General features: G+C 62.6%; 57 protein-coding genes (2 of these 57 cut by a window edge). 28 read left to right on the forward strand and 29 right to left on the reverse strand.

What is annotated here, in order from left to right; all coding sequences use genetic code 11:
- Positions 1-298, reverse strand: partial view of an O-acetyl-ADP-ribose deacetylase gene (locus tag ACK4FK_RS11680; protein WP_409745133.1) — the 5' portion only. It extends 221 nt beyond the left edge of the window; 298 of the gene's 519 nt are visible here — the first part of the coding sequence; it begins with the start codon at positions 296-298; the stop codon falls past the left edge of the window.
- A gap of 137 nt (positions 299-435) precedes the next feature.
- On the opposite strand from ACK4FK_RS11680, the gene ACK4FK_RS11685 reads away from it, so the two are divergent.
- The 5 genes from ACK4FK_RS11685 (at position 436) to ACK4FK_RS11705 (ending at position 5,164) form a co-directional block, all read left to right on the forward strand.
- Positions 436-1,917 carry a divergent polysaccharide deacetylase family protein gene (locus ACK4FK_RS11685; protein ID WP_409745134.1) on the forward strand — a complete coding sequence of 494 codons (1,482 nt, stop codon included), beginning with the start codon at positions 436-438 and terminating at the stop codon, positions 1,915-1,917.
- Between the two features lie 72 nt (positions 1,918-1,989).
- The gene (locus tag ACK4FK_RS11690; RefSeq protein ID WP_409745135.1) at positions 1,990-2,520 is read left to right on the forward strand and encodes an RNA polymerase sigma factor; all 531 of its coding nucleotides are present in this window, start codon (positions 1,990-1,992) and stop codon (positions 2,518-2,520) included.
- On the forward strand, positions 2,517-3,332 hold the full coding sequence (locus tag ACK4FK_RS11695; protein WP_409745136.1) for a hypothetical protein: 816 nt from the start codon (positions 2,517-2,519) through the stop codon (positions 3,330-3,332). Before ACK4FK_RS11690 ends, ACK4FK_RS11695 begins: the two co-directional genes overlap by 4 nt.
- 112 nt (positions 3,333-3,444) lie before the next feature.
- Entirely contained in the window at positions 3,445-4,779 is a 1,335-nt protein-coding gene (locus tag ACK4FK_RS11700) for a sulfite oxidase (RefSeq protein WP_409745137.1), read from the forward strand.
- 22 nt (positions 4,780-4,801) lie between these two features.
- Positions 4,802-5,164: a hypothetical protein gene (locus ACK4FK_RS11705; RefSeq protein ID WP_409745138.1), complete on the forward strand. Its 363-nt coding sequence runs from the start codon at positions 4,802-4,804 to the stop codon at positions 5,162-5,164.
- Here the strand turns inward: ACK4FK_RS11705 and ACK4FK_RS11710 are convergent.
- The 5 genes from ACK4FK_RS11710 to ACK4FK_RS11730 all read right to left on the reverse strand — a co-directional run bounded on the left by ACK4FK_RS11710 (position 5,161) and on the right by ACK4FK_RS11730 (position 11,311).
- Positions 5,161-6,054, reverse strand: coding sequence for a methyltransferase domain-containing protein (locus ACK4FK_RS11710; RefSeq protein ID WP_409745139.1), 894 nt, complete (start codon positions 6,052-6,054; stop codon positions 5,161-5,163). The two genes, ACK4FK_RS11705 and ACK4FK_RS11710, sit on opposite strands and share 4 nt — an antisense overlap.
- 122 nt (positions 6,055-6,176) lie before the next feature.
- A complete protein-coding gene (locus tag ACK4FK_RS11715; protein ID WP_409745140.1) occupies positions 6,177-6,899 on the reverse strand; it encodes a DNA-3-methyladenine glycosylase I in 723 nt (240 codons plus the stop codon).
- Positions 6,900-6,910: 11 nt separating this feature from the next.
- A complete protein-coding gene (locus tag ACK4FK_RS11720; protein ID WP_409745141.1) occupies positions 6,911-7,807 on the reverse strand; it encodes a methyltransferase domain-containing protein in 897 nt (298 codons plus the stop codon).
- 70 nt (positions 7,808-7,877) lie between these two features.
- Positions 7,878-9,398 carry an anthranilate synthase component I gene (trpE, locus tag ACK4FK_RS11725; protein WP_409745142.1) on the reverse strand — a complete coding sequence of 507 codons (1,521 nt, stop codon included), beginning with the start codon at positions 9,396-9,398 and terminating at the stop codon, positions 7,878-7,880.
- Between the two features lie 11 nt (positions 9,399-9,409).
- On the reverse strand, positions 9,410-11,311 hold the full coding sequence (locus ACK4FK_RS11730) for a SurA N-terminal domain-containing protein (RefSeq protein ID WP_409745143.1): 1,902 nt from the start codon (positions 11,309-11,311) through the stop codon (positions 9,410-9,412).
- Between the two features lie 190 nt (positions 11,312-11,501).
- Between ACK4FK_RS11730 and tpiA the strand changes: the two genes are divergently transcribed.
- The 6 genes from tpiA to ACK4FK_RS11760 all read left to right on the forward strand — a co-directional run bounded on the left by tpiA (position 11,502) and on the right by ACK4FK_RS11760 (position 17,294).
- The gene (gene tpiA / locus ACK4FK_RS11735) at positions 11,502-12,257 is read left to right on the forward strand and encodes a triose-phosphate isomerase (RefSeq protein WP_409745144.1); all 756 of its coding nucleotides are present in this window, start codon (positions 11,502-11,504) and stop codon (positions 12,255-12,257) included.
- Between the two features lie 4 nt (positions 12,258-12,261).
- Complete coding sequence (locus ACK4FK_RS11740) at positions 12,262-13,281, forward strand: lysine-2,3-aminomutase-like protein (protein WP_409745145.1); 1,020 nt, start codon at positions 12,262-12,264, stop codon at positions 13,279-13,281.
- A gap of 111 nt (positions 13,282-13,392) precedes the next feature.
- A complete protein-coding gene (secG, locus tag ACK4FK_RS11745; RefSeq protein ID WP_409745146.1) occupies positions 13,393-13,707 on the forward strand; it encodes a preprotein translocase subunit SecG in 315 nt (104 codons plus the stop codon).
- Positions 13,708-13,795: 88 nt separating this feature from the next.
- Complete coding sequence (locus ACK4FK_RS11750; RefSeq protein ID WP_409745147.1) at positions 13,796-15,430, forward strand: CTP synthase; 1,635 nt, start codon at positions 13,796-13,798, stop codon at positions 15,428-15,430.
- A 168-nt stretch (positions 15,431-15,598) separates the two neighbouring features.
- Entirely contained in the window at positions 15,599-16,444 is an 846-nt protein-coding gene (kdsA, locus tag ACK4FK_RS11755) for a 3-deoxy-8-phosphooctulonate synthase (RefSeq protein WP_409745148.1), read from the forward strand.
- Between the two features lie 145 nt (positions 16,445-16,589).
- Positions 16,590-17,294, forward strand: coding sequence for a formylglycine-generating enzyme family protein (locus tag ACK4FK_RS11760; RefSeq protein WP_409745149.1), 705 nt, complete (start codon positions 16,590-16,592; stop codon positions 17,292-17,294).
- Position 17,295: 1 nt separating this feature from the next.
- Here the strand turns inward: ACK4FK_RS11760 and ACK4FK_RS11765 are convergent, their stop codons facing one another.
- A complete protein-coding gene (locus ACK4FK_RS11765; protein ID WP_409745150.1) occupies positions 17,296-17,517 on the reverse strand; it encodes a biotin/lipoyl-binding carrier protein in 222 nt (73 codons plus the stop codon).
- 243 nt (positions 17,518-17,760) lie between these two features.
- Here ACK4FK_RS11765 and ACK4FK_RS11770 point away from each other — a divergent pair, with 243 nt between their 5' ends.
- On the forward strand, positions 17,761-18,639 hold the full coding sequence (locus ACK4FK_RS11770; protein ID WP_374298877.1) for a DUF6602 domain-containing protein: 879 nt from the start codon (positions 17,761-17,763) through the stop codon (positions 18,637-18,639).
- An 80-nt stretch (positions 18,640-18,719) separates the two neighbouring features.
- On the opposite strand, the gene ACK4FK_RS11775 is transcribed toward ACK4FK_RS11770, so the two are convergent.
- A complete protein-coding gene (locus ACK4FK_RS11775) occupies positions 18,720-18,950 on the reverse strand; it encodes a helix-turn-helix transcriptional regulator (protein ID WP_374298875.1) in 231 nt (76 codons plus the stop codon).
- 260 nt (positions 18,951-19,210) lie between these two features.
- Here ACK4FK_RS11775 and ACK4FK_RS11780 point away from each other — a divergent pair, with 260 nt between their 5' ends.
- Entirely contained in the window at positions 19,211-20,050 is an 840-nt protein-coding gene (locus tag ACK4FK_RS11780; protein WP_409745151.1) for an SPOR domain-containing protein, read from the forward strand.
- Positions 20,051-20,154: 104 nt separating this feature from the next.
- On the opposite strand, the gene typA is transcribed toward ACK4FK_RS11780, so the two are convergent.
- Entirely contained in the window at positions 20,155-21,975 is a 1,821-nt protein-coding gene (gene typA / locus ACK4FK_RS11785) for a translational GTPase TypA (protein WP_409745152.1), read from the reverse strand.
- 414 nt (positions 21,976-22,389) lie between these two features.
- On the opposite strand from typA, the gene ACK4FK_RS11790 reads away from it, so the two are divergent.
- On the forward strand, positions 22,390-24,207 hold the full coding sequence (locus ACK4FK_RS11790) for a hypothetical protein (RefSeq protein WP_409745153.1): 1,818 nt from the start codon (positions 22,390-22,392) through the stop codon (positions 24,205-24,207).
- 26 nt (positions 24,208-24,233) lie between these two features.
- Here the strand turns inward: ACK4FK_RS11790 and ACK4FK_RS11795 are convergent, their stop codons facing one another.
- From ACK4FK_RS11795 to ACK4FK_RS11810, 4 genes are all read right to left on the reverse strand, one after another.
- The gene (locus ACK4FK_RS11795) at positions 24,234-24,701 is read right to left on the reverse strand and encodes a hypothetical protein (protein ID WP_409745154.1); all 468 of its coding nucleotides are present in this window, start codon (positions 24,699-24,701) and stop codon (positions 24,234-24,236) included.
- A gap of 146 nt (positions 24,702-24,847) precedes the next feature.
- A complete protein-coding gene (locus ACK4FK_RS11800; RefSeq protein WP_409745155.1) occupies positions 24,848-25,420 on the reverse strand; it encodes a PAS domain-containing protein in 573 nt (190 codons plus the stop codon).
- Between the two features lie 15 nt (positions 25,421-25,435).
- Positions 25,436-25,744 (reverse strand): SelT/SelW/SelH family protein, encoded by a 309-nt coding sequence (locus tag ACK4FK_RS11805; protein WP_409745156.1) that lies wholly within the window; start codon positions 25,742-25,744, stop codon positions 25,436-25,438.
- 7 nt (positions 25,745-25,751) lie between these two features.
- Positions 25,752-27,134 carry a hypothetical protein gene (locus ACK4FK_RS11810; protein WP_409745157.1) on the reverse strand — a complete coding sequence of 461 codons (1,383 nt, stop codon included), beginning with the start codon at positions 27,132-27,134 and terminating at the stop codon, positions 25,752-25,754.
- 238 nt (positions 27,135-27,372) lie between these two features.
- On the opposite strand from ACK4FK_RS11810, the gene ACK4FK_RS11815 reads away from it, so the two are divergent.
- Complete coding sequence (locus ACK4FK_RS11815) at positions 27,373-27,981, forward strand: TetR/AcrR family transcriptional regulator (RefSeq protein ID WP_409745158.1); 609 nt, start codon at positions 27,373-27,375, stop codon at positions 27,979-27,981.
- On the forward strand, positions 27,978-29,372 hold the full coding sequence (locus ACK4FK_RS11820) for an MATE family efflux transporter (RefSeq protein ID WP_409745159.1): 1,395 nt from the start codon (positions 27,978-27,980) through the stop codon (positions 29,370-29,372). The genes ACK4FK_RS11815 and ACK4FK_RS11820 overlap by 4 nt, the downstream gene beginning before the upstream one ends.
- 12 nt (positions 29,373-29,384) lie before the next feature.
- On the opposite strand, the gene ACK4FK_RS11825 is transcribed toward ACK4FK_RS11820, so the two are convergent.
- The 9 genes from ACK4FK_RS11825 to ACK4FK_RS11865 form a co-directional block, all read right to left on the reverse strand.
- A complete protein-coding gene (locus ACK4FK_RS11825) occupies positions 29,385-29,900 on the reverse strand; it encodes a hypothetical protein (RefSeq protein ID WP_409745160.1) in 516 nt (171 codons plus the stop codon).
- A gap of 98 nt (positions 29,901-29,998) precedes the next feature.
- Entirely contained in the window at positions 29,999-31,183 is a 1,185-nt protein-coding gene (gene argE, locus ACK4FK_RS11830; protein ID WP_409745161.1) for an acetylornithine deacetylase, read from the reverse strand.
- A 20-nt stretch (positions 31,184-31,203) separates the two neighbouring features.
- Positions 31,204-32,211, reverse strand: a complete 1,008-nt coding sequence (denD, locus tag ACK4FK_RS11835) for a D-erythronate dehydrogenase (RefSeq protein WP_409745162.1) — start codon at positions 32,209-32,211, stop codon at positions 31,204-31,206.
- Positions 32,212-32,299: 88 nt separating this feature from the next.
- Positions 32,300-32,887, reverse strand: coding sequence for a periplasmic heavy metal sensor (locus ACK4FK_RS11840; RefSeq protein ID WP_409745163.1), 588 nt, complete (start codon positions 32,885-32,887; stop codon positions 32,300-32,302).
- A 5-nt stretch (positions 32,888-32,892) separates the two neighbouring features.
- Positions 32,893-33,351 (reverse strand): hypothetical protein, encoded by a 459-nt coding sequence (locus ACK4FK_RS11845; RefSeq protein ID WP_409745164.1) that lies wholly within the window; start codon positions 33,349-33,351, stop codon positions 32,893-32,895.
- A gap of 15 nt (positions 33,352-33,366) precedes the next feature.
- Entirely contained in the window at positions 33,367-33,969 is a 603-nt protein-coding gene (locus ACK4FK_RS11850) for an RNA polymerase sigma factor (protein WP_409745165.1), read from the reverse strand.
- A 103-nt stretch (positions 33,970-34,072) separates the two neighbouring features.
- Positions 34,073-34,669 carry a gamma carbonic anhydrase family protein gene (locus tag ACK4FK_RS11855; protein WP_409745166.1) on the reverse strand — a complete coding sequence of 199 codons (597 nt, stop codon included), beginning with the start codon at positions 34,667-34,669 and terminating at the stop codon, positions 34,073-34,075.
- Positions 34,670-34,751: 82 nt separating this feature from the next.
- A complete protein-coding gene (locus ACK4FK_RS11860; protein WP_409745167.1) occupies positions 34,752-35,117 on the reverse strand; it encodes a rhodanese-like domain-containing protein in 366 nt (121 codons plus the stop codon).
- 137 nt (positions 35,118-35,254) lie between these two features.
- A complete protein-coding gene (locus ACK4FK_RS11865; protein ID WP_409745168.1) occupies positions 35,255-35,635 on the reverse strand; it encodes a c-type cytochrome in 381 nt (126 codons plus the stop codon).
- A 214-nt stretch (positions 35,636-35,849) separates the two neighbouring features.
- Here ACK4FK_RS11865 and ACK4FK_RS11870 point away from each other — a divergent pair, with 214 nt between their 5' ends.
- A complete protein-coding gene (locus ACK4FK_RS11870; RefSeq protein ID WP_409745169.1) occupies positions 35,850-36,587 on the forward strand; it encodes a DUF6969 family protein in 738 nt (245 codons plus the stop codon).
- On the opposite strand, the gene ACK4FK_RS11875 is transcribed toward ACK4FK_RS11870, so the two are convergent.
- Positions 36,584-37,720, reverse strand: coding sequence for a TRAP transporter substrate-binding protein (locus ACK4FK_RS11875; RefSeq protein WP_409745170.1), 1,137 nt, complete (start codon positions 37,718-37,720; stop codon positions 36,584-36,586). The genes ACK4FK_RS11870 and ACK4FK_RS11875 overlap by 4 nt on opposite strands.
- A 182-nt stretch (positions 37,721-37,902) precedes the next feature.
- Between ACK4FK_RS11875 and ACK4FK_RS11880 the strand changes: the two genes are divergently transcribed.
- The 3 genes from ACK4FK_RS11880 to ACK4FK_RS11890 all read left to right on the forward strand — a co-directional run bounded on the left by ACK4FK_RS11880 (position 37,903) and on the right by ACK4FK_RS11890 (position 40,865).
- Positions 37,903-38,964: a TRAP transporter substrate-binding protein gene (locus ACK4FK_RS11880; RefSeq protein ID WP_409745171.1), complete on the forward strand. Its 1,062-nt coding sequence runs from the start codon at positions 37,903-37,905 to the stop codon at positions 38,962-38,964.
- 78 nt (positions 38,965-39,042) lie between these two features.
- A complete protein-coding gene (locus ACK4FK_RS11885) occupies positions 39,043-39,570 on the forward strand; it encodes a TRAP transporter small permease (protein ID WP_409745172.1) in 528 nt (175 codons plus the stop codon).
- Entirely contained in the window at positions 39,567-40,865 is a 1,299-nt protein-coding gene (locus tag ACK4FK_RS11890; protein ID WP_409745173.1) for a TRAP transporter large permease, read from the forward strand. The genes ACK4FK_RS11885 and ACK4FK_RS11890 overlap by 4 nt, the downstream gene beginning before the upstream one ends.
- Here the strand turns inward: ACK4FK_RS11890 and otnI are convergent, their stop codons facing one another.
- Complete coding sequence (otnI, locus tag ACK4FK_RS11895) at positions 40,866-41,660, reverse strand: 2-oxo-tetronate isomerase (RefSeq protein ID WP_409745174.1); 795 nt, start codon at positions 41,658-41,660, stop codon at positions 40,866-40,868.
- A gap of 173 nt (positions 41,661-41,833) precedes the next feature.
- Between otnI and ACK4FK_RS11900 the strand changes: the two genes are divergently transcribed.
- The 4 genes from ACK4FK_RS11900 to ACK4FK_RS11915 are packed head-to-tail and all read left to right on the forward strand — an operon-like array spanning position 41,834 to position 45,384.
- Positions 41,834-42,949 (forward strand): ABC transporter permease, encoded by a 1,116-nt coding sequence (locus ACK4FK_RS11900; RefSeq protein ID WP_409745175.1) that lies wholly within the window; start codon positions 41,834-41,836, stop codon positions 42,947-42,949.
- A gap of 2 nt (positions 42,950-42,951) precedes the next feature.
- Complete coding sequence (locus tag ACK4FK_RS11905) at positions 42,952-43,749, forward strand: ABC transporter ATP-binding protein (protein WP_409745176.1); 798 nt, start codon at positions 42,952-42,954, stop codon at positions 43,747-43,749.
- Positions 43,750-43,792: 43 nt separating this feature from the next.
- Entirely contained in the window at positions 43,793-44,746 is a 954-nt protein-coding gene (locus tag ACK4FK_RS11910; protein ID WP_409745177.1) for an MlaD family protein, read from the forward strand.
- The gene (locus ACK4FK_RS11915) at positions 44,743-45,384 is read left to right on the forward strand and encodes an ABC-type transport auxiliary lipoprotein family protein (protein WP_409745178.1); all 642 of its coding nucleotides are present in this window, start codon (positions 44,743-44,745) and stop codon (positions 45,382-45,384) included. The genes ACK4FK_RS11910 and ACK4FK_RS11915 overlap by 4 nt, the downstream gene beginning before the upstream one ends.
- A gap of 6 nt (positions 45,385-45,390) precedes the next feature.
- Here ACK4FK_RS11915 and gpt read toward each other — a convergent pair whose 3' ends face one another.
- The 5 genes from gpt to ACK4FK_RS11940 form a co-directional block, all read right to left on the reverse strand.
- Positions 45,391-45,906, reverse strand: coding sequence for a xanthine phosphoribosyltransferase (gpt, locus tag ACK4FK_RS11920; RefSeq protein WP_409745179.1), 516 nt, complete (start codon positions 45,904-45,906; stop codon positions 45,391-45,393).
- 21 nt (positions 45,907-45,927) lie between these two features.
- Positions 45,928-46,395, reverse strand: coding sequence for an acyl-CoA thioesterase (locus tag ACK4FK_RS11925; protein ID WP_409745180.1), 468 nt, complete (start codon positions 46,393-46,395; stop codon positions 45,928-45,930).
- Positions 46,396-46,518: 123 nt separating this feature from the next.
- Complete coding sequence (gene boxB, locus ACK4FK_RS11930) at positions 46,519-47,931, reverse strand: benzoyl-CoA 2,3-epoxidase subunit BoxB (protein ID WP_409745181.1); 1,413 nt, start codon at positions 47,929-47,931, stop codon at positions 46,519-46,521.
- 12 nt (positions 47,932-47,943) lie between these two features.
- Entirely contained in the window at positions 47,944-49,623 is a 1,680-nt protein-coding gene (boxC, locus tag ACK4FK_RS11935; RefSeq protein ID WP_409745182.1) for a 2,3-epoxybenzoyl-CoA dihydrolase, read from the reverse strand.
- Positions 49,624-49,712: 89 nt separating this feature from the next.
- Entirely contained in the window at positions 49,713-50,615 is a 903-nt protein-coding gene (locus ACK4FK_RS11940) for a helix-turn-helix transcriptional regulator (RefSeq protein ID WP_409745183.1), read from the reverse strand.
- A 90-nt stretch (positions 50,616-50,705) separates the two neighbouring features.
- On the opposite strand from ACK4FK_RS11940, the gene ACK4FK_RS11945 reads away from it, so the two are divergent.
- The 4 genes from ACK4FK_RS11945 to ACK4FK_RS11960 form a co-directional block, all read left to right on the forward strand.
- Complete coding sequence (locus ACK4FK_RS11945; protein WP_409745184.1) at positions 50,706-51,173, forward strand: flavodoxin domain-containing protein; 468 nt, start codon at positions 50,706-50,708, stop codon at positions 51,171-51,173.
- 53 nt (positions 51,174-51,226) lie between these two features.
- Positions 51,227-52,783, forward strand: a complete 1,557-nt coding sequence (locus ACK4FK_RS11950) for a benzoate-CoA ligase family protein (protein WP_409745185.1) — start codon at positions 51,227-51,229, stop codon at positions 52,781-52,783.
- Positions 52,780-53,577, forward strand: coding sequence for an alpha/beta fold hydrolase (locus ACK4FK_RS11955; RefSeq protein ID WP_409745186.1), 798 nt, complete (start codon positions 52,780-52,782; stop codon positions 53,575-53,577). The genes ACK4FK_RS11950 and ACK4FK_RS11955 overlap by 4 nt, the downstream gene beginning before the upstream one ends.
- Before the next feature lie 125 nt (positions 53,578-53,702).
- On the forward strand, positions 53,703-54,312 hold the 5' portion of the coding sequence (locus ACK4FK_RS11960) for a Fe(3+) ABC transporter substrate-binding protein (protein WP_409745187.1). 452 nt of this gene lie beyond the right edge of the window; 610 of the gene's 1,062 nt are visible here — the first part of the coding sequence; the start codon lies at positions 53,703-53,705; its stop codon lies beyond the right edge, outside the window.

Below are 54,312 nucleotides of genomic sequence, written 5' to 3' on the forward strand. Positions count from 1 at the left end.
TGCGGTAGCAGGCCGCCAGCAGGGCTGGTTCGCCCTGCGCGCCGCCCTGCCAGACTGGTCCGACCGTGTGGATGACGTGGCGGGCGGGCAGGCGGTAGCCGGCCGTGATCCGCGCCTCGCCGGTGGGGCAGCGGCCGATGCGCCGACATTCGTTTTCAAGTTCCGGCCCGGCGGCGCGATGGATGGCGCCGCAGACCCCGCCGCCCGCCAGCAGGCTTTCATTTGCCGCATTGACGATGGCGTCCACCTGCAGGCGCGTGATGTCTCCGGTGATGACGGATATCCGTGTGTCGGTCATGGCCGAATCCTAGCAGGATTGCGAATCGCCGGCAGGGGCCGTCTTTACCTTTCGCTAACCAAGGCGAAACGACAATGGGGGCAACGCTTTGCACGCTGCGCTTGCCGTGCCTGCCGCAATCCTTTAACCGGGTCGAGATGAGCGATCCTGCTGACACGCCGCCGCTGAGACTGAAGCCGCGCCGCGCCGCCACCGCACAATCGGCAGCCGGCGCCTACGGTGCCGTGCAGGCCCAGGCCGCGCCGGGGCGGGTCATTCCGCCGCCACCGTATGCTACCGCAACGCCATCGGCCAGACCGCGTGGGTTCATTGCTGCGAACTGGCCGCTCATGACTGCCGCTGCCGCCCTTCTGGCCGGCGGCGTTGCTGTCGGCATGCTGGTCGGGCCTGCACCGGTGCCAAAGCCGGCCGTGGCCGCCGTCGCGCCGTTGCCGAAGACGCAACCCGCCCCCGCGCCGGTTGTGCCCTCCCAGCCTGCTGCTCAGGAGCAGGGCTGGCGCCCGGTCTCCGATCTTGCCCGCATAGCCGTGGCGCCGCCGCCGCCGCCCATGCTGCCGACGGTTGCCCTGTCCACGCCGGCGATTGAGACGAGCCCACAGGTTACGGCTGTTGCTCCTGCGGGTGCTTCTGCGGTTGTCCCCGCGCCGGCGCCGGCACCCGTGCCGGTGCAAACCGAAACTGTCACGGCCGTGGTTCCTGCCCCGGCGCTGGGTACTGAACCAGCGCCCAAGGCTGACGTCTCGCCCAAGGCTGACGTCTCCAGGAGGGGGCGTGCCACGCCCGAGGGCCCGGTAACCGTGCATCGTATCGGGCCCAAGCATGTCGATCCCGCAGTGCAGCTCGCTGCCGCCGTGCCGCCTCCGTCGCTCGCGGCGCGTGGTAGCAGCGACATGCAGGCCTGGCGCGCCCGTGCCGTGCCACCGCCGGCCGGCGCGAAGCCTCCCTTCGTTGCCATCGTCATAGACGATGCGGGTCTTGATCGTCGCGGTACCCAGCGCGCGATCAAGCTGCCTGGCCCGATCACGCTGTCGTTCATGAGCTATGCCGCCGACCTCTCGGAGCAGGCCGCCGCCGCGCACGTCGCCGGCCATGAAGTGATGCTGCACCTGCCGATGGAGCCTCTGGATGCCAAGCGGCACAATCCGGGGCCAAACGCGCTTTATGTCAATCTCGATGCCGTCGAGCTGCAGCGTCGGCTGGACTGGCATCTCGACCGTTTCAGCGGCTATGTCGGCGTGAACAACCACATGGGTAGCCGCTTCACCGCCGATGCAGCCCGCATGACACAGGTGATGGAGGCTCTGGGCCGCCGCCAGGTCTTCTGGCTCGACAGCTTGTCAGGGCCGAGTTCCGCCGGGCCGGCGCTGGCGCGCAATCGCGGCCTGGATGCCGCCGAGCGCGATCTGTTCCTCGATGACGATCGTTCACCCGGCATCGGCCACGAGCTTGCCGCGATGGAGCGCATCGCGCGCGCCCGTGGCGACGTGATCGCCATCGGCCATCCCCATGCCTCCACCCTGACTGCGCTGGAAACCTGGATGGCGAGCGCGAAGGCAAAGGGCTTTAGCGTGGTGCCGGTCAGCACCGTGCTGCTGCGCCGCCAGCAGCAGGAGCGCTGAAAAAAACGGCGTGACATTCCGGTCGGCCCCGCGCAGTCTGGACCGAGAGGAAACCGATCCGGATGGCCGCCCGTGCTGCAGGGCATCGAAAGCATATTGATCGAGCACTGGGCGGCACTGTTCCGCTATGCCCTGACCTTGACCGGCGACCGCGAGGCCGCCCGTGATCTGATGCAGCAGGCGGCGCTGAACGCGCTTGCCTCCCGCGCAACCCCGCCGCAGAGTGGCCGCGAGCAAGCCTGGGCCTTCAAGGTGCTGCGCAACGCCTGGATCGACCAGTACCGGCAGGAACGCAGCTCGCCCATCGTTGATGCCGCCGCAACCGGCATGAACCGCGAGGAGGCGCCGGCGCCATGGTATTATGACGACCGCCTGCTGGATGACATGGCGGTGCGCGAGGCTCTTGAGAAGATCGACTTGCATCATCGCGAGGTGGTTGCACTGGTGGATATACAGGGGTTTCGTTATGCGGAAGCCGCAGAGATCCTGCATGTGCCGGTCGGCACGGTGATGAGCAGGTTGAGCCGCGCGCGGCTGTTGCTGCTGCAGATTATCGGCGGCAAGGTACAGGTTCTGGAAAAGGCACGGAGACGCCGGTCGTGACGCCCTCGTGGGATATGCTGAATGCCTATGTCGATGGCGAGCTGGATGCCGCCAGTGCGGCACGGGTGGCGGCTGCCGTGGCGGGCGATCCTGATCTTGCGGCCCGGGTGGCGACGCTGACGCGGCTGAAGGCCAGCGCGGCGGATGCCATGCCTGCCGATATGCCCGACATGCCGCCGCAAGTCCTTTCGCGACCCCATTATCGCCGCCGACCGACTGCCCGTCTTGTGCTTGCCGTGGCCTCCCTGCTGCTGGCGATCGGCTTTGGTGCGGCAGCACTGGTCGCAATCTGGCCGGCAAGAGACAACGCCCCCGCTGCCCTGGTGGCCGCGGCGGGTTTGCACCGCACCTGGATAGATGCTCCAGCCGGGATCAATGGCCTGTCCGGCATGCTTCGCCCCAATCCGGCCACGACGCCACTGGCATTGACTGAAATTCCCGATCTTAGTGCCGCCGGCCTGATGCTCAGCCATGTCGTGCCGGCTGCTGCGCCCGGGCAGGGGAGCGGACAGGGCAGCATCCTGCTGGGCTTTCGCGGGCCACGGGGTTGCCGGGTAAGCCTGTGGATCGGCGGGGCTTTACCAGAATTTACGACCACACCGGTGCGTCAGCAGGTCGACGACCTCTCGGTTTTCGTCTGGCGCGTTGAGCATACGGGCTATGCCCTGATGACCCGCGACATGGATGCGCAGCGCTTCGTCACCCTCGCTTCGGCCGTGGCGCGTATTACCCACGAGCATTTCCAGGTCGACACCCTGACCCGTATGGCACTGCAGCAATCAGCCGATCCGGCGCTGCCGTGTCCGGCCTGATGGCCCCGGGCGGAAATTTTTCACACGCTGTGGAATAAAACGACCCAGCCTTCCGTCTTACTCCATACAAGCCCGTTTCCATGAAGAGGCGGGCAGAAGCGGAGGATGCGCCATGGCAAAGGGTTGGAAAGAACGCGGCTTTTTCGAACTGTATCGGGACGACCCCGAGCGTGCCGACGCGCTGGTTTTCGGCCGTCGCAGCGGTGCCAGCCGGCGCGGTTTCCTGCAGGGGGCCGGCCTTGCCACGATGGGCGCTATGGTGGGCGGCGCAATTCCCTTCAGCGGCAGCATGCCGTCCGGGCTGATTCCGGCGGCCATGGCGCAGGGTAGCAGCGCTGCTCCGAAAATCCTGAAGATGGACGGCAAGGCGGAGCTTGTGATTCTGGGTGATAAGCCCCTGGTGGCCGAGACGCCGGAACATCTGCTCAACGACGATATCACGCCGAACGACAAGATTTTCATCCGTAACAATGGCATCGTGCCAGACCAGTTTGCCGGTGATCCGAACGGGTGGGCCCTGACCATCGACGGCGAGGTCAATACCGCGCTGAAGCTGACGCTGGGCGAACTGAAGCAGAAGTTCAAGCCGGTGACCTATGCCCTCCAGATGGAATGCGGCGGCAATGGCCGCGCGGCCTTCGAACCGAAGGCCAGCGGCAACCAGTGGGGCAACGGGGCCATTTCGAACGCCCGCTGGACCGGCGTGCGTCTGAAGGACGTGCTCGAGGCAGCGGGCCTGAAATCCAGTGCGGTCTATACCGGGCATTACGGTGCCGATCCGCATCTTTCGGGCGATGCCAGCAAGCCGGCGATCAGCCGCGGTGTGCCCATCGCCAAGGCGATGGAGGAACACACCATCATCGCCTATGCGGTGAATGGCGGCCCAATCCCGAACGTGCATGGCTTTCCCCTACGCCTGATCGTGCCGGGCTGGCCGGGGTCTGCCTCGCAGAAATGGCTCAACCGCATCTGGATCCGCGACCGGGAGCATGACGGTCAGGGCATGACAGGCACCAGCTATCGTGTGCCGGTCAAGCCGATGATTCCGGGCTCGAAAGCCGATCCCAGCAATTTCCGTATCATGGAATCGATGCCGGTGCGCTCGATCATCACCAACATTGCCAATGGCACCGAATTGAAGGCCGGCACACGGGCCATCGCCCTGAGGGGGCATGCCTGGGCCGGCGAGCATTCCGTGTCGGAGGTTCATGTCTCGGCCGATTACGGCCAGACCTGGCGCAAGGCGAAAGTGGGCAAGGCGGCCAACAAATATGCCTGGCAGACCTGGAATGCCGACCTCACTGTGCCATCGGAGGGATATTACGAGTTCTGGGTTCGCGCCATCGACAGCACCGGCCGTGGCCAAAGCCATGCGGCGGCCAACTGGAACCCGCAGGGGTATGGCGGCAACGTGATGCATCGCATCGCCGTGCTGATCCCCGCCTGAGTCCTGAGAGGGTTTCGCATTGATGACGCGTTGGTTTGCTGCCGTTGCCATGGCGGCGTCGCTGGCCTTTGCTGCCGGCGGCGCCGTCCTTGCCCAGTCTTCACCTGCCGAGCGGGAACCTGAGGAACCGACGGTGTTTCCGGATGGTGAATACCGCGATGAGGTTTTCTATGTCTGTACGGCCTGCCATGGTTCGGATCTCGTGCGGGCGCAGGGGCACAGCCGCGAGCGCTGGGCCGAGGTGCTGACCATCATGGTCGAGAAGCACAACATGGCGCCGTTGGAGGGCGAGGACCTAGATAAGACACTGGATTACCTAGCCAAGGCATTTCCGCCGAAAGGCCGCGGCTATACCAATCCGTTCCTGAACCGGACGACGAATTAGGATTTGGTGAAGCGGTAGGCGCAACCGGCGGTCATGCGGCCGTCTTCCACGCGGATGCATCCATCCACGCGATCTGCCAGGTGGAAGCGCTTGTCGGCACAGGCCAGCAGGTAATCCTCGGCATGACTGTAGCGGCCGGTCGGAAGCAGGGTGTATCCGCTGCCCGGCGCGCCGAGTTCGGTTGTGAACATGAAGGTTCCGCCCGGCGCCAGTATCCTGCCAAGTTCCGTGAACAGGTCATCCAGCTTGCCGATATAGATCAGCGTATCGGCTGCCAGCGCGACATCGTAGGCGTTGTCGGCGAAGGTTTTAAGCGCGGCATGCAACTCGCTCTGATACAGGCTGTCGTAGATGCCGCGTCGGTCAGCCTGCTGCAGCATGCCTGGTACCATGTCGACGCCGTCAAGTTTGCCGGCATAGGGGCGGAATGGCACGCCGCTTAGTCCAGTGCCGCAACCGAGATCGACAATGTTACGACCGGCATCAGTGGGCCAGCCGGCATTGACGGCGAGTTGCCGCAGCATCTCCGGCCCGCGATAGGCAAGACGCGAGAGGTGGTTGTCGAAATGCGGAGCCCGGCTGTTGAACAGCCAGTTGACGAACGTCTCAGGCGCGCGCTCCGGTTTGCTGCCCTGCAACGAGGCCAGCAGGTGGCCGATCACGCCGGATTGCGGCGCCAGTTGCCGGGCGCGCTGTAGGCTCTCGATAGCGGCGGCATTGCGCTTCAACTCGATCTGGCTCATTGCCAGTCCGAGCCACGACAATGCGCTGTCGGCCTGGATCACCGCCTTGGCGAAGCAGCTTTCCGCCTCGGCATGGCGACCGGCTTCCAGGGCGTGAATGCCCCGTTGCTCCCAGCGGATATGGTCGATTTCGACAGGGTGTTGCATGGCCCCAAGCTAGGCTTGTGGGGGCGGTAAAGCGAAGCAATTAATTGGATTTATTATTGTGTGGGTTTACAGATCGCTAACCATACCGATCGCGGGACCTGCTGAAACGGAATTGACTATGGTCAGTCCTCGCCGCCCATCGCCTTCTGCAGGGTCTCGGCGTCGTAATTGGGGCCGATGGACATGGCGCAAATCCGCGAAATATGGGTGAAAGGCAGGCCGCTTTCCCTGGCCCAAGCATTCATCTGGCTCTGGATTTTCAGCCGGTCTCGCTTCGCCGTCGGATTCTCGGGGATATCCACGCTAGCATCGCGCAGACACAGCACCACATCACGCGAGGCGATCCAGCTGTCGCGACCAAGAAAGCGGATCAGGTACTGGCCGGTATTGCCGCCCAACCGAGAGCCGCGCTTGGCCAGCAGATCCAGCAATCCCACCTGATCCTCCATCGGCCAGGTGGCCAGCAGCTTGCCAAAGCTGCCGTATTCGCCGGCGATGTCCATGACGAAGCGGGCATTGTCGCGCACGGAGCGGATTTTCTGCGGGTTGCGCACGATACGCTTGTCGGAGGCCAGTTTCTCCCAGAATTCATCGGGCTTGTGCAGCAGCTTGCGCGGTTCGAAACCCAGGAAGGCGGCCTCAAAGCCGTCCCACTTGTTTTCGATCACGCTCCACACGAAGCCGGCGGAAAAGACGCGCTTGGCCATCTCGGCCAAGGCACGATCATCCTTCAGCTTGGCCAACAGCCTGTGATCGGGCCTGGAGGGCAGCAGTTTCTTGAGGTTCGCTTCGCCGCCCTTGCGCTTGGCGGCGCGGGCGTGAATGGTCTTGAACGCTGTCGGCATGGCGGGCTTTCTCAGGCTGCGGGCTTGCTGAAGCGATAGGCGTGGCCGGGGATGGCCTGCTGGGCTTCGGTGCGAATGGCTCCATCAACGCGATCGGCGCAGGAGAATAGACCGTCGGCGCAGGCCTTGAGATAGGCATCGGAATGCTGGTAGCGACCGGATTTGACCAGGGCGAAACCTTCGTCGCAGGCTTCCACGGTGAACAGCAGATCACCGCCGGGCCTGAGCGCGGCGTGCGCCAACCGGAAGAATTCGGCGACATCCCCGATATAGACCAGGGTGTCGGCGGCGACGACGGCATCATAGCTGCCAGCCGGCAGCCGGCGCAGCACAGCATGGGCCTCGCCATGCCAAAGATGGTTGTAGATCCCCCGTTTCAACGCCTGTTCCAGCATGCTGGCGGATAGGTCCGCGCCCTCAAGGCGGCCGGCATAGGCCCGCAGGGGCATGCCGCTCAGTCCCGTACCGCAGCCGATGTCGATAATGTGCCGGGTACCGTCGGCAGCCCAGCCAGCGCGCTTGATCAGTTCGGCGAGCATCTGCGGTCCCTGATACTGAAGGCTGGTCAGATGCTGGTCGAAATTTGCCGCGTAGCCGTTGAACAGGAAGGTGATGTAATCATTCGGAGCCCGTGATGTGGTTTCTCCGGTCATCGCCTTCAGCAGGTGACTGATGATGCCGCAGGTCGGGCGCGCAATATGGGCGCGCTGCAGGCTGGCGACGGCATCGTCGACGCGGCGCTGGTTGATTTGACTGAAGGCGAGGCCAACCCACGAGAACTGACGGCTGTCGTCGTATGTCAGGGCCTTGGCAAAGCAGGCCTCGGCTTCGGCATGCTGGCTCCTGCTGTCGGCCTCGATGCCGCGGCGTTCCCATTCTTCCGCCTCGGTGGATGGATTGCTCTGCATGGCACAACGATAGCGCCGCACGGGACAACGCGGCAACCGGATTATGCCACCGGCAAGACCGAGTCGCGGGTTATTGGCTGCGCCCGCCGCGGCTGGCGTAGCGTTCGGCTTCCTCGGCGGCGCGGATCAGAGCCTTGGCCTTGTTGACGCATTCGACGTGCTCCGACATCGGGTCGCTGTCGGCCACGATGCCGGCGCCGGCCTGCACATACATGGTGCCGTCCTTCACCAGAGCGGTGCGGAGCGTGATGCAGGTATCCATGCTGCCGTTGGCCGAGAAATAACCCACGCCGCCGGCATAGAAGCTGCGCCGGACCGGTTCCAGCTCGTCGATGATTTCCATCGCCCGCACTTTCGGTGCGCCAGAGACGGTGCCCGCAGGGAAGCCGGCAAACAGGGCATCCAGCGCATCCAAGTCGGGGCGAATCTTGCCCTCGACGTTAGACACGATATGCATGACGTGGCTGTAGCGTTCGATCTGGTTGCGCTCGGTCACCTTCACGGTGCCGATCTGCGCCGTGCGGCCAACATCGTTGCGGCCGAGGTCGAGCAGCATCAGGTGCTCGGCCAGTTCCTTCGGATCGCTCAGCAGGTCTTCCGCCAGCACCTGATCTTCCGCGGGCGTGGCGCCGCGCTTGCGGGTTCCGGCGATGGGGCGGATCGTCACCGTGCCATCGCGCAGACGCACGAGGATCTCTGGCGAGGAGCCGACCAGGCAGGGCCCGCCGAGATTGAGATAGAACATGAACGGCGAGGGATTGGTTCGCCGCAGCGCGCGATAGAGCGCGAATGGCGGCAGCCGGAACGGCAGGCTGAAGCGCTGGCCTACCACTACCTGGAAGATATCGCCGGCAGCGATGTAGTCCTTCGCCTTGCGCACCATCGCCATGTAGTCGTCGGGCGACATGTTCGACTGCGGCTCGGGCAGGGCATCCAGGTCGGCGATCTGGTCGCGCACGGCGCCCAACGGGCGGTCGAGATCAGCCACCGCATCGCTGAGACGTTCGCTGGCCATGGCGTACGCGGCGCGGGCATCCATGCCGACCTGAGGCCGCACCGGGGTGACCAGGGTGATGATGTCGAGAACGGAATCGAAAATCGCCATTACGGTGGGGCGCATCAGCAGCCCATCGGGCAGACCGAGCGTGTCAGGATTGGCGTCCGGCACTTTCGGCTCGATCAGCCGCACCATGTCATAGCCCATGAAACCGACGATGCCAGCCGCCATCGGCGGCAGATGGCCCGGCAGGTCGATATGGCTTTCGGCCAGAAGTTTGCGCAGGGATGCAAGCGTTGGTTCGGCGCAGGGCTCGAAAGCATTCTGGTCGAAGCGGGCCTTCCGGTTGATCTCGGCCTTCTGTCCCTTGCAGCGCCATAGCAGGTCGGGCTTCAGGCCGATAATCGAATAGCGGCCGCGCACCGCCCCGCCCTCGATGGACTCCAGCAGGCAGGACCAGGGTCGCGTATCGGCAAGTTTCAGGAAAGCCGAAACCGGGGTTTCCAGATCGGCGACCAACTGGGTAGACAATACCTGTGCCTCGCCGGCCATATAGGCCTTGGCGAAGCTGGCATAGTCGGGCGTGATCTTCATCGTGGCGCGGATTACAGGCCAGTGGCGCGGATGCGGGCCGCCGGATCGATCTTCACGCCGATTTCCTTTTGCACCTGCTGGCGATACTGCTGCACCAGATCCTGCGCGATGCCGCCGGCCAGCTGCTGTGCGGTCTGCTCCTTCTGGCGCGCGACGGCAGCCGGATCGGCCGCCTCGACACGGATCAGCCGTGCGACGACGGCGTTGGCCGGATTGGCGCCGGCCGGGCCGGTGACAGTCTCCCCCGGCTTTGCGCCGAACAATGCACTGACCACCGCAGGAGACAGGGCGCGTTCGGCCGGCTGGCCGCCGCGTGACAGCGGTGCACTGAGCTGAACGATGACGCCCAGTGCGGCAGCTTCCTTAGCCAGATCGCTGCCGCCACGCAGACGTTCGGCGATCTGCTTCGCAGCCTCGGCGGCGGCTTCGCTGCGTCCGCGCTGCTGCAGGGCGACCACGACGCTGTCCTTCACCTCGGCCAGGGGGCGCAGCGCGGCCGGCTTGATGCCGACCGGCTTCACCACTAGGAAACCACCATCCGGCTGATCGACGATGTGCGGCTCGGCATTGGCATCCATGTCGAAAGCTTCGGTCAGGAAAGCCGGCAGCCTGGGCAGGGCATCAACAGGCTTGCCATCCGGGCCGGCGCCCTGTGCATCGACATCCTCGGCGCGATTGATGCCCGCTTTGTGCGTGCTGGCGATTTCGTCCAGGGTGGCGCCGCCGGCGATCTGATCGTCAACCTGCTGCCGCAGCTTGACTAGGCCATCCGCGGCCTTGCGCAGGGCGATCTGCTGACTCAGTTCGGCCTTTGCTTCTTCCAGGCTCTTGGTAGTGCCGGGCTGTATCGCCGTGACGCGGGCGAGATGCCAGCCGAAAGGCGAGGTCACCGGCTCGCCCACCTTGTTCAGTGGCAGGGCAAAAACGGCATTGGCGATGCCAGCCGGCAATTCGTCCTTGGTGACGGTGCCGAGCTTGACGTCTTCGGGTTTGAGTTTCTGCAGTCGTGCCGCCATGGCGATGAAATCCTCGCCCTTCTGCACGGCATCAAAGGCGGCTTTGGCCTCGGCCTCGGTGTTGAACACCACCTGCTCGACGCTGCGCCTTTCAGGTGTCACATAGGCGGTGCGGCTGGCCTCGTATTCCTCGCGCAGCTCCTCGTCGCTGACCGGCATCTGGCCGGCATAACCCTGCGGCGTGAAGGCGAGCCACGCCAGGCTGCGGCGCTCCGGCGCGGTGTAGGCCAGCGGATTGGCCTTGTAATACTCCTCGATCTGCGCCTCCGTCGGCATGGCCGGGGCCGGAAGTTTCGCGGCATCGACCACGAAATATTCCGCCAGCCGGCGTTCCAGCCGATAGCCCAGGATGGTGTCGACCATCGCGTCGGGAACAGTGGTCACGCTGCCGAACAGGCTGCCCAGCAACTGGGTGCGGGCCAGATCCTGGCGCAGCAGGGCGACCAGCATGGCCTCAGAATAGCCTTCATTGCGCAGATAGGTTTCGAAGGCCAGGCGGTCGAACTGGCCGGTGATGCCCTTGAAGGCCGGCGCATTGGTGATCGCCTCGCGCACCTGGGCATCGGTGATCATGATGCCGAGTTTGTCGGCGGCCTGCACATACAGCCTGTCCTCGATCAGACGATTGAGCACCGTCTCGTCCAGGCCGAGCTGGCGGGCCTGCTCTGCGGTGAAGCCACTGCCGAAGCGGCGCTGCAGGCTGCTGACCTCGCGGCGATAGGCGTCGGCGAATTCCGGCTGGGTGATCTTGGCCGAGCCGACGGTGGCCACGTCGCCGCCGCCGCCAAAGCCGCCGATATAGTCGCCGATGCCCCAGGCGCCGAAGCTGACGATCAGGAGAATCATCAGGCCCTTGGCAATCCACGAGGCGGCGCCGGAACGCATCTGCTGCAGCATTGAAAACACCCGAAAAAGTGAAGCGAAACAAAGGCTCCGGCCTGATCCTGCGACCCCGGCCGGAGCGGTCGGGCATAGTAAGGCCGGGGCGGGGAGGCGGCAAGGCGCCGGCTTTGCCTTTCGGGGCGGAACTTGCTAGGAGAAAGCCGCTTTTTCGCCCATCTCACAGCGATCTGAAAACGAGGTTTCCATGGCGGCGCGGCGCCCCCTGATTGTCGGCAACTGGAAAATGAACGGCCTGACGGCTTCCCTCGCCGAGGCCTCGGCCCTGGCCGGCAAGGTGAAGGTCCAGACCCCGCAGGCCGAACTGGGCCTCTGCCCGCCGGCCACCCTGGTGGCGGCAATGGCCGCTGCGCTCAAGGGCACGGGTGTCGGGGTTGGGGGACAGGATTGCCATGCCAAGGCCTCGGGTGCCCATACCGGCGACATCGCTGCCGAGATGCTGAAGGATGCCGGCGCTGCTTATGTGATCGTCGGCCATTCCGAACGCCGCGCCGATCATGGCGAAAGCGACGGGGCGGTGCGGGCCAAGGCCCAGGCGGCCCACCGCGCCGGCCTGGTTGCCATCGTCTGCCTGGGCGAAACCCTGGCCCATCGCGATGCCGGCGAGACCCTGAAGGTGGTGGCGGGCCAGTTGCGCGGTTCGCTGCCCGACGATGCCAGTGCCGCCAACACCGTGATCGCCTATGAACCGGTCTGGGCCATCGGCACCGGCCGCACGCCCACGCTGGAGCAGGTGGCCGAAGTACATGCCGCGATCCGGCAGGACCTTATGGCGCGTTTTGATGATGGCGCCGGTTTCCGCATCCTCTATGGCGGCTCGGTGAAGCCCGACAACGCGAGGCAACTCATGGCCGTGGCCGATGTGGATGGCGCGCTGGTCGGCGGCGCCAGCCTGAAGGCCAGTGATTTCTGGCCGATCATCGAGGCGAAAGGCTTCAAATAATCCCATGGGCGCCGAGGAGCGGGATCGGGACGGCAGCATCGCGGCACTTAAAAAAGTGGCCGCGCAGTTCGCCGTGTCCGTCACGCCGCATCTGCAGGCGCAGATCGACCCGGCCGATCCGAAAGACCCGATCGCGCGCCAGTTCCTGCCCGATGCGGCGGAGCTGGTGGCGCATGAGCATGAACGTAGCGATCCCATCGGCGACGAGGCTCACAGCCCGGTGGCCGGCATCGTGCACCGCTATCCCGACCGCGTCCTGCTCAAGCTGGTGAATGTCTGTCCGGTCTATTGCCGCTTCTGTTTCCGCCGCGAGATGGTGGGGCCGGGATCGAAAGGCCTGAGCGCCGAACAGCTTGATGCCGCCATCGACTATATCGCGCGGCATCCGGCGATCTGGGAGGTGATCCTCACCGGGGGTGATCCGCTGATCGTTTCGCCGCGCCGGCTGAAAGACGTGATGCAGCGGCTGAGTGCCATCCCGCACTTAAGCGTGGTCCGTATCCACAGCCGCGTGCCGGTCGTCGACCCCGGGCGCATCAGCGACGATCTGGTGGCGGCGCTGAAATCCGGCGACAAGGCCGTGTGGCTGCTGCTGCATGCCAACCATGCCCGCGAATTCGTGCCCGAGGCGGTGGCGGCGATCTGCCGCCTGGTGGATGCCGGCATTCCGATGCTGGGCCAGTCGGTGCTGCTGAAGGGCGTGAACGACAGCCCGGCGGCCCTGACCGACCTGTTCCGCGCCATGGTGGCCAACCGGATCAAGCCGCATTACCTGCATCATGGCGACCTGGCGCGCGGCACCAGCCATTTCCGCCTATCGCTGGAAGAGGGCCAGCAACTGATGCGCCGCCTGCGCGGCCACACCTCGGGCCTGCTGCAGCCGACCTATATCCTCGATATTCCCGGCGGCCACGGGAAAGTGCCGGTCGGCCCGGCCTATGCCGAGCCGCGGGAGGATGGAAGCTGGCAGGTCACCGACCCTTGGGGCTGCAGCCATCGGTATGACGATCTGGCGGTGGGCTAACCTGTTGGTTATACAGAAATATTGTTGAAGTGCGGGGCTTGCGGGCCGCAGGGGCTTTCCCTATCTGGTGTGAGGGTGTAAAAGCCCCCGGACTTTCGGAGACTCAAGACCATGATGACCTTCCTTCTGGTGGTGCATATCCTGCTGGCGCTGGCGCTGATCGGCGTCATCCTGGTGCAGCGCTCGGAAGGCGGCGCGCTGGGCATGGGCGGCGGTGGCGGCGGTTTCATGACCGCGCGCGGCCAGGCCAACCTGCTGACCCGCACCACGGCCATCCTGGCCACTCTGTTCATCTGCACCAGCATCGCGCTGGCGATCCTGGCCGGTGGCCATTCCAAGCCGCGCTCGATTCTCGACGCAGCCCCCGCCACAACGCCGTCGGCCCCCGCCGATTCGCAGAAGCCGGCCGTGCCCCTGTCGCAGTAAGTATCTGAATTTACAGATCGATTAAATCGCGCACCGCGATGCGCAAAGCCCTTCATTGTGTCGAGCGATTAGATTAAACAGGAGGCCCATGACGCGGTACATCTTCATCACCGGCGGCGTGGTTTCCTCCCTCGGCAAAGGTCTGGCTTCGGCGGCGCTCGGCGCGCTGCTGCAGGCCCGCGGCTATTCCGTCCGCCTGCGCAAGCTCGACCCCTATATCAACGTCGATCCGGGCACCATGAGCCCGTACCAGCATGGCGAGGTCTTCGTCACCGATGACGGCGCCGAGACCGACTTGGATCTCGGCCATTACGAGCGCTTCACCGGTGTGCCCGGCCGCAAGACCGACAACATCACCACCGGCCGCATTTACCAGACCGTGATCGCCAAGGAGCGCCGTGGCGACTATCTGGGCGGCACGGTGCAGGTGATCCCGCATATCACCGACGCCATCAAGGATTTCATCGCCGCCGAGCGCGAAGGCACCGACTTCATGCTGGTGGAGGTGGGTGGCACGGTTGGCGACATCGAAAGCCTGCCCTTCCTGGAGGCGATCCGCCAGTTCGGCCTGGAGGCCGGGCGGGGCCAGGCGATCTACATCCATGTCACGCTGGTGCCGTTCATCGCGGCCAGCGGCGAACTGAAGACCAAGCCGACCCAGCATTCGGTGAAGGAACTGCGTTCCATCGGCATCCAGCCCGACATCCTGCTCTGCCGTGCCGACCGCGAGATTCCGCAGGGCGACCGCAAGAAGATGGCGCTGTTCTGCAACGTGCGCGAAGAGGCGGTGATCCCGGCGCTCGATGTGAACACCATCTATGCCGCACCCCTGGCCTACCACGAGGCGGGGCTGGACGTGCAGGTACTGAAGAGTTTCGGCCTGGACGCCGCGGCGAAGGAACCTGATCTGTCGCGCTGGAAGAATGTCGTGCAGCGCGTGGTGGCGCCGGAAAACAGCGTTAAGATCGCCATCGTCGGCAAGTATACCGGCCTGAAGGATGCCTATAAGTCTCTGGCCGAAGCTCTGGCCCATGGCGGCATCGCCAATAACGCCCGCGTCAACATCGAGTGGATCGAGTCCGAGATTTTCGAGAAGGACGAGACCGCCTTGCATGCCCTCGACGGCGTGCACGCGATCCTGGTGCCCGGCGGTTTCGGCGAACGCGGTTCGGAAGGCAAGATTCGCGCCGTCACCTTTGCGCGCGAGCGCAACATTCCCTATTTCGGCATCTGCTTCGGCATGCAGATGGCGGTGATCGAATACGCGCGCTCCAAGGCCGGCATCAGGAAGGCGAGCAGTACCGAATTCGGCCCGACTGACGAGCCCCTGGTTGGCATGATGACCGAATGGATGCGGGGCAACGAGCTGGAGAAGCGCTCGGCTGCCGGCGATCTGGGCGGCACCATGCGGCTGGGCGCCTACAACGCGGCGCTCAAGCCGGGTTCGCGCGTGGCCGAGATCTATGGCAGCACCACGATTTCCGAGCGCCACCGCCACCGCTACGAGGTCAACACCCGCTATCGCGAGAAGCTGGAGGCCTGTGGCCTTGTCTTTTCAGGCATGTCGCCCGATGGCCTGCTGCCCGAGATCGTGGAACTGCCCGACCATCCCTGGTTCATCGGTGTGCAGTATCACCCCGAGCTGAAATCCAAGCCCTTCGAGCCGCACCCGCTGTTCGCCAGTTTCGTGAAGGCGGCACTGGATCAGTCGCGGCTGGTTTAGGGGCAACATCCGCTCCTGAGCCGTCATGGCCGGGCTTGTCCCGGCCATCCACGTTTTTGTAACCATGGTTCTATAAGTTCTGGAAAATTAAGGCATGGATGGCCGGGACAAGCCCGGCCATGACGCTGTAGAATACGCGCTGGGGCGAGTGATCAGGAGCGACGCAGAATGAGCGATACCCAGAACCCCATCCGCCATGTGAAGGTCGGCGAATTCGAGATCGGCAACGATCTGCCGCTCACGCTGATCGCCGGGCCCTGCGCCATGGAAAGCCGCGATCACGCGCTCGACATGGCCGGGTCGCTGAAGGACCTGACCGAGAAGCTCGGCATCAACTTCATCTACAAGTCCTCCTTCGACAAGGCCAACCGCACCTCGATCCGCTCCAATCGCGGTTTCGGCCTGGAGAATGCCCTGCCGGTCTTCGACGAAATCCGCTCCACGCTCGGCCTGCCGGTGATCACCGACGTGCATACTGAGGAGCAGTGCCGCGAGGTGGCGCCGCATGTGGATGTGCTGCAGATCCCGGCTTTCCTGTGCCGCCAGACCGACCTGCTGGTGGCGGCCGCGCAGACCGGCAAGCCGGTGAACGTGAAGAAGGGCCAGTTCCTCGCGCCCTGGGACATGAAGAATATCGTCGAGAAATTCGACTATTGCGGCAATCTGAACGTGATGCTGTGCGAGCGCGGCGTGAGTTTCGGCTACAACACGCTGGTCAATGACATGCGCGCGTTGCCGATCATGGCCGAGACCGGTTGTCCGGTGGTGTTCGACGCAACGCATTCGGTGCAGCAGCCGGGCGGCAAGGGCTCGGCCTCGGGCGGCGACCGCCGCTTCGTGCCGGTGCTGGCGCGCGGCGCCGTGGCGATCGGCGTGGCCGCCGTGTTCATGGAAACCCACAAGGACCCGGACAGCGCGCCGTCGGACGGCCCCAACATGGTGGAATTCGACCGGCTGGAACCGATCCTGGAACAACTGCTCGAATTCGACCATCTGGCGAAAAGCGGGCATTGATCCAGCCATCAGGCTCTGCCTGTTTCAGCGCGGCCGCCACGCATTGCTGTTTGGGTATTTCCCGACTTTTGCCGCGCTAGGGGCTGGTCGCTGTCGCCAAGTACGCTATTTGACCGGGCGGCGGGCTGATACCGATGGGATGACAATGCGCGAAATCTTGGCGACGGTCTTGATCGTGGCATTTGCCGGGGCGGCATCGGCCGCCGACAAGCAGCGCGTCGGCGCCTTCGAGATGGATCGCAACGAAGTGACCATCGCCCAGTTTCGTGCTTTTGCCCAGGCGACCGGCCATGTCACGCAGGCCGAGCGGGCAGGAGGCGGCTACGAATATGCCGGCGGATGGGTGCGGCGGCGCGGCTGGACCGTCTATCGCCCATATGGCGAGGCCCCCGAGAGTGAGGCGCATCCTGCCGTGCACGTGAACTGGGCTGAGGCGCGCGCCTATTGCGCCTGGGCCGGCGGCCGTTTGCCAAGTGCTGCTGAGTGGACCTCCGCCGCCTACACGGAGCAGCGCGGCAATCCGCCTTCGCCCTTCATGACCGGCCGCACCTATCGCTATCCCAGCGGCGAAACAGCGAACGGGGCCAATACGTCGGGTATCGACCGCTGGCCGCGCGGTGCGCCGGCCGGGCAGACCATCGCCGGCGTGAATGGCCTGCACGACATGGGTGGCAATGTGTGGGAGTGGGTAGATGATGCCAGCCCGCGTGACCAGCGCGAACGGCGCACGATGGGCGGTTCATGGTGGTACGGCGCAGCCCAGATGCAGGCTGATGTCGAGGCATACAAGCCGGCGGAATTTTATGCGGTTTACGTCGGATTCCGCTGCGCCTATGACCCAAGGTCCTGAGTCACGCCTCCAGCTTCGCCAGCACCTGACCTTCCTTCACGCTGTCGCCCTCGGCGACGGTGAGGGCGGCAAGCCTGCCCGCCCTGGGCGCCTCGACCGGGATTTCCATCTTCATCGATTCCAGGATCATGACGATGTCGCCTTCGCTCAAGGCCGCGCCGGCCTCGGCCTCGATCTTCCACACCTTGCCGGTGACATCGGCCTTGATCTCGATAACGGGCATGTCATTATGCTTCCTAAAGAAAATACCGGTTTTCCAGCAAATTAATATAAATTCTTGAGTTTTTCAAACTCACGAATAGTCCCGCTATAGGCCGTCATAGGCAACCGTAGGTGCTGATGCACAGTATTCTGGTGGCTGGGCTGGTAGTGCTTACGTCGTCATCATGTCCCGAGAATGAGGAAGACGCCATACGGGCTAAAATGATATTTGGCCAACTGCCTGATATTAGCTTTCGAGACGAATATGGCTGACAACGACCTCCACGATTTCTTCCAGCAACAAGCCGTGGAGATCGCGGCCGAGTATGAACGTATTCGCAAGCGATCCAGAGAGGATGCAGGAACTGCTGGAGATGAGGGCGAGGAAAACTGGCGAGAGATTTTAGGCGGCTGGTTGCCATCCGAATATAACGTCACGACCAAAGGGCGCGTCATGGTACCTAATGGTTGGTCAGGCGGTCAGGTTGATGTGGTCGTGCACAATCGCGCTTATCCGCGCCGTCTAAGAGAGAAGAAGATGCACTTGGCCGGTGGGGTGGCAGCCGTGTTTGAGTGCAAGTTGACCCTGCGGCCTGGCGATATAACGAAGGCGGTAAAGAAGTGTGCCGAATTGAAGGCCGCTCTCCCTAAGCGTTACGGTTCTCCTTACAAAGAGCTGGTAGCACCGATGATCTTTGGCGTTCTCGCGCATAGCCACGATTTTGGAGCGAATGCCGAGGAGAAGATTCATCTTGAGATTCTCACGGCTAGCCAAACTTATGTCGATCATCCCATCAAGGAGATCGATCTTGTCTGCGTGGCTGATCTCAAGGCGTGGCACCACTCGGTCATGCAATTCCTTTTTCACCGCCCACCACCCCAGCTAGAAGGCCCTGTCATGACCTCGTTCATGCAAGCCGAGGGCAATCCAATCGCAAACGCGATCAACTACACAACTACACGATTGGCTTGGGAAGACCCGACACTTAGAAACTTGTCTGAATACTACAGAACCGTGCTGAGCCCACAGGGTAGGGGCAATATTAGGCATTGGCCCCAGTCAGTAGTTACGGAGCAATTGCTGAAGCAGCCGGCATTCGATGGTGGGGGCGGATGGAGCCACTGGAATGGGCTCTACTACTGAACTCGATCATTCGATAAATCGCCGGTTGGCAGAAAGTAGATGTATTCTGCCAAACCTGCTTTTCACATGCGGTAGTCATCTTATTTGGATAGTTTCGATTTTCTCTTAGTCACCTTCGATGACTCGTCTGCAAGGCTACGATGGCGGTTGTTATCAATGAACCAGATCAGGTCAATCTCGCGGTACCGGATGATGGTCTGAGCAACTCGAATGTAAGCTGGTCCCGTTCCGTCTTTACGCCAACGGAACATAGTCTGGGGATCGACGCGGAGGAGGCGGGCCGCCTCTTTGGTCGTAAGCAACGCAGGCATGCTCTGCCTCTCGGGTTGAAGCAATTTTCCGACGGTTCATTGTCGTGCATCCCCTAAGCGACACTTACGGGTTCATGGTGACACTACGGGTTACATGGATTTTGGGGGCTGCCTAAGTGCTTGTATCGCGGAGCCGAATCAGGACTGTTGACGATAACGGGCATGTATCCTCCACAGGTCGTTAACCCTGTTTCTGCCTTGGAAGTGCCTGTCGCGCCAGCGTAAAATGCAAGGGTTCCGCCGAGTCCCGAAAGGCTGCCATGTCCTGCCGTAACGTCATTGCGGTTTTAGTTGCCGCCGGCCTGCTGGCGGGCTGCGATACCTATAACGCGATCCGCCGTGACATCGGCATCGATCCGCGCGATCCCCCCGTGCAACAGGCGGCTGCACCAAAGACACCTCAGCAGCCCATGCCGTCGGCGCCGCCCGCGCCGGTGATGCAGGGCGGCGTGGCGCAGGCCAACTGGGCGGCCCAGCGCGCGGCCACAGCATCGGCCAGCAACCAGGGCAACACCGCTCCGGTCGGCTACACGGAACCGGAAAAGCCGGCCGAGTCCGCTGTCGCCGCGCCGGCAGCAACCGCCGCCATGCCAGCCGCATCTCCCGCGCCGACGCGCACCGCACGGGCTGCGCCGCAACAGCCCGCAGGCAATGCGGCGGCAAACCGCACCGCAGCGGCCCCGGCCGCTGTTGCCGCGCCCGGCCTGCCTGCCGGCTACAAGCCGTCGCCCTCGGTGATGGACAATCCCGCCCAGGCGATGGAGCAGCAGAAGATGGCCGCGGCCACGGGGGCGATCCCGGAACCGCCGAAGATGGCCGGCAGCATGAAGGAACCGGGCAGCGTCACCGGCGGATCGTGGCGCGTGCATCTGGCCTCGCACCGCACGGAATCGGCCGCGATCAACGAGTGGCAGGAGCTGCTGAAAGCCAATCCGCAGCTTTATGGCCAGTATGATCCGTTGGTCTCCTGGGTCGAGCTGCAGGGGCGGGGTTCATTCGCGCGGCTGGAACTGGTCGGTTTCCCCGACAGGAAGGCGGCCGAGGCAGCCTGCGCGAAGCTGCGGACCGGCACGCGCTACTGCGCGGCGGTGGCGGAGTAGGGTGACGGAAAAGGCGTGGATGGTTGGGCCAGGTCCGGCCATCCACGAAAGAAAAAGGCCGGGATTGATCCCGGCCTTTCGCATTCTTGGGAAATCGAAATGCTTTACGCGGCCGCCTCGGCAGCACGGCTGGCGCGCTTGCGATCGTTCGGGTCGAGCAGCTTCTTGCGGATGCGGATCGACTTCGGTGTCACTTCCACCAGCTCATCGTCGCCGATGTAGCTGATCGCCTGCTCCAGGGTCATCTTGCGCGGCGGCGTGAGGCGCACGGCCTCGTCCTTGCCGGCGGCACGGATGTTGGTGAGCTGTTTGGCCTTCATCGGATTGACTTCGAGGTCATTGTCGCGGCTGTTCTCGCCGATGATCATGCCTTCATAGACCGGCGTGCCCGGATCCACGAACAGCACGCCACGCTCCTCGATATACCACAGCGCATAGGCCACGGTTTCGCCGGTGCCGTTGGCGATCAGCACGCCATTGCGACGGCCGGGGATGGCGCCGCGATGCGGGCCATAGCCATGGAACAGCTTGTTCATGATGCCGGTGCCGCGCGTGTCGGTTAGGAACTCGCCGTGATAGCCGATCAGGCCGCGCGACGGAGCGTGGAAGGTGATGCGGGTCTTGCCGCCGCCCGAGGGGCGCATGTCGCGCAGCTCGGCCTTGCGCAGGCTCATCTTTTCCACGACCACGCCGGTATAGGCGTCGTCGACGTCGACATGCACTTCCTCGATCGGCTCGAGCAGGGTGCCGTCTTCATCCTTCTTGAAGATCACACGCGGGCGGCTGATTGAAAGTTCAAAGCCTTCACGGCGCATGGTCTCGACCAGCACGCCGAGCTGCAGTTCGCCGCGGCCAGCGACCTGGAAGGCATCCTTCTCGTCAGTTTCGGTGACGCGGATGGCGACATTGCCCTCGGCCTCGCGCAGCAGGCGCTCGCGGATCACGCGGCTCTGCACCTTGCTGCCTTCCTTGCCGGCAAATGGCGAGTTGTTGACCGAAAAGGTCATGGCCAGAGTCGGCGGATCGATCGGGTTGGCCGGCACCGGCTCGGTGACGGCGGGATCGCAGATCGTGTCGGCGACGGTGGTGGTGGTGAGGCCCGCGATGGCAATGATGTCGCCAGCCTCTGCTTCCTCCACTGGTACGCGCTCGATGCCGCGGAACGACAGCAGCTTGGTGGCGCGGCCGGCTTCGACCTCCTTGTCGCCACGCAGCGAATGGATCGGGGCGTTGACCTTGATCTTGCCGGAATAGATGCGGCCGGTGAGGATGCGGCCGAGGAAATTGTCGGCTTCCAGCGTGGTGACCAGCATCTTGAACGGCGCGTTGATGTCGGCTTTGGGGGCCGGCACATGGCGCACGATCAGATCGAACAGCGGGGCCAGATCCTTGCGCGGGCCTTCTAGGCTGTCATCGGCCCAGCCGCTGCGGCCCGAAGCGAACATGCAGGGGAAGTCGAGCTGCTCTTCCGAGGCGTCCAGCGCGGCAAACAGGTCGAAGACTTCCGAATGCACTTCCACCGGGCGGGCGTCCTGGCGGTCGACCTTGTTGATGACCACGATGGGGCGCATGCCTAGGCCCAGCGCCTTGCCCAGCACGAACTTGGTCTGCGGCAGAGGGCCTTCGGCAGCGTCGACCAGCAGCACCACGCCATCCACCATGCTCAGGATGCGCTCGACCTCGCCGCCGAAATCGGCGTGGCCAGGGGTGTCGACGATGTTGACGCGGGTGCCGTGCCACTCGACGGAGGTGCACTTGGCCAGAATGGTGATGCCGCGCTCGCGCTCCAGGTCGTTGGAGTCCATCACGCGCTCGGCCACCTGCTGGTTCTCGCGGAACGAGCCGGACTGGCGCAGCAGGGCGTCAACCAGGGTGGTCTTGCCATGGTCGACGTGAGCGATGATGGCGATATTGCGGATATCCATGCGGCTTACACAAAAGGCCCGGTCCATCCTGAGGGCAGGCGGCCGGGCGCGATTCCTTTAGGTTTCGGCCCGAGTGATTCAGCAATGCGCGCAATCACTCAAGGGTTCAATGCGTATACCCGATAACCGAATCCCGCCTGTCTGGGCGGGATTCGGTTATCGGGTACGGGGTTGGCGGCTATATACGGTGCCGACCGGATTGTGACAAGAACAGATTTGTTGCGCTGCAATGACCGCCTGCAAGCGCGGCATTATTATGGCTCAAATTGCGTCGTGGTCGTAATTTTATTAACCAACCTTAAAGAAATATCCTGTCTTTAAGTTAAACTTATTATATATACCATCTTTTGAATCCTTCCCTTACGGCAATTCACAGGGAGGTCTGGCTCGGCGCTTTCAGACGGACAGAGAGCAATGGTCAGTTCGGTGAATACGAATGGCGGGGCTATGGTTGCCCTGGCAACGCTGCGCGCCGTTGCCGGGACAAAGGATCGCGTCGCCAAGCAATTGGAAACCGGCTACAAAGTGGCCGATTTCAGCGACGATGCCGCGGTTTTTGCCGTGGCCCAGTCCGTCCGCGCGACCCAGAAGGCGCGGCGTGCCGTCGATACGACACTGGCTCGCACGGTGATGGCGCTGGAAACGGCCAGCGCGGGCATCAACCGCGCTTTCCGCATCATGTCCGAACTGCAAACCAAGATTGTCCAGGCCGGGGACGGCTCGCTGAGCGACGAGCAGCGACGGATGATCGATAACGATTATCAGGCCTATCTGATGCAGCTCGACCATGCCGCTCAGGCGGCTGTGGTGGATGGCGTCAATCTGATTGGCGGCGATCCGCCCGGCGCCACGATCGAATTCGCGCCACAGATCAGCTTGCGCACCGCTCCCGGGGCCGCGCCGCCCATGCCGGCTCCCGATGCTGCAGACACCATGCCGGCGAATCCTGTGCAGGCCGTGCCCGACAGCGGTGAAACGGTCTTTCTCGGCCTGCCGATCCGCCTCGGCAATACGCCGACCGATGCCATCGCCGGTGAGGTGCGCTGGCTGATCTCGATTGACGGCGCGGTGCAGGCCCTGGCGCCCCCCACAGTGTTCCAGGACACCGGACTGGTGGAGAATTCAGTCTACTATCTCGGCCCGGTCACCTCGGGTTTTGCCGCCGGCCCCGAGGCCGTGACTCTGCCGACCATCCCGGATACGGCAAGCAATGTGCGCATATACGCCGAGTTGTCGCTGTCCTATCCGCCATCCCTGGGGCGCGGCACACCGGGCTATCCCACCGAAATAACCTTCGCCAACTATCATTATTTCGTCGGCAATTCTGCGGATTATGTCGACGTGCTGGAAGAGCGGCGCACGCCTGGCGATCTGCAGTTCTTCCCGAGGACCCAGGTGCGGATTTCCGGCGGTGATATAACCGGCCATGCGCCGCGGGGGCTGGGCGGCGGCACGAGCGCGATCACGACATCGCCCGTCAATGTCGATTTCACCCCGATCAACGCGGTGCCGCCGTACCCGGCATCGGGAACCGAAGAAATCCTGTTCGATATCCGCGTCTATAATTCGGCCGGTACTCTAGTGGCGGTTCAAACCGATCGCTCCACCGGAGCCGGCGGTACAAGCTGGAGCGGGACGTTGAATTACGAACAGCTTGTCAATTATCAGAACGCCAATGGCGACTCAAATCGCGACAGCTTTACCGTTTCGGTGTCGAATGTGCGTTATACCGAGCGCGACCAGCCGCCATATACATCCCAGTCCGCGGATGGCGCTTCGTCTCTGCGTGCAGCCTTCGTCACATCGACCTGGGTCAACGATGCCGGGCCAACGCTGGAGCCTTCGATCTATCAGTACGGCGAAAGCGAAGACGGCCAACTGGGCATCCTTGTGCGGTCTAACCTGACGGCGATGGGGCTGGCCCTGGAAGGAACCAGCCTGCTCAGTTCCGCCGCGATTTCTGCCACCCGCGATGCTTTCCAGTCGGCATCCCTGCGGCTTGCCGGCATGTCCGCATACTACGCCAGCGAATATCGAGGCATCCTCCAGCAAAGCAACCTTCTGGCCGAACTCCGCGCGGCTGCGGAAAAGGCACTTGGTGTCCTGATCGATGCCGATGTGGCAGAGGCTGGGGCATTGCTGCGCAGCGAAGAGGTGCGCGAGCAGCTTGCCATCAATGCCCTGAATATTGCCAACCGACAACCGTCCTTGCTGCTGTCGCTGCTGCGCTAAGTTCGGCCTCAGGCGGTCGGGCGGGATCAGACTAGAAGATTGGCAATGCCGCCGGCGCTCTTGCCGGTTTCGCCCTTGACGGCCTTCTCGATTTCCTCGCGGATCTCTTCCTCGATCTTCTTGCGGAGCTTTTCATCGAGTTGCGCCAGGCCCTCCTCGGTCATGCCGTGCTCTTCCAGGTATTTTGCCCGGATGCGTTCGGGGATCGACATCCTGGCATAATCCAGGAAATCCTGGGCTGAATCGGCTTTCTCGGCTGGCGCCGAAGCTGGAACGGCTTCGGCTGTTTGGGTGGCCGCCGGCCAATGCGTGGCCTCCACCGCGTCGACGGCGCCGGCGGCAGTGGTCAGCCAGGCAAGGCGGGTCTGAGGATCGGTGCCTTTCGCTTCTTCCCGCTTCGCCCTGGCCTGCCCCAGGAAATACTCCATCGCCTCGCTGTCCAGCGAGAGCTGCTGCAGGCGGCCACTGCCACCGCCAATACCGGATACCGACATGCTGTCCTCCTGTTGTTTGAAGCAACAGCAAGCAATGCACATGCCATGCGAAGGCATCCGCAGTGCGGTCGGAATTCAATGGAAAATCGGCAATCCTGCCTTGCGCGCAGTATGGTTAATCCGCGTTAAGGAGAATTTTTTGCCGGTCAGTCGGCATGAATGATGCGTATCTCGGGTGTCGCGCTGAGCCAGTCGCCGGTCCAGTTGCCGCGATCCTGACGCCGCTGCCAGAACTGGCAAACGAAGATGATGTCTGGTTCGGTCATTTCCCTGCTGCGCAATGGCATCACCAGTCGATAGGTGATGCCATTCACGAAGTTGCCCTCGTCGTGATAGAGGCTGGAGGTATAGACCGGCAGACGCTCGGTCTGAACCGTGCGGTTCAGCAGGCGCACATAGTCGAGGTAGTCCACAGGCAATACTTCGTCCAGATAGCAACCGGTGAGCTCGCGGCCTGTATAGAACCGGACATGAGTCCCTGAAAGCCGAAAGCGGTAGCGATCAGCATCAGGCCCGGAAACGCGATCCAGCAACATGATGTTGGGCAGCAGGGCAGGGAAATCGAGCGGGTCGATTTCCGAGCGTAGCGGTATGTCATCCGCTTTGCAGCGCGCGAACCAGTAGCGGGCCAGTTCCTGCAGCCGTTCATCTGGGATATCGCCAATATGCCCGCGGCCGATATCGAGCGTGATGCGGGGCAGGGTGGCAAATCTCTGCACGCAAACTCCAGGCGGTCAGCGGTCGATATGACCAAGATCGCGTTGCGGATCGAGACGATCGCGCACGATCTGCTTCAATGTCTTTACATCCGGAAAACCGCCATCGCGTTTACGCTCCCAGATCGTCTCACCGTCATAGCGGATTTCGAAAATACCGCCCGTACCCGGCATAAGTGCGACTTCGGCGAGATCGTCGCCATAAGTCGAAAGCAGTTCCTGCGCCATCCACGCCGCCCGCAAAAGCCACTGGCATTGCGTGCAGTAGGCAATGGCGATACGTGGCTTTTCCCGGAGTTGATAAGGAATGTCGGCTGGCGGATTCATGTGCTCGTCATGTTAACGGAATATGTTCGCTTCGCAGCCCATCCAGCAATCCCGGGGTGTCGACAGAGCCGCTTACGGCATCGCCCCAGACGATATCAAAGCCCGATGCCACACCCACGCGCAGATCATCATGATTGTTGATGTTCGCCAGTATTGCCACGTTGCGATGCAGGTGGATGCGTCGCGCCAGGCTGGCGTAATCGAGCCTCGTCTTGCCGGGTGCGCTGCCGTTCAACTCCATTTCTGTGCTCAGACCATAGCATCCCGAGCCGGCATATACGTCCACCAGTCTGGTTTCTGGCCGTATGTGAGCCACTTGCAGCGACGATAACGGGCGGAGATAGGCTACCAGTTCGGCCAGTCGGCTGGCCGGCATGCCGGCCGGCAGGTTTGTCACCGCGAAGGCGATATACATGCGAATCCCGCTCGGAACCTCCCGCAGCCGGCTGAAATACTGTTCGCGTAAACGGCTGATGCTGAGTGTCTCGTAAGTGATCGGGATGACCAGCTTGCCATTCAGGCCTGATGTGAGCATGCGATGCAGGCCGAGCAGGGCCGCGCCCAGCGTAAAGAGATCGAGAGCAGGAAGAAGTTCCTCTGGCTTCTCAAGCAGCGGATCGTCATCCAAGAGGGCCATTCGACCGGTACGTTTGCTGATTACGTTGGTCAGGAACGAACTGAAAGTCCGTCGCTTGGTGTTGAACATGGGGCGGAAGCTGGCACTGCAGTCTTTCAGATAGTCTTCGACGCTGGTGCGTTGGAATAGAGCGCTGAAGTCCTGGTCCAGCTCTGGAATAGGCGGGGTGGACTCCGTCTGCGGCGAATGGACGCTATCTGCAGTCCGGTCGTATTCGTCTTGCTCGGCAGCAGAGCGGACATGGTTGAGCAGATCGTCCAGGGTGTGGATCTTTTCCAGCACGAACTGGCGATCGATTTCGGCTACGCATGAAGCGACGGAAATTTCCTGGGCGCTTGGCTCTTCGCCGACGATCAGCTTTTCGATCTCCTCGGCAATAACGCGGGCCTTGAATTCGGCCTCGCGGCGCTGCAGGCGCGTGAACAGGATCAGGAAATTCTCATCATCCACCCTGTAATAGGCATCAGTGACATCCAGGCGACGCCGGAAGATGCCTTCGATCAGCCGGAAGATCTGTTCGCTGCGCCGTTCCCAACGTTCGCCGAGAGCCGTGCGGATACCCGACAGGCCGATCAGTTGCAGCGAGCCAGCAGTCAGTTTGCTTGGAGTCAATCCAAGGCCGTCAAGACTGCGTTGTGTATCGGTCACAGACGAAGGCAGGCGCCGCCGGGCTGGGGGAGGACCGGATGTCTCCTCCTTGCCGCCGAGCAATTGCCCGAGTCTCTGAAGTAGTGAAGGGCGCTCGTTTTCCATTCAGGACGAATAACGACCTCGCTTGTGGCCAATCCGACCGCGCGAGCAGTGGAATTTCAGTTTTGTAATGTAATTAAGTCTGCGGATTCCGATCCAGCGAGTCGATAGTATAAAATATATAAAAATAACAATGAGTTATAATAATTTTTGACTTATATTATGATTCCGAGACTGGGTTTGACATTTGCGCGTGATAATGAATGATGATCATCATCATATTTATTGAGTGACTCCAGCCATGCCGCTATCGCCGGATCAGCCTCTGCCTGCCACGCGACGACAGATCACGCGGGAGAAAATACTTTTGGCTGCCGCCCGGGCCATCCGTGCCCGCGGCCCGGAAGGTGTCGGGGTGTTGGAAATCATGCGTGAAGCCGGACTGACGCACGGCGGTTTTTATGCCCATTTCCGCTCCAAGGACGAGTTGGTGGCTGCAGCCATCGCCACGATGTTCGATCAGGGGCGAGAACGTTTCTTCGCGCGGGTTGCGGGCCAGCAAGGCATCGAGGCCCTCCGTGTCTGGGTCGATGTGTATGTTTCGTCATCCCATCGCGACAATGCGGGCGGCGGCTGCGCGCTGGCCGCACTGAGCAGCGATGCTGCGCGACTGGATTCTGCCAGCCGCAACGCTTTTGACGAGGGACTGCGGGGGATCATTGCCCGATTTGCGGCGCATCTGCCGGAGCGGGATGGATTCGATGCGGAGGCTTGTGCGATGGCCATGCTTGCCGAAATGGCCGGGGCCGTGGCGCTCGCACGTGCCGTGGAGAATCGCGATCTCTCCAACCGGATCCTGGAATCGGCGCGCAGCAGCCTGCAGGCCCGGTTGTCAGCGGTGCTCTCATGAACGAACAAAAGCCCGGCATCGCCGAGCCGCGGCCTTTCGCCCAGCCGGTTCGGCCTGCCGTGCCAGTGCCGGAAAGACTGCTGGCAGCACCTATTCTGCCCACCCTGCTGCGGTTGACGCTGCCCAATACGGTGGCGATGACGGCAACCGCGCTGGCGGCCATCGCAGAAACGGCCTATGTCGGCCTTCTGGGTGTCGAGCCACTGGCGGCCATGGCACTGGCCTTTCCGATGATCATGCTGATGCAGATGACTTCTGCCGGGGCCATGGGCGGCGGCGTATCGTCTGCCATTGCGCGCGCGCTCGGTGGCGGCGATCTGCCACGGGCCAACGCGCTTGCCCTACATGCCGTGGCGATCGCGCTCTGCGCGGGCCTGCTGTTCACGGCCTTTTTCTGGCTGCTTGGGCCAATGATCTATCATCTGCTGGGCGGTCGCGGGGGAACGCTGGATGAAGCCGTATTGTACTCCAACACGGTATTCACGGGAGCGATCAGCGTCTGGCTGTTCAACACTCTGTCTTCGGTTCTGCGCGGCACCGGAAACATGACAGTACCGTCAGCCCTTGGTCTGGCGGTTGCGATATTGCAGATCCTGATCGGCGGCGCCCTCGGTCTCGGGCTGGGGCCGATTCCGAAACTTGGCATGCTGGGGGTTGGCCTTGGTCAGGTCTGCGCTTTCAGCCTCGGCACGCTGTATCTGGCCTGGTACCTGCTGGCCGGCCATGCCCGGCTGCGTCTCATTCCGCGCGATTTCAAGCCGCGTGGCGAGATGTTTTCCGACATTCTGAGGGTCGGCGCGATGGCCAGCCTGTCCTCGCTGCAAACGGTTCTGGCGATCCTGATCTTCACGGGACTGGTGGCGCGTTTCGGCACCGTCGCCCTGGCTGGCTATGGTATCGGCGCCAGGCTGGAATTCCTGCTGATCCCGATTGCCTTCTCGGTCGGAGTGGCAAGCGTTCCAATGGTTGGCATGGCCATTGGGGCGCATGACGTGGTCCGCGCCCGTCGCGTGGCCTGGACCGCGGGCAGCCTGGCCTTTGGCATACTGGGCATCATCGGTTTGGTGGTGGTCCTGCTCCCTGATGCCTGGTCGCGTCTTTTCACCGCGGATGAAGCCGTCATCGCCGCCGCACGGCAATACCTGATCGCGGCCGGGGCCGGTTTCCCTTTCTTCGGCCTGGGGCTGTGCCTGTATTTCGCGTCCCAGGGGGCAGGCCGGCTGCTGGGGCCGGTTCTGGCCGGCACCCTGCGTCTGGTTCTGGTCGCTGCATGTGGTTGGCTGCTCACCATGCATGCCGCCCCGGTCTGGACACTGTTTGCGTTGGCCGGCATTGCCATGGCGGTCTATGGACTGGCGACCCTGGCCGCGGTGCGCTTCACCCGTTGGTGAGCGGCGCGACCCTCAATCTGTGGCGCCGTGGTAGTAGAAAACCGAAATGATGCGATCAATGGTGACGCCGTCATCGGCCAGAGGGCAGTGCACATATTCCAGATCGGCATAGTCATGCCGGAATTTCATGCGCGGCGGGCCATACCAGTAATAGCTTATACCAGTCTGCAGCACCTGCTGCCGCACGTCCTGGATCACGCTGGCCGGCTGGCCTGACAGACGCGCATTTGTCGCCACAATCTCGTCGATATAACGGTTCATCATCGGTGACAGTGCGGCCTCAAGTATGACCTCGCCAGCCACACGCACGAAAAACCTTGCCGGTTGCGGTGGTGCCGCCCGCTCGACCTGCACCAGCACGATATTGGGCAGCAGATGCGGCATTGCTGTCATGTCGATGTCCTGCCGCGCCGGTAGGCTGTCGGCCGGATGAATGCGGCGCATGTAGTGCAGGAAGTCGGTCACCACATTGCTGCGCGAGCGGATCAGGAAGTCGTCAATCGCGGCAATGTTGGGGTGTGAGGCCATGCCGCATTATGATTCCGCTCGATGCTGAAAATCCAGTGCGGCAGGATTTCGCCATCGTGGTAATTAAATACCACGATGGGCGGATATGGCGGCTGCGTTCAGACCGGCAGGCCGGCGCCGTCCTGCTTCACGCGCTCCAGCAAGCGGCCCATGAAGGCCTCGCACAGCCCGATCTGCTCCAGGGCGATGAACTCATTCGGTTTGTGAGCCTGTTCGATTGATCCGGGGCCGCAGACAATGGTGGGAATGCCCAGTTCCGAGAACAACCCGGCCTCGGTCCCGAAGGCCACCTTCTGCACCCGGTTGGCGCCGGTCAGCGCCTTGGCCAGTTCAACCACGCCGGCGCGATCATCTGTGGCCAGACCCGGGAATTCGGAAATCTGGGTGAAGGTGAATCCGCAATTCGGATCGACCGCTTTCAGTTCCGGCTCAAGCTTGTTTTTGGCGTAGGCAACCACCTCGGCGTACAGCGCATCGACATCGTCCTGCGGCAGGTAGCGAATCTCCCACAGGAAACTGCAGTCCTTCGGCACGATGTTGAGGGCGGTACCGCCATTCACCGTGCCCGTATGCAGGGAGGTATACGGAGGGGCGAATTCGCCATCGAATGGTCCATGTTCGCGCTTTTTGCGCGCCAGGCCCTTGATGAAGGCAATCAGCTCGGCGGCCGCTTCCACCGCATTGGCGCCGAGATGGGTGAGCGAGGAATGACATTCGAAACCGCGCACATCCACGCGCCAGCTTTTTTTCCCCTTGTGCTGGGCGATCACCTGCATCTCGGTCGGCTCGCCAACGATGCAGGCCTTGGGTTTCACCGGCATTCCACGCAGAACCTCGATCAGTTTCTTGGCTCCCAGGCAGCCCACTTCCTCGTCGTAGGTAAAAGCGTAATGGATCGGCGTCTCCAGATTCTGGGCCAGGAATTTCGGCGCATAGGAAAGTGCGACGGCAACGAAGCTTTTCATGTCCGAGGTGCCGCGGCCGTAAAGCAGTCCCGCCTTCTCGGTCAGGGTGAAAGGATCGGTATCCCAGTCCTGGCCATCGACAGGCACCACATCGGTATGTCCCGACAACACGATGCCTGGCCTGTCCTGCGGTCCCAGCGTGGCATAGAGGTTGGCCTTTTTGCCGCTGTCGTCATAGACCAGGGTTGATTCCACGCCAAGCGATTGAAGATGCTCCTGGATCCAGTAGATCAGGGCAAGGTTGGAATCGCGGCTCACCGTCGGCATCTCGATGAGCTGGCGGACCATGGCGAGGGCTTCGGGACTTGGCTTGGTCATGGGGCGGCATACTTTCTTTTTTAGTTGGACTGCAGGCTTTTGATCTGGCTGTCGAGATCGTCGGCGATGAATCCCTGTACGATCTCATCGATGGAGGCATCAGTGGTGAAGCCCAGTGCTGCAGCGCGGGTCGAGCGGGTTTCGCCGGGCCATCCATCGACGATTTTCTGGATCGCCGCATCGGGCTGCCAGTGGATTTTTCCGATCTTGCGGTTGCCCTTGTTGCGCTCGACTGCAGCGGCCATTTCTCCAGCTGTGACGCGGATGCCGCTGAGCAGCAATGTGCGATCCTTGCCGAAGTCTTCGGCCGGCAGGTCGTGGGCGCGAATGAAGGCGTCTACCGTGCGGCGCGGCGACAGGCAGGCCATGGGCGAGCCCGGGCGTACCGGACAGGTGGCATCCACGCCCGAAAGTGGCTCGCGGATGATCGAGCTAGCCCAGGTCGAGGCGGCTTTGTTCGGCTTGCCAGGGCGCACCATGATGGTGGGCAGTCGGATGGCGCGTCCATCGACAAACCCCTTGCGGCTGTAATCATTGATCAGCAATTCGCCGGCCAACTTCTGCACCCCGTAAGAGGTCGTTGGCCGCTGCGCGGTTTCGTCGGTCACCGTTTTAGGCATGGCATCGCCGCCGTAGACGGCGACGGAAGAGGCAAAAACCAGACGCGGCGTGTGGGTGGTAATGGCGCGGCAAGCCTCCAGCACATGCTTCGTGCCATCGAGATTGACGCGGTAGCCACCCTCGAAATCGGCCTCCGCGCCGGCCGAAACGATGGCGGCCAGATGGAACACCGAATGGGTGTTGTGCCCGATCAGGCGCAGCACCTCGCCATGATCGCCGATATCGCCGGCTAGGGTGACGATGCGCTCGTCCTTCGGACCGTCGGCTTCCACCGTATCGAACAATGTGATGCGGTGGATGGCTTCCGGCCGGCCGCTTGGCCCGGTCAGGCTGCCGCGTCTCAGCAGTTCGGCGGCCAGTTTCTGGCCAATGAAACCGGCACCGCCGGTAATGACGACATTGAGCATGATGGCCCCCCAGTGGACTGCCGGGAAAGCGATCACGCTAGCGATGCCGACCGGCAGAAACAAGCCGGTCGGGATGGTTCGGCGTGGTTCAGTCTTGCGGCGGCGGGCGACGATGTGGCGGCGGGCCGTCCATATGGCGCCCGTCCGGCCCTGCCCCGGGGCCCCGCATCGGGCCATCGGGCGGAGGGGGCATGGGCGGGCCATGGCGCATCAGCTTGCGGGCCAGCTTGGACCGCTCCTCAGGCGTCATGGCATCGGCGGCGGCAAGCAGGCCCGCCTGCAGCCCCTGCTGCAACTGATCAAGCCGTCGGCGATGCTCGAGCAGGGCCGCTTCCAGCCTGTCGCGGTTATAAGGTTCGGCGGCAAGCGCAGTGGCCAGTTCGCGGTTCATTTCGCGCAGCGTGAAGGCGTCACCCTTGCGGGTTTTTTCGAAGGCCTTGCGGAAAGCCTTGCCAGCCTCGTCGGGCAGGCGGCGGGCGAATTGTTCCTCGATATGGGCGCGGTCACGGTCCATCCAGCGACTGTATTTGACGAAGCGCGTTGCGCCCCAGCCGATGAAGGCAAGATTGATCGCAACAGAAGCGATCAGGCCAACGGCCAGCCAGCGGTTAATGCGGGTTTTCTGCGCCTGGGGCGGAGGAGGCGCGGGCGGCGGAGTGACAATGGGGTCGGACATGACTCTTATTCCTCGTACAGGAGCGGCACGGTGCTGGCCAGTTGCACGGCCACCAGTTCGGCTTCCTGCGTATCAACCAGGGAAAAATTGCTCATGCCCGCGCCGATGCCGATGAAGAGCGCGAGCGCGAGCGCAGCAAGCTGGGGAATGGCGCGTCCAGCCGGGAAGAGCAGCGCGAGCGCCTCGGCAACCTGGACCCGCCATAACGGGGTGGTGGAGGCGGAAGCGGCAGGCAGGCCGGCGACCTGCGCGAAGATGCGGGCCCGCAGAGCATCGCTGGGTTCGATCTCGGGCAGGGCGGCGCCAAGCAACTGATTGTCGAATCGCAGTGCGGAGCGCTGCAGTGCGCGCGCTTCGGGCGACGCTGCCAGCAGCCGGTCGGCTGCTGCTCGTTCGCGCGCCGGCCAATGCTCGATATCGGCACCGAAGGCGTCGATCAGGTCGGTAAAGCGGTCGAGATCCATAATCTCACTCCGTCATCATGTCGTCGCGCCGAAGACATCGCTCAGGTCGTCACGCAGGCTGCGTTTGGCCCGGACCAGCAGGGATTCCAGCGCGCCGATGCTGACGCCCAGAGCATCGGCCGCGGTGATATTGCTTTCGCCTTCCCAGAAGCACAGCAGGATCGCGGCGCGCTGGCGCTCGGGCAGCTTCGCCAGGGCGACCGCGACCCGATCGCCTGTCTCGGCGGCAAGCCGTGTCTGGTAGGGATCCGGGCGTGTATCGTCTATGGGCTCAGGCTGGTCGTCCAGAGCAGCCATGCCCGGCTTTCGCTTGCGATCGATGCACAGGTTCACCACCACGCGATTGAGCCAGGTCTTGAAGCTGGCACCGCCATCGGCACGCCAGCGCGCGGCATGCTGCCAGACCCGCAAAAAAGCTTCCTGCGCAACCTCCTCGGCGTCGGCCCGGTCGAACAGGACGCGATAGGCCATGGTGACCGCATGGCGCAGGTAGCGGTCGACCAGCAGCCGATAGGCTGCGTGGTCGCCATTGGCGACCCGCAGCATGAGTGCGGCATCGACGTCCTGCACGGATTCATCCCGCCGCAGCGGAATGGACAGCACGGTAGAGGCAAACATCCGGATACTTCCTGCTCTGGCCGACAAAACGGAGGCCGGGATTTCTCCCATATCCACTATACGGGGACGGGCGGGAAATCCTGCGCAGGCGGATCACGGACAATCAGGCCTGTCCGGCCGCCTCCAGGGCTTTAAGTTCCTCGGTCAGGCGGGCGATTTCCTGGCCCATGGCCCGGGCCATGTCGGGCTGGTCCCAGTCGCGGTACTGGCCCTGCCGGTAGGCCAGGGCATTGCGGTAGTACAGCCAGGCGTTCAGGCGGCAGCGCACGTAGTTGTTCTGCGTCTTGATCACCTTGCCCGGACTGCCGACCACCACGGAATTATCCGGGATCACCGTGCCCTCCTTGAGGAAGGTATGGCCGCCGATAATGCAGTTCTTCCCGATCACGCAACCATCCATGATGGTCGAACCGATGCCGATCAGGCAGTTGTCGCCGATTGTGCAGCCATGGATGGTACAGTGATGCGTGATCGAACAGTGGGCACCGATATAGGTGCCGCTCTGACCGCCGACATGCAGCATCGAGAAATCCTGGATGTTGGTGTAGGCGCCAACGACGATCTCGTAATTCTCCGCTCGCATGGCGACGTTGATCCAGACCGAGCTGCCTTCTTCCAGCCGCACCTTGCCATAAATATGCGCGCTGTCGTGGATATAGGCGGGGTTGTTCAGCACCGCATCGGGGCCATGCACGGGCATTGTCGTTCCTCCATCTTCTGGAAACGACCTTAGCCAACGGCAGCGATGGGAAAAAGGGCGGGGCCGCGTTCAGGCCCTCAGTTCAGGCGGCCACGGCCTCGTCGGCCTCAACCGTCTCGCCGCCAGCAATCTTCCAGGCCAGCAGGCCGCCATCCAGATGCAGCAGGTCGGTCACGCCCTGCTCGGCTAGGCGAGCCAGGGCAACGGCTGATCGCTTGCCGGTCAGGCATTGCAGGACGCGACGCTTGCCCGGCGCCGCCGGCAATGCGGTGGCCTGCAGAGCCGACAGGGGCACCAGCACCGCCCCGGGAATGTACTCATCGGCATATTCGTCCGGTTCGCGCACGTCGATCAGCACAACCGCGTCAGTCGCCAGCCAGTCCAGTACTGTCTGGGCCGATACCGAGGTCGGGGGGGATTGCGCGGTCATGTCATTCGCGGTGGACATAGAATTATTATATGATCCTGTAATGTGAAATGCAAATTATATCGCAATAGGAAATGTAATATACATAATCCACATAATTATATGTTTAATAAGAAGCGACCTCCCTGTGAGGAGAGGCCGCTTGAAAAATCAGAGGATTACTTGGTTGCGTCCTTGAGATAAGCGATCAAATCGGCCACTTCGCTTTCCTTCTTGATCCCCGGGAAGACCATTTTGTTGCCGGGAATATAGCCCTTCGGGTCGGCGATATAGTCGGCGATGGTCTTCTCATCCCACACGATGGCCTTGGCCTTCATGGCATCGGAATATTTGAAGCCCTCGACGGTGCCGGATTTGCGGCCGAATACCTTGGCCAGGCTGGGACCAACGCCGTTCTTGCCAGCTTCCAGCTGATGGCAGGCACGGCATTTGGCAAACGCTTTCTTGCCGGCCTCAACATCACCGGAGGCCTGGGCGCCACTGGCAACGGTGAACGACACCGCCAGGGCGGCAAGGGCGGAAAAAACGACTCGCGACATCTCTTGGGGCTCCTCGCGTGGTTCCTTGTCGATCCGGGAACCTATACGCCCTTGCGGCGCGATGAAATCCCCGAAACCAGGTGGAAAATAGCATAGCGACTCGCTCTATCAACAGCGGCGCATTGCCGCATTTACCGCCGCTTAACAGCCCGCTGCGTAGTCTGCCGCGCCTGGACGAAAAAAACGTCCTCGCGGAGCGGGAGTTGGGTTGACGATGAACATGATGGCCAATCTGGGGCATGGTCGCCTGCAGGCGATGGTGACGGCCGGAAACGAGGTCCTGCGCATCCAGCAGGCGCTGGCCGCCAGGCGCAGCAACCTGGTGGCCGAGCTGCTGCGCGGGGAAGAGGATTTCTACGAACAACGGCATTATCCCGCTGGCGATGTCTTCGATCCGGAGACGGGCGCACAATATTACTATCATGCTCATCGCGATGATGGACGCGAGCACGGCCATTTCCACGTCTTTCAGAGGCCGCATCTGCTGCCGGAAAAATTCGAACCGGCGCGTTATGTGAAGTCGGGCGTGGGCCGTTGTTCGCCGAAGGAAAAGATCGGGCCGCATTGGCCGCGCGGCAATCGGGCGCTGGCGCATATCGTTGCCGTCGCGATGGATCATTATGGCCAGCCAATCCGGCTGTTCACCGTCAACCGCTGGGTTACCGATGAAACCTGGTATTCGGCACGCGACGTGATCGCCATGCTGGATCGCTTCGAATTGCGTCACGGCTGGCCAGTGCCGGACGTAAACCGCTGGCTGAATGGCCTGTTGCGCCTGTTCCAGCCGGAAATCGTTGAGCTGATCCGTCGCCGCGATGCGGCGGTGGAGGCCCGGGGACGTGCCAATCCTCGCGGTGATGCCCTGGAAGACCGCAGTCTGGAAGTAACCGCCTCGCTGGATATCTCGGTGGAGCGCAGGATGCGCCAGTTGCGCCGCTCACTGGCGGCTTAGGGCAGATAGCCGAGATTGCGCCATTCGGCATAGGCCTTGCGGAATCCATGGTAGGATTCCCAGACCTTCTGGAATTCCGGATTGGTGACGCTTTCTTCCTTCACCACCTTGATCCACGAGGCTTTCAGCGCATCCATGACGGGCTTCGGCAGGGTTCGGATCGCCACGCCGCGGGTCCGGATTTCCTGCAAGGCCTTCACCTGCTGCGCTTCGCCCTCGGCCAGGCTTTCGCGGACGGTGTCGCCGCATACGCTGGTGATCAAGCCGCGCTGGGCCTCGCTCAGGCCCTCCCAGACGCTCATGTTGATCAGCAGCGAGATCAGTGAGCTCTGCTGGTGCCAGCCGGGAAAATAGAAATTCTGCGCGGCCTTGTCGAAGCCGAAACGCAGATCGGTGGCGGGAAGCGAAAACTCCGCCGCATCGATATTGCCGCTTTGCAGCGCATAGAAGATGTCGCCGCCGCTTAATGGCACGATTTCCACACCGAGCTGACTGATCACCCGGGCGCCGATGCCCATAAAGCGCATGCGTAAACCCTTCAGGTCCTCGGCAGAGTTGATCTCGCGCCGGAACCAGCCGCCGGACTCAGGCGGCAGAATGGTACATACCACCGGTTTGATGTTGAACCGGGCAAAGCTCTCGTCCATCAACTGTTGCCCGCCGCCATATGACAGCCACGCCAGATATTCGCTGGCAGGCGGACCGAAAGGCACACTGGAAAACAGCCAGAAAGCCGAATCGCGCGCGGCGAAGAAATTGGCCGAAGACCATACCGCATCGATTTCGCCGTTCGAGACCTTGTCGAACAACTCGGCATTCGGGGCCAGCGTGTTGGGTTCGAACAGCTTGAACTCAAGCTTGCCATCCGAGGCGATGGCCAGTTTTTCCACCATCGAGCTTGCCATGGTACCGATCAGCGGAGCGGTCGAAGGCGCCGGACTGGCCAGCCTCAGTATGCTCGGATTGCCAGGCGGTTCAGTCACGGCGGGCGGCGTGATGCTGGCTGCAGGCTCCGGGTCTTTGATCGCGCGCGCCTCGGGCGCGTTGGCCGCACGCTGGAGCGATACGGCGCCTATGCCGATCAGAATGCCCAATACCAGTGCCAGGCCAGCTACGGTGACCAGACGCGCCATCAGAATTTCACTTTCTCCCACCGGCTCATTTGCATGCGGCTGGCATCTGCCGGGCGCCACCATAAGGGGCGGGTGGGCGGGCCGTCTATCGGTCCGGACCACTCGCTTGACTCTTAGTTTCGCTTGTAACTACCTTTTGGCTAGGTAAAAAACCGATAACAAATTCCTCGGGAGGAATTGCCGTGCGAAACAACCTTAAGGCCATACTGGCCCGGGCCACCTTTGCCGTCGCTTCCGGTGCCGTGCTGTTCCTTGCCGCTCCGGCTCAGCATGCTGCAGCGCAAGATATCGAACTGAAGCTCAGCCACTTCCTGCCGCCGGGCCACGGCATTCACCGCGACTGGCTTCAGCCCTGGGGCGAGGAACTGACCAGGCGCAGCAATGGCAAGGTCAAGGTAACCATCTTCCCGGCCGGTTCCGCCTTCGGCAACCCCGCGCGGCAACTCGAGCAGGCGGTCAGCGGCGTGGTCGACATCGCCCATGGCCTGCGGGGCGTGCCGGCCGGCCGCTTCAACCGCATGGGCATCATCGAATTCCCCTTCCTGGTGGAAACCTCCAATGCCGCCAGCCGCACGCTTTGGGAAATGTACCCCAAACACTTCGCCCAGGAATTCCCGGACAGCGTTAAAGTGCTGGCCCTGCATGCGCACAATGCCGGCCTGATCCACACGGGCTCCAAGCAGGTCAAGACGATGGACGACCTCAAGGGCCTGCGTATCCGCTCGCCTAGCCCGCAGATCAACGCCATGCTGCAGCAGTTGGGCGCCACGCCGGTCGGCCTACCGCCTGGCGAGGTGTATGAAAATCTGCAGCGCGGCGTAATTGACGGTGCGGTCTTCCCCTGGGATCCGATCAATTCCTTCCGTCTGTTCGAGGTGACCAAGTATCACCTCGATGCGCGCTCTTACACCGCCAGCTTCTATTTCGTGATGAACAAGCGCAAATACGATAGCCTGCCAGCCGACGTGAAGAAGGCCATCGACGACACTACCGGTGCGGCGCTGACCGAGAAGTTCGGTGACTGGTGGAACCAGTGGGATGCACCCGGGCTGGAAGCGGCCAACAGGAAAGGCAACGTGATGTCGTCGCTGAGCGAGGCGGAGCGTAACCGCTGGCGCGATGCCCTGAAGCCGACCACCGAGAAGCTGCTCACCGACCTGGAAGGGCAGGGCGTGAAGAATGCCCGCGACATTTATCGCGAGATGCAGCAGCGTATCGCCAAATATGAAGGCGGCAAGCGCTGAGGCCAAATAGCCGTGCGGCCCGTCAGACCGGTTGCGGCCGGCCTGGCGGGCCGCGGTTTTTTCTGATGGAATGAAGGTATGGTGCCGATCTTTCGTGCGGCTGAATGGAGTGCTGCCTGGGCCGCGCGTATCGGCGTCTTCTGCGCCCTGCTGGCTGGCCTTGTCACCTGCGCCGATGTCGTGATTCGCCATGCCGGCGGGCAGGGCATTCTCGGAACGGTGGACATCACCCAACTCATGATCATGGCCACCGCCTTTCTCACCATACCCTACGGCTTCATCGCCGATAGCCATGTTGCGGTTGATTTGGGCATCGAGCGGCTGCCATACCGGCTGCAGGTTTTCTGCCGCCTGTTGGCAGCCCTGTGCGGCGCATTGCTGATGTTGGCGATTGCCGGGTTTGGCTGGCAGCAATTCGACACCGTGGCACTGATGGGCGATAAATCGCAGACCATCGCGCTGCCGATGACCTGGTACTGGTATCCGCTGCTGGGGGGAGCAGCTTTTGCCGTTCTGATGGCGCTGGTGGTTGCACTGCGCCATCTGGTGACGCTGCTGACCGGCGACGATCCGTTATCTGCCGCGAAACAGGACGGCGCCACATGAGTCCAGCGCTAGCGGGTCTTCTGGGCTTCGGCGTCGTCTTGGTCCTGATGCTGCTGCGCGTGCCGGTCGCAGTGGCGATGGGATTGGTCGGTGCCATTGGATTTCTGTTGCTTCAGGGTTGGGACGGCCTTGCCTATGTGATGGGATCATCGCCGTTCGAGAGCGTGTTCCCCTACAGCCTCTCGGTGGTGCCGCTTTTCGTGATGATGGGCGTGTTCGCCACTTATGCCGGGTTATCGCGTCAGCTCTACGATGCCGCCTATGCCTTCCTCGGGCATTTCCGCGGGGGATTGGCGCTGGCCACCATCGGGGCCTGCGCCGCATTTGGCGCAATCTGCGGCTCGGCGATCGCGACGGCGGCCACCATGTGCCGCGTCGCATTGCCCGAGATGCGTCGACGCGGCTATGCCGACAGCCTGGCAACTGCCACGATTGCCGCCGGCGGTACGCTTGGCATCCTGATCCCGCCGTCAATCATTCTTCTGATTTATGCGCTGCTTACCGAGCAGTCGCTGGGTAAGCTTTATGTCGGCGCGCTGCTGCCCGGCCTGCTTGGTACAGGCCTGTACATGCTGGCCATTGCCGCAACGGTTCGACTCAATCCGGCCAGTGGCCCGGCAGGCGAGCGCATGGCCTGGTCGCAGCGCCTGCGGACCATGCGCAGCGTTTGGCCTGTATTTCTGTTGTTCGTGCTGGTGATCGGCGGGATGTTCGCCGGAATCTTTTCGCCCAACGAAGCGGCTTCGGTCGGCGCGGTCGGCGCTCTGATCTTTGCCCTTGCCGGGCGCACGATGGGCGTTTCCCGCTTCAAGGACTCGCTGCTGGAAACGGCATCGACCAGCGCGATGATATTTCTGATCCTGATCGGCGCCGGCCCGTTCAATTTCTTTCTCGAGGTCACAAGCGCGCCGCAACTGGTGGTGCAGTATATCCAGGCTCTGAATCTCAGTCCGGCGCTGTTCCTTGTGCTGCTCACGGCGTTCTATGTCGTGCTCGGTGCGTTGATGGACGATCTGGCGATGATGCTGCTGACCCTGCCTTTTGTATTTCCGGCAGTCCAGGCCCTGGGCATCGATCCGTTGTGGTTCGGCATCTACATGGTCACCATCGTCGAGATCGGCATGATTGTCCCGCCGGTTGGCATGAACCTGTTCGTCATTCAGGGGGTAGGGAAGGTCAGGTTGCAGGCCGTGACCCGCGGCATCCTGCCTTTCGTGCTTGCCGACCTTGTCCGCGTCGGCCTGCTGATCGGTTTCCCGCAGATCGTGCTATGGCTGCCAGGTTTAATGGACTGATCAGCGCCTTTTCGCCGCCACGCCATACTCCCTGATCCAGCCGAGCGAGGCCACCGTATCGCCTTCCGGGCGGTATTCGCAGCCGACCCAGCCATCGTAGCCCAGTGCATCGAGCCGTTGAAAGATATAGCGATAGTCGATCTCGCCATTCCCTGGTTCGCGGCGGTCGGGCGGATTGGCGATCTGAATATGGCCAATCCAGGGAATCTGGCGCTCCAGGCGCCGGGTAATGTCGCCGTGAATGATCTGTGCGTGGTAGATGTCGAACTGCAGGCGAAGGTTCGGGGCCCGCACCTCCTCGATCACCTTTTGCGCGAAATCGAAGTCGTTCAGGAAAAAACCGGGGATGTCGCGCCGGTTGATGGGCTCGATCAGCAGCAACAGGCCGGCGCTTGAAGCCTGCTCGGCGGCCCAGGCGAGGTTGTCCATATAGCAGGCTTCCAGAGCACGACGGTCGGCCCGGGCCGGTTCAATTCCCGCCACCACATGGATGCGCGGACAGTTGAGGGCGGCGGCATACTCGAAGGCCCTGGCCATAGCAGCGCGGAAGTCGCTGCGCCGGGCCGGGAGGGCGGCAAGGCCGCGTTCGCCGGCCCCCCAGTCGCCCGGCGGCGCGTTGAAAAGGGCCACCTGCAGGCCGGCATCCCGCATCGCTGCCGCAACGGCAGCCGGCGCATGGTCGTAAGGGAACATGAACTCCACCGCGGTGAATCCCTGTTCAGCGGCGGCGGGAAAGCGGTCGAGGAAGGGTATATCCTGGAACAGGAAGCTCAGGTTGGCGGCAAAGCGTGGCATGGCATTCCCCCGTCCGGTACCGTTCCGTGATGCCGGCCTGTCATCCGGCTTTCGCAGAGCATCGGTTTTCCGAGACTGTCATTTCTGCTAACAGTTGGGCAAGCCTTGTTCTTTTTTTCCTCCGAGGATCGATGGCTGGCGGCCGGTTGCAGACAGAGCGGGATGGGACGGCGTTGCTCCTGCGCCTGACTGGCGACTGGACGCTTGCCCATGCCTCCATTCTCCTGCAGGGGCTGGATGGGCTTGCCACTGCCGGTCTTGCCAGTAGCCATGTCACGGCCGGAGGCGCCCGGCGCGCCGTATTCGATACATCCAATCTGAACCGGCTGGATACCGCCGGTGCGATCCTGATGGTGCGGCTGCATCGCCAGTTGATGGATCAGGGCTTTGATATCGACTGGCCGCAGGCCCGCCGCGAACACCGGGCGCTGTTCGACTATGTGGTGGGGTCGGGCGATGCCGTCACGGTCTGGCCGCAATCGGGCAGTGGCCTGCTTGGCATCATTGCCTACCTTGGCTGGCTGACCCTGTTTTTCGTGCGCGAGGCACGCCGGTTTACCGCCTTCATCGGCGAAGTGACCGAAACCGCCGTGTTGACGACCATCCGGCCCGGGCGCATGCGTTTTACCTCCATGGTTCATCACATGGAGGAAACCGGCCTGAAGGCATTACCCATTGTCGGGCTGCTCTCCTTTCTGATTGGCATGGTCATGGCCTATCAGGGGGCCAGCCAGTTGCAGAAATTCGGCGCGGAAATCTTCGTTGTCGACCTGATCGGCATTTCGGTCCTGCGCGAGCTGGGTGTGCTGCTCACCGCGATACTGATCGCCGGCCGATCGGGCAGCGCCTTCACGGCGCAGATCGGCACCATGAAGGTGAATGAAGAAATAGCGGCGATGCGCACGCTTGGCCTCGACCCGGTGGTGGTGCTGGTCCTGCCGAGAATGTTTGCGCTGGTGCTGACGCTGCCGGTGCTGACCTTCTTCGCCAATCTCATGGGCCTGTGCGGTGGCGCGCTGATGGCCTGGAATGCGCTGGGAATCGATCCGGTACTGTTCTTCAGCCGGCTGAATGAGGTGATCGTGCCGCGTACATTCTTCGTCGGCATGGTGAAGGCGCCGGTCTTCGCCGCGCTGATCGCCCTGGTCGGCTGTTATGAAGGATTGCGGGTCAAACGCGACGCCGAGAGCGTCGGCCGCCTCACCACACGCTCGGTTGTGCAGTCGATCTTTCTGGTCATCCTGTTCGACGCTCTGTTCTCCATCCTGTTCAGCATTCTCAAGGTCTAGGCATGGCGACCAACGGGCAGGGCAGGGAGCGGGTGATCACGGTGCGCGGTCTGGTGAACCGGTTCGACGAGACCGTGATTCACCAGGATCTCGACCTGGACGTCTATCGCGGCGAAGTGCTGGGCGTGGTCGGAGGGTCGGGCACGGGTAAGTCGGTGTTGCTGCGCACGATTATCGGTCTGAACCAGGCCGCGGCGGGTAGCATCGACTTGCTCGGTACCGACATGATCAATGGCGACCCGGAAGACCTGCGCGCAGTGCGGCAGCGTTTCGGCGTCCTGTTTCAGGATGGCGCGCTGTTTTCCTCCCTGACCGTCGCCCAGAACATCCAGGTGCCGCTGAAGGAATTCTACGATCTGCCGGAGAGCCTGCTTGACGAGATCGTGGCGGCGAAACTGCACATGGTAGGCCTGTCTTCCGACGCGGCCGGCAAATACCCGGCCGAGCTTTCCGGCGGCATGCGCAAACGGGCCGGACTGGCCCGTGCATTGGCGCTGGACCCCGAGGTGGTGTTCTTTGACGAGCCGACCGCCGGGCTCGATCCCATCGGCGCGGCGGCCTTCGACCAACTGGTGCGTGACCTGCAGCAGGCGCTGGGCCTGACCGTGTTCATGGTCACCCATGATCTCGACTCGCTCTACGCGATCTGCGACCGTATAGCCGTGCTGGCCGAAAAGAAGGTCTTGGTGAGCGGATCGATGGAAACGATGCTACAGGACAAGCATCCCTGGGTTAGGGAGTATTTCCACGGGCCGCGCGCCCGGGCCGCTGCGATCACCGCAGCGCTGGACAAGAGGTGAAGCGATGGAAACGCGTGCGCATCATCTGCTGATCGGAAGCTTCATGCTGGTCTTCCTGACCGGCATCGTTGCCTTTGTGCTCTGGCTGGCGAAATCCGAGGTCGACCGCGAAGTCGCGCGTTACAATGTCTTCTTCACGGGGTCTGTGGCCGGACTGGGGCTGGGCGGCGACGTGCGCTTTAACGGCATCAAGGTCGGCAGCGTGTCGCAAATCAGCATTGATCGCGAGAATACCAGCCGGGTGCGCGTGACCGTGGAGGTGGACGCCGATACGCCGATCCGCGCCGATTCGGAGGCGACCCTGCAATTGCAGGGCATTACGGGCGTTTCCTTCGTACAGATATCGCCGGGCAGCCACGACGCTCAGATCCTGCCAGTGGTTGCTGGGCGAGATCCGACGAAATATCCGACTATCCGTTCCAGACCATCAGCCATCGAGGCCTTGGTGGAGGCGGCACCGGAGTTGTTCAACCGCGCGGCCAGGATTCTCAGCGATGAGAATTTGGAGAACCTGACCGGGTTTATCGCCAACCTGCGTGAAGTGTCGCAGACATTGGCGGCGCGTCAGGAATCGATCGGTCGTGCCATCGACAGTTTCAGCGCAACCAGCGGCGATATCGCCAAGGCGGCATCGGCAGCACGCGAAATTGCCGATAAGCTTGACCGTGTCATGAACGAAGCGGAATCGACGCTGAAGAGCGCCAACCGGATCCTGGAAGGGGATGCCGCCGTCGCCGCCGTCGATGCGCGTCAGGCCATGGCCCAGCTCAACAGGCTTCTGACCGATCTGAATGCCGTCATGGAAGAGAACCGTGCGCCGATCCATGCCATGACGACCGAAGGATTTGGCGAATTCCGCCGCCTGATGTCGGAAACGCGTATCCTGGTATCCAGTCTGGCGCGGGTGGCGCAGCGTCTGGAAGACGATCCAAGTTCTGTACTGTTCGGCAATCGCGATGCCGAATACCGCAGTGAAGGGGGAGGGCAGCGGCGATGAACACTATCACGAGACGCAGCATGATGCTGGCTGGCGCTGCACTGCCGCTATCGGCTGGACTGCTGTCGGGTTGCGGCGGCCTGATACCGCAGGCGCCGCCATCCAATCTCTACACGCTTTCACCCAAGACCATCTTTACCGACACGCTGCCGCGAGTGGACTGGCAGCTGGTGGTGGAGGAGCCTTTTGCCGCCGGCGGCCTGGATACCCACAAAATCGCCATTTTCACCAATCCTTACGAGGTGAAGTATTACGCCGAGGCACGCTGGAGCGAGCGCGCGCCGCGCATGGTGCAGACCTTGCTGGTGGAAAGCTTTGAGAATACCGGCAAGATCGTCGCGGTCGGCCGTCAGTCGGTCGGCCTGCGCTCGGATTTCAATATCAAGGGCGAACTGCGCGAATTCCAGGCCGAACTGAAGGATGGCAGCAGCCTGCCCGATGCCCATGTGTCGCTGCAGGTCAAACTGGTGGCGCAGCCGCGTCAGCAGATCGTGGCGGCGGCCACCTTCAGCCAGCGGGTGAAGGCCAAGAATGCGACGGTTCTGGGCGTGGTGGCGGCCTTCGACGAAGCCCTGGGTTACGTATTGCGCGAAACCGTGCAGTGGACGCTGATGACGGCGAAGAAGCCGGCGGCCTAGCTGCGTTCATACGCCGCTGCGCAGCTCCACGATCGGTTTGGACATCACGGCTTCCTGGTCCCAGGGGAACAGGATCCAAGTATCCTGGCTCACCTCGGTGATGAAGGTGTCCACCATCGGCCGGCCATTCGGCTTGGCATAGATGGTAGCGAAATGCGCCTTGGGCAGCAGGGCGCGCACCGCCTTGGCCGTGACACCGGTATCGACCAGATCATCCACGATCAGCCAGCCATCGCCCTGTTCAGCGAGCGCCGCCTCGGCGGTCTTGAGGATGTTCACCTTGGAACCGCGTTCTAGTTCGTTATAGGTGGAGCAGGAGATCGTCTCGATCATGCGCAGGTTCAACTCGCGCGCCACGATGGCGGCGGGGACAAGCCCGCCGCGGGTGATCGCTACGATGCCACGATAGCCGCCGCGCGCCTGGGCCGCATCCAGCAGGCGCCAGGCCAGGGCCTTGCAGTGACGGTGCAGTTCCTCCCACGAAACCGGGAAGAATTTGGTATAGCCATGGCCTTCGGTCATGATGGGGTCGCTCCGGTCTTCTCAGGCTTGTACCGGCATGGTTGCCTGACGGTAGGCTTCGATGGGGCTGCGGATGCGCTCCGGGATTTCCACCGATTTCAGGATCTTTTCATCCACGATGCAGGAGACATGGGTACAGGTGAAACAAACATCACCGGCGGCATTCCGCCCCTTGAACTCGTAGGTGATGGTGGCGCGGCTCAGCTTCTCGACCCGCAACTCGACGGTAAAAGGGTCACCGCCCTTCAGCGCACGCTGGAAATCCAGCTTGGTGCTGACCGTGGGCGAGCCAAGCCCCAGCTCCTTGTGCAGACGCAGGAAGCTGTAGCCGATGATGTCGCGCCAGAAGGCTTCCAGCGTCTCCATCACGTAATCGAGGAACTGGGTGGTATAGACCATGCCGGCCGGATCGCATTCACCCCACTGTACGATGCGGGGGCAGGAGAAGGGCCGGTCGGGGGCGAAGGCTTGGGCGGCGGAATCGGTCATAGCCGCGGATCATACGGAGGGCCGCGATGAAAAAAAAGCGCGGGCGGGCCAGGCCGGGCGGAAACGACTGGGGCGCCCGGCTGGGGGCCGGGCGCCCGTCTAGGAGGGGAGGATAACGCTTACTTACGCGCGGACATACTCGAAATCGACCGGCTGGTTGTTGATGCCGCGGGCCGGCGGGGCCACCCAGTTGGCGAACTTGCCGCGCTCTGTCACCGGGGTCATCAGGCTGATGACATATGTGCGGTCGGCCTCGGTCGGCAGCCATTCATGATGGCGGGCATCCCATTCGGCCTGGCTGATGATGCGGCCATTCGGATCGACGCGCAGTTCGGAGAACTGGCCGATCTGACGGTGGAAGGCGCGGTGCGGCAGCTTCAGCTCGAAATCGATGCCGTGCCGCTTGATGATCTGGTTCCAGCGCATCACGCCACGGGCGCAGTCGGCAACATAATCGTCGCGCAACCGTTCGTTCAGGGCGGTCAATGCGGCTTCATCCTTCTCGCGGAAGCTGTCGCCGTCGGCTTCCAGCACCTTGTACGCCGCATCGGTCAGCTTGTGATCATCGTTGATCCGCGTCTCGTCGAAGCGTCCCTTGATACCCATGGTGTAGTAGTTGGCGGCGTTGGTGGAGATTTCCGAGCCGAACAGGTCGATCGAGACGGAGAAGTGGAAGTTCAGGTATTTCTGGATCGTCGGCAGGTCGATCACGCCATGTTTGCGTACGTCGTCGGTCTTGAAATCCCGCATGACTTCGCAGGTGCGCTGGATCACGCGGCCAACGCCGGTCTCGCCCACGAACATGTGATGGGCTTCCTCGGTCAGCATGAAGCGGCAGGTACGCGAGAGCGGATCGAAGCCGCTTTCAGCCAACGAGGCGAGCTGGAACTTGCCGTCGCGGTCGGTGAAGAAGGTGAACATGTAGAAGCTGAGCCAGTCCGGTGTCTTCTCGTTGAAGGCGCCCAGGATGCGCGGCTTGTCGTCGTCGCCCGAGCGGCGCTGCAGCAGGGCCTCGGCTTCCTCGCGGCCGTCGCGGCCAAAATAGGCGTCCAGAAGATAGACCATTGCCCACAGATGGCGGCCTTCCTCGACATTCACCTGGAACAGGTTGCGCAGGTCATAAAGCGAGGGGCAGGTCTGGCCGAGCAGGCGTTGCTGCTCCACCGAGGCGGGTTCGGTATCGCCTTGCGTGACGATCAGGCGGCGCAGCACGCCACGGTATTCGCCGGGAACCTCCTGCCAGGCGGGTTCACCCTTGTGATCGCCAAAGTTCACCTTGCGCTCGGCTTCCGGTTCGGCAAGGAAAATGCCCCAGCGGTAATCGGGCATCTTAACATAGTCGAAATGCGCCCAGCCCTGGGCATCGACGCTGATGGCAGTGCGCAGGTAGGCCTCGCGGGCCTGGAAGCCCGCCGGGCCCATATCCTGCCACCAGTCGAGGAACTTCGGCTGCCACTCTTCAAGGGCGCGCTGCAGGCGACGATTGTCCGAGAGATTGACGTTGTTGGGAATGCGCGAATTGTAGTCGATTGGCATATTGCTTTCTCCCTAGACCCGTTTGCGGTCATACGCGGCGCGCTGGCCAGTGCCATAGAGCTTGAGCGCACCCTGTTCGCCGACGGCGTTGGGGCGCTGGAAAATCCAGTTCTGCCAGGCGGTGAGCCGGCCGAAGATCTTCGTCTCCATCGTTTCGGGCCCGCCAAAGCGTAGGGATGCCTCCATGCCGGTGAGAGCGTCGGGTGAGAAGGCGGCGCGTTCCTCTATGGCGATGCGCACCTCGTCTTCCCAGTCGATATCGTCGGGAGTGAAGGTGACCAGGCCGGCTTCATCGGCGGCCCGGGCATCGAGATCGCTGCCGATCAGTTTCTTGATCTCGTCGACGCGTGCCGGGTTGTCGAGGTTGCGGCTGGAAATACGGCTCAGGCCGTTGCCCATCGGATAGGCGCCGAAATTCATCGGCGTCAGACGGATGGTCGCGGGAGGGCGGTTGTCGCCTTCCATCTGGCCATCCAGCATGTAGGACCGGTCGGCGGCGACAACGAGCTCCAGCAGCGTGCCGGTGAAGCATGAGCCGGGTTCGACCAACGCGAAGACCGAACGCGACGACACGTCGATCCGCTTGAACACGCGTTTAAGGAACAGGCGAATCTCGCGCACCAGCCAGTGTGACTTGTGCTGTTCCAGCGCGGCATCGTAAGCGGCCACCAGGTTGGCATCGCCATTGGTGCGGAACACCCACATGCCGGTGGTTTCCTCATTGGTGCGCAGATGCAGGATCAGGTCATCCAGCTCGCGCGCCAGGGCCAGGGACCAGAATTGGTCGCCCTGGGCCTGGATGGCGTCGGCGGAAGCCGGCGGCGGGGCTTTGGGGCCATGCACGGTGATCTCGGCGATGCCCTTGGCCCGATCCAGCCTGGCCTCGACATGGCTGTAGCGGATCGTGTCACCCTCGATCCGGCGGTCCAGTTTCGACAGCATGATGCCCTTGGCATCGGTCGGGCGATCCGATTTCGCCGCGAAGGACTGGGCGCGTTCGCGCATCGCATCGTTCAGTTTTGTGCGCGGCACAACTTCGTCGACCAGACGCCAGTCCACGGCGCGCTTGCCCTTGATGCCTTCCTCGATGGTGCAGAAGAAATCGGCGCGGTCGCGGCGCACCATGCGCTTGTCGACCAGGCGGGTGAGGCCGCCGGTGCCCGGCAGCACGGCCAGCAGCGGCACCTCGGGCAGGGAGACCGAGGTATTGCCGTCATCGGCCATCAGGATGTAGTCGGCGGCCAGCGCCAGTTCATAGCCGCCGCCGGCGCAGGGGCCGTTCACGGCGGCGATGTAAGTCTGCTTCGATTCTGCCGTGGCCTCTTCGATGCCGTTGCGGGTTTCGTTGGTGAATTTGCAGAAATTCACCTTCCAGCCGTGGGCCGACTGATTCAGCATGCGGATATTGGCGCCGGCGCAGAAGATGCGCTCCTTCGCCGAGGTGATGATCACTGAACGAACTTCAGGATGTTCGAAGCGCAGGCGCTGCACGGCATCGTGCAGTTCAATGTCGACACCCAGATCGTAGGAATTCAGCTTCAGCTCATAGCCGGGGCGCAGGCCACCGTCTTCCTTCACATCCATCGCCAGGGTGGCGACGGCGCCGTCGATGCTGAGCTTCCAATGCTTGTACTGGCTGGGCTCGGTGCGGAAATCCACCGGAGCGGCACCGTTGGGCTGGCTGTCGGCCATGCTGGTCCTCCCTCAAACGTGATATGCATTATAGTGCAGATTATCGGGGCGACAAGAATTATTTTTCAGTTTTTGTGCCCGCCACTGCCCTATTCAGCGGCTTCCCTGGCTAGCCAGGCCGGATGGGCGCGCAGGGCAGCCGCCAGTTCGGTGGCAGCCTGATCCAGGCTCTTGCCTGCCGTGTCGAAAGACATGTCGGCTCGGGCATAGAGCGCCTCGCGTTGGGCCAGGATTCGTTTGAGGTCGGCCATCGCCTCTGACTGACCGGCAATCGGGCGTAGATCGCCCTGGGCAACGACGCGGCCCATATGCTCTTCCGGTTTCGCCTTCAGCCAGATCGTGAAGCAGTGCGAAAGCAGATGGGCATAGGTGGCGGGTTCCGAGGGCAAGCTGCCGCCGGTAGCGATCACCTTTGGCGTGGCGTCGGCCGTTATGCGTTCCAGCGCGCGGCGCTCGAAGCGACGGTATGCGGCCTGGCCATAGAGGTCAAAAATTTCGTTCAGTGAAAGGCCGGCCTCGGTTTCGATTTCCTTGGCCATTTCCACGAATTGCAGGCCGAAAGTGGCGGCCAGACGCTGGCCCAGCGAGGTCTTGCCGGCGCCGCGCAGGCCGATCAATGCGATGTGGCGCTTCACGCTGGCGGCGACGCCAAAACGCTCGCGTGCGAAAGCCTGCAATTCCTGCAGCTGTTCGGCATTCAGGTCCTCGATCTGTCGCAGCAGCAGGGCCTGATCCACGCCAAGCGGCGGCCGGTCGCCGAGGAAATCGGTGATCGGTAGATCCATGGCGCGCGCGATCTGCCGCAGCAGGAGAATGGAAATATTGCCTGCGCCGCCCTCGAGCTGGGCCAGGTAGCGCTCTGAAACGCCGGAATCGCGAGCGAGGATCTTGCGGCTCATGCCGCGCCTTGCGCGCGCATTGCGCACACGCTCTCCTACAACCTGCAGGAAAGCAGTGTCGTCGGGGCTGGCCTTGTCGCGGCTCTCACTCATGGCATGCATTATAGTGCAATTTTGTCTGGAGCGCCAGCGGAGTGTGCGTTATAGTTCGGGCCCGCGACGGATGCATGCAGGAGAAGGTAGATGCAGATTTCCATTCTGGTCGGCACCATGACAGGCACCGCAGAACTGGTGGCTGGCGATGTGAAAAAGGCGCTGGAAGGCAAGGGCCACAACGTCGAGGTGCTGCTGATGGACAACCTGAAGGCCGAGGTGTTCGAGCGTCCGGGTGCCTTCCTGATCTGCACCTCCACCTATGGCCAGGGCGATGTGCCTGACAATGCCCGCGATTTCGTCGCCGATTTGCAGGCGGCCAAGCCCGACCTGACCGGAAAACTGGCCGGCGTGATCGGGCTGGGCGACAGCACCTACCAGGACACCTTCAACCACGGGGGTCAGCAATTCGAAGCCCTGCTCAAAAGTCTGAACGCAACGCTGGTCGGCGAGCGCATGCAGCACAATGCCTCGGGCGGCACCCTTCCGGAGGAAGATGCCGTGGCCTGGGCTCTGGAATGGGTGGAACAGGCGGCGCCCTTGGCCAAGGCCGCATGACCGCTCGCTGACATAAGCGGGCGGCATAAGCAGAATATCCCCGGGAGGAAACAATGCCGCGCTTCATCGAGCTGCCGCGGCGGTATAACGCCGCGACGCATTTTGTTGATCGTCATGTCGCCGAAGGTCGCGGCGCAAAAACCGCGTTCATCGACGACAAGGGCAGCTATACCTACGCCGATCTTGCCGTGCGGGTGAACCGTGCCGGCAACCTGCTGAAGGCCCAAGGCGTGCAGCCCGAACAGCGCGTTATGCTGGCGCTGCTCGACAGCATCGACTTCCCGGCATTGTTTTTTGGCGCGATGAAGATCGGCGCCGTGCCGGTGCCGGTGAACACGCTGCTCACAACGCCGGATTACGATTTTCTTTTGCGCGACAGTCGTGCCGTGGCCCTGGCCGTTTCCGATGCGCTGCTGGAGAAGTTCCGGCCGATCGTCTCGGGCCAGCCCTATCTGAAACAGGTCCTGATCTCCGGCCAGGTGCCGCCGACGGTGACGCCGCTTCACAAGTTGATGGAGGCGCAATCGGATCAGCTTGAGGCGGCTGCGACCACGCCGGACGATATCGGCTTCTGGCTCTATTCCTCGGGCTCCACCGGTGCGCCCAAGGGTGCCATGCACCTGCATGGCGACCTGGTGCATACCGCCGTGCTGTATGGCGAGGAAGTGCTCGGCATCAAAGAGGGCGATGTCGTGTTCTCGGCGGCCAAGCTGTTCTTCGCCTATGGCATGGGTAATGCCATGACCTTTCCGCTGCATGTCGGCGCCACGGCCGTGCTGATGGCCGAACGGCCGACGCCGCCGGCCGTGATGAAACGCCTGAAGGACCATCAGGCCAGCATCTTCTACGGCGTGCCGACGCTCTATGCCGGCATCCTCGCGGCCGAAGGCATCACGAAGGACAGCGGCTCGGCGAAGCTGCGCTGCTGCGTCTCAGCCGGCGAAGCATTGCCCGAGGATATCGGCAAACGCTGGGAAAAACTGTTCGGCGTGCAGATCCTGGATGGCATCGGTTCGACCGAGATGCTGCATATTTTCCTGTCCAACCGGCCGGGCGACGTGCGTTATGGCACCACCGGCACGGCGGTTCCGGGCTACGATCTGCGCATCGTGGATGAGCATGGCAGGGATGTGGAGCAGGGTGGAATCGGCGAATTGCTGGTCAGCGGCCCGTCCAGTGCCATCGCCTACTGGAACAACCGCGCCAAGAGCCTGAATACCTTTCAGGGACCTTGGACGCGAACCGGCGACAAGTACCTTCGCACCAATGACGGCTATTATGTTTATGCCGGCCGCTCCGACGACATGCTGAAGGTGAGTGGCATCTGGGTCTCGCCGTTCGAGGTGGAATCCGCCCTGCTCGCGCATCCCAAGGTGCTGGAGGCCGCCGTGGTGGCCCATGCCGATACCGATGACCTGATCAAGCCCAAAGCCTATGTCGTGCTCAAGCCGGGCGTCGGTGCAGAGGATGCGCTGGTCGATGAGTTGAAGGCTTTCGTGAAGGACAAGCTGGCGCCGTATAAATATCCCCGCTGGGTCGAGATCGTCGACGAGCTGCCCAAGACCGCCACTGGCAAGATCCAGCGGTTCAAGCTGCGCGCCAAGGCATGACGTCTGATTACGGTTCTATCCAACTGGGCGAGGGGCGGATCGAATATCGCTGGATCGGTCCCCGGCAATCCGGCCTGCCGGTATTGATCTTCCTGCACGAGGGTCTGGGCTGCATCTCGTTGTGGAAGGATTTTCCCGATCGCGTCGCAGCCGCCACCGGCCTGCCGGCGCTGGTCTATAGCCGCATCGGCTACGGCGGTTCCAGCCCTTGCATGCTGCCCCGGCCGCTGACCTACATGCACGAGGAAGGGGAGGCGGTATTACCCGAGTTGCTGGCGGCCTTCGGCATCCAGCGTCATATTCTCGTCGGCCATTCCGACGGTGCCTCCATCTCGCTGATCTATGCCGGCGCAGCGGACCGTCCCGGCCTGCAGGGTGTGGTGGTTATGGCGCCGCACAGTTTCTGTGAGGATGTATCAGTCGCCTCGATCCGCGCGGCGAGCGCGGCCTTCGCCAGTGGCGACCTGCGTGCGCGGCTGGCGAAATATCACGGTCCCAATGTGGACTGCGCTTTTCGCGGCTGGGCCGATGGATGGCTGGATCCCGATTTCATGCGCTGGAACATCGAGGGCTATGTCGATCGCATCAAGGTGCCGGTATTGGTGATACAGGGCGAGGATGACGAATACGGTACCGCGGCCCAGGTCGACACTATCGTCCGCCGGGTGGCCGGAGCCGAAGCGCTGCTGCTACCCGCTTGCGGCCATTCGCCCCAGCGCGATCAGCCCGAGGCAACGCTTGGCGCCATCGCTGGATTCGTCCGCAGACTGACGGCTTCAGGCCGTGATATTTAGCCCGGATAGCATCTGTCTAGATAAAATTGAAAGTCAGTCTCACTTGCTGCTGAGCGAGGCTGGTGGTAGTTTCTGCTCCTGAAAGTTAATCGCAGAAACAACCACCCGCTTACAGGAGCAGAGGCATGCGTCTCGCCACTTTCAGCCAACCCTCCATTGCCCGCCGGGCCCTCATGCTGAGCCTTCTGGCCGGCGCGACCGTCCTGGGGCTGCCTGGCCTCGCCAAGGCACAGGATAGGGTGATCAATCTCTATTCCTCGCGCCATTACGACACCGACGAGGCGCTGTATGCCAATTTCACCAAGGAAACCGGCATCAAGATCAACCGGCTGGAGGCCAGTGAGGACCAGTTGCTGCAGCGCATGCGCGCCGAGGGCGATAAAAGTCCGGCCGATGTGTTGATCACTGTGGACGCCGGGCGCCTGTGGCGCGCCCAGGAAGCCGGCCTGCTGCAGCCCGTGAAGTCGGCTGTGCTGGAAAAGGCGATCCCCGCCCATCTGCGCGAACCTGACGGCTACTGGTTTGGCTTCTCAAAGCGCGCCCGCGTGTTCGTGGTGAACAAGGACAAGGTGAAGGCCGGCGAACTGAGCCGCTATGAGGATCTGGCCGATCCGAAGTGGAAGGGCCGGCTGCTGATCCGCTCGTCGACCAATGTCTACATGCAGTCTCTGGTCGGCTCGATGATCGCAACCCTGGGCCCCGAGGCGACCGAAACCTGGGCCAAGGCCGTTGTGG

Origin of the sequence: Ferrovibrio sp. (assembly GCF_046297895.1) — a bacterium.
GTDB lineage: Bacteria > Pseudomonadota > Alphaproteobacteria > Ferrovibrionales > Ferrovibrionaceae > Ferrovibrio.

Bases quoted from the DNA above. Each gene is read 5' to 3' on its own strand.
- otnI (WP_409745174.1), bottom strand. From the start codon at position 41,660: ATGCCACGCTTTGCCGCCAACCTGAGCTTCCTGTTCCAGGATATACCC.
- gpt (WP_409745179.1), bottom strand. From the start codon at position 45,906: ATGACCGAAGGCCATGGCTATACCAAATTCTTCCCGGTTTCGTGGGAG.
- ACK4FK_RS11885 (WP_409745172.1), top strand. From the start codon at position 39,043: ATGGTGCCGATCTTTCGTGCGGCTGAATGGAGTGCTGCCTGGGCCGCG.
- ACK4FK_RS11805 (WP_409745156.1), bottom strand. From the start codon at position 25,744: ATGAATCCGCCAGCCGACATTCCTTATCAACTCCGGGAAAAGCCACGT.
- ACK4FK_RS11825 (WP_409745160.1), bottom strand. From the start codon at position 29,900: ATGGCCTCACACCCCAACATTGCCGCGATTGACGACTTCCTGATCCGC.
- ACK4FK_RS11890 (WP_409745173.1), top strand. From the start codon at position 39,567: ATGAGTCCAGCGCTAGCGGGTCTTCTGGGCTTCGGCGTCGTCTTGGTC.
- ACK4FK_RS11720 (WP_409745141.1), bottom strand. From the start codon at position 7,807: ATGCAGAGCAATCCATCCACCGAGGCGGAAGAATGGGAACGCCGCGGC.
- ACK4FK_RS11840 (WP_409745163.1), bottom strand. From the start codon at position 32,887: ATGTCCGACCCCATTGTCACTCCGCCGCCCGCGCCTCCTCCGCCCCAG.
- ACK4FK_RS11760 (WP_409745149.1), top strand. From the start codon at position 16,590: ATGCGCGAAATCTTGGCGACGGTCTTGATCGTGGCATTTGCCGGGGCG.
- ACK4FK_RS11910 (WP_409745177.1), top strand. From the start codon at position 43,793: ATGCTGGTCTTCCTGACCGGCATCGTTGCCTTTGTGCTCTGGCTGGCG.
- ACK4FK_RS11945 (WP_409745184.1), top strand. From the start codon at position 50,706: ATGCAGATTTCCATTCTGGTCGGCACCATGACAGGCACCGCAGAACTG.
- ACK4FK_RS11765 (WP_409745150.1), bottom strand. From the start codon at position 17,517: ATGCCCGTTATCGAGATCAAGGCCGATGTCACCGGCAAGGTGTGGAAG.
- ACK4FK_RS11940 (WP_409745183.1), bottom strand. From the start codon at position 50,615: ATGAGTGAGAGCCGCGACAAGGCCAGCCCCGACGACACTGCTTTCCTG.
- ACK4FK_RS11855 (WP_409745166.1), bottom strand. From the start codon at position 34,669: ATGCCCGTGCATGGCCCCGATGCGGTGCTGAACAACCCCGCCTATATC.
- ACK4FK_RS11770 (WP_374298877.1), top strand. From the start codon at position 17,761: ATGGCTGACAACGACCTCCACGATTTCTTCCAGCAACAAGCCGTGGAG.
- ACK4FK_RS11685 (WP_409745134.1), top strand. From the start codon at position 436: ATGAGCGATCCTGCTGACACGCCGCCGCTGAGACTGAAGCCGCGCCGC.
- ACK4FK_RS11790 (WP_409745153.1), top strand. From the start codon at position 22,390: ATGGTCAGTTCGGTGAATACGAATGGCGGGGCTATGGTTGCCCTGGCA.
- denD (WP_409745162.1), bottom strand. From the start codon at position 32,211: ATGCTCAATGTCGTCATTACCGGCGGTGCCGGTTTCATTGGCCAGAAA.
- ACK4FK_RS11870 (WP_409745169.1), top strand. From the start codon at position 35,850: ATGAACATGATGGCCAATCTGGGGCATGGTCGCCTGCAGGCGATGGTG.
- ACK4FK_RS11740 (WP_409745145.1), top strand. From the start codon at position 12,262: ATGGGCGCCGAGGAGCGGGATCGGGACGGCAGCATCGCGGCACTTAAA.
- ACK4FK_RS11860 (WP_409745167.1), bottom strand. From the start codon at position 35,117: ATGTCCACCGCGAATGACATGACCGCGCAATCCCCCCCGACCTCGGTA.
- ACK4FK_RS11705 (WP_409745138.1), top strand. From the start codon at position 4,802: ATGACGCGTTGGTTTGCTGCCGTTGCCATGGCGGCGTCGCTGGCCTTT.
- typA (WP_409745152.1), bottom strand. From the start codon at position 21,975: ATGGATATCCGCAATATCGCCATCATCGCTCACGTCGACCATGGCAAG.
- ACK4FK_RS11905 (WP_409745176.1), top strand. From the start codon at position 42,952: ATGGCGACCAACGGGCAGGGCAGGGAGCGGGTGATCACGGTGCGCGGT.
- ACK4FK_RS11850 (WP_409745165.1), bottom strand. From the start codon at position 33,969: ATGTTTGCCTCTACCGTGCTGTCCATTCCGCTGCGGCGGGATGAATCC.
- argE (WP_409745161.1), bottom strand. From the start codon at position 31,183: ATGACCAAGCCAAGTCCCGAAGCCCTCGCCATGGTCCGCCAGCTCATC.
- ACK4FK_RS11915 (WP_409745178.1), top strand. From the start codon at position 44,743: ATGAACACTATCACGAGACGCAGCATGATGCTGGCTGGCGCTGCACTG.
- ACK4FK_RS11700 (WP_409745137.1), top strand. From the start codon at position 3,445: ATGGCAAAGGGTTGGAAAGAACGCGGCTTTTTCGAACTGTATCGGGAC.
- tpiA (WP_409745144.1), top strand. From the start codon at position 11,502: ATGGCGGCGCGGCGCCCCCTGATTGTCGGCAACTGGAAAATGAACGGC.
- ACK4FK_RS11875 (WP_409745170.1), bottom strand. From the start codon at position 37,720: ATGGCGCGTCTGGTCACCGTAGCTGGCCTGGCACTGGTATTGGGCATT.
- ACK4FK_RS11810 (WP_409745157.1), bottom strand. From the start codon at position 27,134: ATGGAAAACGAGCGCCCTTCACTACTTCAGAGACTCGGGCAATTGCTC.
- ACK4FK_RS11820 (WP_409745159.1), top strand. From the start codon at position 27,978: ATGAACGAACAAAAGCCCGGCATCGCCGAGCCGCGGCCTTTCGCCCAG.
- trpE (WP_409745142.1), bottom strand. From the start codon at position 9,398: ATGAAGATCACGCCCGACTATGCCAGCTTCGCCAAGGCCTATATGGCC.
- ACK4FK_RS11780 (WP_409745151.1), top strand. From the start codon at position 19,211: ATGTCCTGCCGTAACGTCATTGCGGTTTTAGTTGCCGCCGGCCTGCTG.
- kdsA (WP_409745148.1), top strand. From the start codon at position 15,599: ATGAGCGATACCCAGAACCCCATCCGCCATGTGAAGGTCGGCGAATTC.
- ACK4FK_RS11795 (WP_409745154.1), bottom strand. From the start codon at position 24,701: ATGTCGGTATCCGGTATTGGCGGTGGCAGTGGCCGCCTGCAGCAGCTC.
- ACK4FK_RS11950 (WP_409745185.1), top strand. From the start codon at position 51,227: ATGCCGCGCTTCATCGAGCTGCCGCGGCGGTATAACGCCGCGACGCAT.
- ACK4FK_RS11845 (WP_409745164.1), bottom strand. From the start codon at position 33,351: ATGGATCTCGACCGCTTTACCGACCTGATCGACGCCTTCGGTGCCGAT.
- ACK4FK_RS11730 (WP_409745143.1), bottom strand. From the start codon at position 11,311: ATGCTGCAGCAGATGCGTTCCGGCGCCGCCTCGTGGATTGCCAAGGGC.
- ACK4FK_RS11955 (WP_409745186.1), top strand. From the start codon at position 52,780: ATGACGTCTGATTACGGTTCTATCCAACTGGGCGAGGGGCGGATCGAA.
- boxB (WP_409745181.1), bottom strand. From the start codon at position 47,931: ATGCCAATCGACTACAATTCGCGCATTCCCAACAACGTCAATCTCTCG.
- secG (WP_409745146.1), top strand. From the start codon at position 13,393: ATGATGACCTTCCTTCTGGTGGTGCATATCCTGCTGGCGCTGGCGCTG.
- ACK4FK_RS11865 (WP_409745168.1), bottom strand. From the start codon at position 35,635: ATGTCGCGAGTCGTTTTTTCCGCCCTTGCCGCCCTGGCGGTGTCGTTC.
- ACK4FK_RS11775 (WP_374298875.1), bottom strand. From the start codon at position 18,950: ATGCCTGCGTTGCTTACGACCAAAGAGGCGGCCCGCCTCCTCCGCGTC.
- ACK4FK_RS11750 (WP_409745147.1), top strand. From the start codon at position 13,796: ATGACGCGGTACATCTTCATCACCGGCGGCGTGGTTTCCTCCCTCGGC.
- ACK4FK_RS11715 (WP_409745140.1), bottom strand. From the start codon at position 6,899: ATGCCGACAGCGTTCAAGACCATTCACGCCCGCGCCGCCAAGCGCAAG.
- boxC (WP_409745182.1), bottom strand. From the start codon at position 49,623: ATGGCCGACAGCCAGCCCAACGGTGCCGCTCCGGTGGATTTCCGCACC.
- ACK4FK_RS11815 (WP_409745158.1), top strand. From the start codon at position 27,373: ATGCCGCTATCGCCGGATCAGCCTCTGCCTGCCACGCGACGACAGATC.
- ACK4FK_RS11925 (WP_409745180.1), bottom strand. From the start codon at position 46,395: ATGACCGATTCCGCCGCCCAAGCCTTCGCCCCCGACCGGCCCTTCTCC.
- ACK4FK_RS11710 (WP_409745139.1), bottom strand. From the start codon at position 6,054: ATGCAACACCCTGTCGAAATCGACCATATCCGCTGGGAGCAACGGGGC.